Genomic DNA, 57,671 nt, shown 5'->3' on the forward strand with positions numbered 1-57,671 from the left:
CGTTAGGAGAATCTATCGTACAATCTGGACACCAAATTGGAAACCATACATATTCTCATAATAGAATGGTTTTTAAAACACCTTCTTTTATTAAAGAAGAAATAGAAAAAACGAATTCATTCATCCGCCAAACAGGATTTACAGGCGCAATTGATTTTAGACCACCTAACGGGAAAAAGCTAATCGGTCTGCCCTATTATTTAAATAAAAACAATATCGAAACAATCACATGGGACCTTGAACCGGATACTTTTTATAAATCTGCTGCTGATAAAATTGAGTATGTTAATGAAAATGTAAAACCAGGTTCTATCATTTTACTGCACTCTATGTACGATGAGTCTAATGAAAATTTACAGACCATTGAAGGTATTTTAGACTCATTATCTAAGAAGGGCTATCAGTTCGTAACAGTAAACGAACTGCAAAAAAGAGCAAAATAAAAAGGTAGCGTATCATAAAACGATACGCTACCTTTTCTTTTTAAATAATGCCAAGTACATTTAAAAATACGATAATAATCGCAATTGGTGCGATAAAGCGAAGTAAGAATAACCATAATACGAATAATTTATAGCCCTTATTTTTACTTACACCAAGTTCTTTCATTAATACATCTTTCTTCATTTTTAAAGGAACAAAGATGGAAACTAATAAAACACCAAGTGGCATTAGTACGTTACTAACCGCATAGTCCGCTAAATCAAAGATTGTCTTTCCGAAAATCTTCAGATCACTTAATATACCAAATGATAATGCTGATGGTACCCCAACAACGAAGATTAATAATCCTACGATTAAAGCCATTTTTTCACGTTTTCCTTTACCTTTTGCAGTTAAAGATGCAACGCTAATTTCTAACATCGAAATTGCTGATGTAATAGTAGCAAAGAAGAATAGTAATAAGAAAACGATGAAGAATAATTTTCCGAACGCCATTTTACTGAAAATAGCCGGCAATACGATAAATAATAGTCCTGGTCCTTGAGATGGTTCCATTCCAAATGCGAACACAACTGGGAAAATTGCAAGTCCTGCAAGTAATGTAATAACAAGTGTTAAAGCTACGATAGAAAATGCTGAACGCGGTAAACTTTCTTCCTTCGGTAAGTATGAACTATATGTTACCATTACTGCTACACCGACCGATAATGAGAAGAACGATTGACCCATCGCATATAATATGACTTCTGATGTTACATGTGAGAAATCAGGTTGTAAGAAGAAACGAACTCCTTCTCCCGCGCCGTCTAATGTAAGGGCACGAACAATTAATACAAAGAATAAAACGAATAGCGCTGGCATGAAATATTTATTTACTTTTTCAACACCGTTTTGTACGCCTTTACTTACGATAAAAATAGTAATAAGAATGAATAATAACTGTGCTCCTACTGCTAAATAAGGATTGGAAATGATTTCACCAAACGTAGCTTCGTATGCGCCATTTCCTTCCCATAGTCTACCTGTAATTGCATTCCATAAGTATAATAAAATCCATCCCCCTACAACGCTGTAGAAAGAAAGTAATATGAAACAAGTTACAATCCCTAATTTCCCTAACCATGGCCATAGTGTTTTTGGTGCGATTTCTCTATATGCATCAACAGCCTCTTTTTGTGTACTTCTTCCGATAACGAATTCAGCTAATAATAGCGGTAAACCAATTAATAATGTGAAACCGATGAAAATAAGGAAGAACGCCCCGCCTCCTCCGATGCCGGCCATATATGGGAATTTCCAAATCGCCCCAAGACCAATTGCTGAACCTGCTGCAGCTAATACGAAACCTAATTTCGATGTCCATTGCTGTGAATTCATCTGTTAATCTCCTCTCTTTATCTTTTTCTGTTTTACAATCCGGTAGTTATATTGTTCTATGCACACTCTTTTCTAATACGTTCACTTCCTCCCTACTAATAAAAAAACGCCCCTACGTAAATACGTAGGGACGACAAAAATATCGCGGTACCACCCTAGTTATGAAGATACAACAAAAGTAAGACCTAAATAAAAAACGTCCCTACGCAAATACGTAGGGACGATAAATTATCGCGGTACCACCCTAGTTATGAAGCCACAACAAAGTAAGACCTAAATAAAAAACGTCCCTACGTAAATACGTAGGGACGATAAATATCGCGGTACCACCCTAGTTGTGAAACAATCTTCACCACTTTATTTGATAACGGTATAAACTACCGTCTTTCATTTCCTCATAATGTGAGATTTATGAAAGATGCTCCAGGACGAACTTCATGAATAATCTATATACTGATTCACACCAACCATCAGCTCTCTGAAATAGGGAGATATTCACTACTATACCCTTTCATTGCCCAAATATTATTTTCCGAATTGATTACTATCATTTTTATCACACATTAAAAATAGTGTCAACTTATATTTTGAATTTTTATGTATTACATTCTATTTAAAAATGTAAAATATGACTTTTAAATGAATAATATTAGAATATTTATGTGCCATACTATATTAACTTCTCTAACAGGTTTATAGTAGTATACGATAAATGCAAGTCAGCACGAGTAGGAGGAAAGAATTTTGTCTACTTCAAAAGTTTTAAAAGGTACTGCTTTATTAAGTGGTGCAACAATGATTTCACGTATATTAGGTTTTATATACTTCTTCCCTTTTCAACTATTAGTCGGAACACAAGGGGTCGCTTTATATGGATATGCATATTCTTGGTATGGTATTTTATTAAGCTTCTCAACTGCCGGTATTCCTATTGCCGTTTCCAAATTTGTTGCAAAGCATAATGCGCTCGGTGATTATAGTACAAGCAAAAAATTATACAACTCTAGCGTAAAATTAATGTTGTTTATGGGCTTTTTAGGGTTTTTAACTTTATTTATTGGAGCACCATACATATCACAATTTATTATTCGCTCGAAAACGCCAGATCCACAATTTATCGCCGATGTAACACTTACGATGCGAGCATTAAGTTTCGCACTTATTATCGTACCAGCTATGAGTGTTACACGTGGTTATTTCCAAGGTTTTCAACATATGAAACCAAGTGCCGTGTCTCAAGTCGTAGAACAAATTGCGCGCGTGGTTTTCATTTTAGTTGGTAGTTTTATCGTCTCAAAACTATTAGGGGGTTCGGTCGCCTCTTCTGTTGCAGTTGCTACGTTCGGCGCTGTTATCGGAGCGCTTGCCAGCGTTTCGATTTTAATGTTGTACTGGAAAAAATATAATAGATTAAAGCCTCCCGAAGGAGAATTAAAGTCAAGAGCATCGAATATCCCATTAAAAAATATTTATATGGAATTACTTCGATATGCAATCCCAATTGTATTTGTCGGTATCGCAATTCCGCTCTACACGTTAGTAGATCAATATACTGTAGCTGATGTCCTTAGAGCGATGGGAGAGCCGTTAGAAACAGCGAATGCAGTGTTCGCTTATATAACGAACTATGCCCAAAAGTTAATTATGATTCCAGCTTCACTTGCAACTGGATTCTCATTAACGATCATTCCGGCAATAACGAAATCTTATACAAGCGGGAAACTAGAAGAATTACAAGAACAAATTGCAAAGATATTTCAAGTCTTATTATTTTTCACTATCCCAGCTGCATTCGGTCTTGCTAGTATCGCTTACGATGCATTCCGTATGGTTTATGTAAATCCTGAAATTGCACTTGATGGATCACAATATTTAATTTCATTTGCACCTTCTGCTATATTAAGTGCGATTTTCACAGTTTCAGCAGCTATATTACAAGGAATCGATTATCAAAGAAAAACGATGATTGCATTCTCAGCCGGTATTCTCGTTAAAGTTTTAGTAAATACACCACTCTTACATTTATTTGGCGGACACGGTGCCGTACTTGGAACAATTCTTGGATACCTCGTTTCAAATGTTATTATGTTGTACTGCATCGTTAAGTTTGCGAAATTTAAAATTGGCGAAACAGCAAAAACAGTATTTCTTATCACGATTTACTCCGCTGCAATGTCTGCTGTTGTAATTGCATTAAAAGCGATTTTAAAATGGATGATCCCTGGACAATCTTATACGGAATCACTTCTCATTGTCTTTATATGTGGCGCTGCAGGAGGGCTTGTTTATCTTTTATTCGCCCTAACAAGCGGACTTGCTTCACATATTCTCGGTGATAGACTTCAACGATTACCCGTACTAGGTAAATTGATTAAATAAAAAGAAAGAAGGGATGTAACGCATTGTTACATCCCTTCTTTTTTACTTCGCGTATTGAATATGTTTTTGTTGTTCAGCAATATGTAATTTTGGCGCATGGTGTTCTACTAAATGTAATAGCTCTTCAATTAACACTTCTAACTCCTGTACACTACACTCGGGTTTCCCTATTAACGTATTTGCCATTCGCTCGTTTAGATTTTCTGGCTTAATACTCATTCGTTCCACATTATATGACATCCATTTAAACGCTGGGTGATGTACATACATTTTATTCAAACCAAATAAGACCCCAAATATATTTCTTTGCACTTCACAAATAACATCATATAGCATAAGCCAATCTTTTCGTTTTAAAAGCGCCTCTCGATTATGCCAGCGATTGCTTAACCAAAGATTTTCTGAAATCATCCGTTTCGCTAGATCTTCTGGATATGCTACCACTCTCCCTTTTAATTCATTCACTTTCTCTTCTCCATACAAACTAACACCATCATGAACGGATGATACAATACATTGTTTTTCATAACTTATATCATATTGAACCACCACATCCGAAATAACTTTCTCTACTGTTTCAGTTAAAAAGTTACTAATCTCTAATTTAATTCCCTCTTTTGTCAAATACGTTTCCGACCATTCCTCTTCCTCGTAAGGATAATATGACAAAATTGTTCCACCAATATGATTAATAGGCCCTTTACGATCTTCGTCCTCTGGTGGTGCTGACCATAAAATATGTAATTCTATATCTGAATGTTCATCTTCTAACTTTCTAGCTACTGAACCCGCTAAAATAATAGCTTCGATCTTCGGATTTCTCCTATAAATCTCCGATATTTCTATCGCTTTCTCTTTTAATCCCACTTCATTTCCCCCTATAATCGCAGTACACCCTTAATTTTCATTTATCTATTTCGATTTTACGTATTTTATTCCCTTTTCAAATTCCCACTAAATCATATTTCTATCCAATAACGTTGAACAATTTCCCCAGTATGAGAAGAAACTACTTCATTTTCTAACATACCGCCAACCTTTTGAATCGTTTTAGCCGAAGCAATGTTAACTTTATCGCAAGTTATTAACACTTTCTGCAACCCTAACTTTTGTGCTTCACCTAATGCAAGTTGTAGTTGTTTTGTAGCGTAACCTTGGCGACGTTTATTCGGATGAACACTATATCCAATATGACCGCTTTCCCGCAATAATTCTTCGTTTAATCGATGTCTAATATTCACAAAACCTATAAGTTCCCCGTTTTCAAAACTTAAAAATTGGCTAGACGGTACTCGATTACCTTGTAAGTTTTCTCCCACTTCTTGTTTACTCACTTTTTCAAACCATTCATCGAGAGAATCAAAATTTTGTAAAGAACTACTGCCGTGTGGTTGTTCTCCTGATTGTAAAAACGCATGTCTATATGCCGTAATTTCCCCACTATATTCATGTATTGGTCTTAATAGTTTCATTGTCATTCTCCCCTCTTTACAACCTAAAACAAACACCTTAATCGTGAAAATTTCACGATTAAGGTGTTTCTATCAATTTCATTCAAATAATCCCATACTCAAATAACGCTCACCTGTATCAGGTGCAATACATAAAACTTTTTTACCAGCGCCTAATCGTTTCGCTATCATAATCGCTGCGTAAACAGAAGCTCCTGAAGACGGCCCAACTAATAATCCCTCTTGTCTAGCTAAGTTTCTCATTGTCGTTAAAGCCTCTTCGTCTGCAATTTGAATAATTTCGCTATACACTTCTGTATTTAAATTTTTCGGGATAAACCCTGGACTTGTTCCTACTAGTTTATGAGGACCTGGAACACCACCTGATAAAACAGGTGATCCTTTCGGTTCTACTACTGCAATATATAAGTTTGGTAGTTTCTCTTTTAACGTTTCCCCAGTCCCTGTAATAGTTCCACCAGTTCCAGCCGTTGCTACGAATACATCAAGCTCGCCATCCATTTGTTCATAAATTTCAAGTGCAGTCGTATAACGATGAATATTCGGGTTTGCTGGATTTTCAAATTGTTGTGGAATAAAACTATTTGGAATTTGCTTTTGCAGTTCTAATGCCTTCGCAATTGCTCCTGGCATTCTTTGTTCTGCCGGTGTTAAAACTACTTCCGCTCCGTATGCTTTCAATAAATTTATACGCTCTTTTGACATATTGTCTGGCATAATTAAAATCGCTTTATACCCTTTCGCAGCTGCATTCATTGCTAAGCCTATTCCTGTATTTCCGCTTGTCGGTTCAATAATTGTATCTCCTGGTTTGATGAGACCATTCTCTTCTGCAACATGCAGTAAATTATAGGCAGCACGGTCTTTCACACTGCGTGACGGATTAAACATTTCTAGTTTTACATACACATCTGCTGCGTCTTCTGGAATAAATTTAGATAATCGGACGACAGGTGTATCTCCTATTAATTCTGTAACATTTTCACATAATTTCATAGTGCATCCCCTATTCTATCGTTTTCTTATCACTTGGTAATAACCAAGAAGTAAGTCCAATTAATGGTAGACAACTACATAGTAACATAATGAATTGTAGACTATATATGTCCGCCAATTTCCCAAGAACTACAGATCCTAAAGCTCCGAGTCCAAACGCAAGCCCTACAATTAACCCAGATACCATCCCTACTTTTCCAGGAACAAGCTCTTGCGCATAAACAACAATTACACTAAAACTACTTGAACTAATAAAACCGATACATAAAAATAGCGGTACGACCCACACGAGCGAAACGTGAGGTAATAAAAGGGCAAGTGGCGCCGAACCTATCATTGAAAATACAATAATTGTTTTCTTTCCAAATCGATCTGCTAACGGTCCACCAAAGAAAGTTCCTAATACACCGGCAATCATAAATGCGAATACGAAATACTGAGCATTTTTTATAGATAAACCGTAATGTTCAATTAAGTAAAATTGATAAAAATTCCCGATACCAGCACCGTACCAAGAACGTACAAAAGTAAGAAAAACAAGAAGTAGAATAACAAATTTAATATGTGTACTTACAATCGCATTTTCCGCCTCAAGCGCAGCCCTCTTTTTTCTTCTCACAGCGCCAGTTGCTAATTCATTCCTATACCAATTTGATACGAAAATTAATAATACAATTCCTGCTGCTGCAAATGCGGTAAAACCTAAAGAACCAATTTGGCCAAGCGGAACGAAAATTAACGCTGTAAAAATAGGAGCTAGAGAATTCCCTGTATTTCCTCCCACTTGATAAATCGCTTGCGCTAAACCTCGTTTTGCACCGGCTGCCATATAAGCAACACGAGCACCTTCTGGATGAAAGACTGCGGAACCTAATCCGATAAATAAAACAGAAATAATAACAATAATAAAGTTCGGTGCAAATGCAAGTCCAATCATTCCAAGCATACTCGAAAACATACCGAGCGGTAATAAAAATGGTGATGGCTTCTTATCTGAATACATACCAAAGACCGGCTGCATGATCGATGACGTCATATTTAATGCAAACGCAATCCACCCTACTTGCATATAGGATAAATTCATCGTTTTTTCCAAAATAGGAAACAATGCCGGCACGACTGCTTGCATCGAGTCATTTAAAAAGTGACCGAAACTAATCGCAAATAGTATTCGATATATCGTCGGTGTTTCAACAGTGTTTTTTTGCGAAACTGCCTGCATACGTGTATTTCTCCTTCCTGTACAAAATATATATTTATTACAGATAGTGTAATAAAGTAAAACTTTAACCTAGATAAATTCTGACTTTTAAAACATTTCTATTCTATACTGGTTTCATTTCTTTTTCCAGAAATATCACTTCTTTAATAATATATTTTTTCTATATGTTTTATCGGATTTATTTATAGAAATTTTCTATATTTTCTTTTATACTAGGACAGAGATGAAGGGAAGGATGACAACTATGAAGAAAAAAACAAAAGGAATCGTTGCACTCTCAATCACATTATCTATGTTTTTAACAGCATGTGGTCAAAAACAAGAGGCAACAACTACCGGAGAAAAGAAAAAAGAATCTTCAAAACAAGTATTAAACATTGTAGAAGCTGGGGAAATTTCTACAATGGATTCATCTATCGCAACTGATGGGTTTTCTTACGCTGCATTAAACAACGTAATGGAAGGATTATATATGCCTGGTCCTGACAATAAACCTGTTCCCGCGGCAGCTGAATCATACAAACTGAGCGAAGACGGAAAAACATATACATTCACCTTACACGATTCAAAATGGTCAAATGGTGATCCAGTGACTGCTCATGATTTTGAATATGCATGGAAGCGTGCTATAAATCCAGAAACTGCTTCTGAATACGCACATATTATGTTCGATATTAAAAACGCTGAAAAAATAAATAAAAAAGAATTACCAATTGATTCATTTGGTGTAAAGGCGATTGATAATAAAACGCTTGAAGTACAGTTAGAACACCCTGTTCCATACTTTTTAGGGTTAATGGGATTTGCAACATTTTATCCTCAAAACAAAAAAGTTGTAGAAGTGCAAGGGAAAAATTACGGACTTGAAGCTGCAAATGTAGTTTATAACGGGCCGTTTCAATTAAGTGAATGGAAACATGATACAAGTTATAAAATGTCAAAAAACCCGAACTACTGGGATAATAAAAATGTGAAGTTAAGTGAAATTAATGTAAATATCGTAAAAGATACTTCCACAGCCGTTAATTTATTTGAAAGCAAACAAGTTGACCGAATTACGATTAATTCAGAGTTTGTTGATAAATATCAAAAAGATCCGAGCTTAAAGAAAATGGAACGTCCTTCTATGACATTTTTCCGATTTAGCCAAAAGAATCCTTTATTAGCAAACAAGAATGCTCGAAAAGCTATTTCGCTCGCTTTTGATAAACAAGGAATCGCAACAACGATTTTAAATAATGGTTCTATACCGGCGAATGCATTCGTTCCGAAAGGATTCGTAAAAGGACCTGATAATAAAGACTTTCGCAGTACAAGTAATGTAAAAGTAGAAACAAATGTGAAAGAAGCTAAATCACTATGGGAAACTGCGAAAAAAGAAACAAATTTACAAAATGCCTCTCTTTCAATCATAACAACAGATGAGTCTAACGATAAAAAAATTAGCGAGTTTTTAAAAGGTGAACTGGAGAAAAACTTACCTGGACTTAAAGTCACATTACAGCCACTTCCAGTAAAAGCATTTTTAGACCGTGAAGGAAATGGTGACTATGAAATTTCACTTTCTACATGGGGACCAGATTATCCTGATCCTACAACATTCTTAAATATGTTTGTCACTGACGGACCGTTTAATAAGATGAGCTATTCAAACAAACAATACGACGAATTAATTGAGAAAACGAGCTCTACTTTAGCAACTGATTTACCAGCACGTTGGAAAGCGTTCCAAGATGCAGAGAAAATCTTACTTGAAGATGATGCAGCTATCGCTCCAATATTCCAATCAGGGCTTGTATATTTAGAACGTCCAACAGTAAAAGGTGTTGTTATTCGTCCATTTGCAGGAATTTATTCTTATAAGTGGGCCTCTATTACAGAATAAGAAAAAGGCGATCCTAACATATATTAGGATCGCCTTCTTTATTAAATTGCAAAACGCTTATACTTTTCGTAATCACTCGTCTTACATTCTACTTCTAGTTTTGTACCTTCGTTTTCATAACTTGTAGATAAAACGTGCGCATGATTATTGAAATAAGAAACTACCTGTCCTTGATCATACGGAATTAACATTTCACACTTCGTATACTCTTTATAAATGTGTGAACGAATCATTTCGACAAGCTCTTCTATCCCAACATGTTTCTTCGCTGATACATAAACGCGGTCTTCTTGTACTTTCGGAATTTCAACATCTACCATATCTGATTTGTTATAAGCATAAATCGTCGGGATATTTTCTACTCCAATTTTCTTTAACGTTTCATTTGTAATATCAATTAACTGTTCATAATTTGGATTTGCGTAATCTACAACGTGAATAAGTAGGTCTGCTTCCGCTACTTCTTCTAACGTTGAACGGAATGCTTTCACAAGGTGATGTGGTAATTTACTTACAAATCCAACTGTATCTGTTAATAAAAATGATTTGTTATCTGGCAAATCAATATTTCGCACAGATGTTTCTAACGTCGCGAATAACATATCTTTTTCAAATACTTGTTTCTCTTCTGTACCGTTGTAAATTTCAAGCATCGCATTCATCGTCGTTGACTTTCCGGCGTTCGTATAGCCTACTAATGCTACAACTGGTACTTCATTTTTCTTACGTTGCTTTCGCTGCGTTTGACGCTGGGCAACAAGTGCTTCTAGATCTTTATTTAAAACTGAAATTTGTTCTTCAATTTTACGACGATCTAACTCTAATTTCTTCTCACCGACACCTTTATTTTTCGTACCAACTCCGCCGCTCTGTCTTCCTAACGATTCACGAAGACCGATTAAACGAGGCATCATATACTGAAGGTGCGCTACCTCTACTTGCAACTGCGCTTCTTTCGTTTTCGCACGCTGCGCAAAAATATCTAAAATTAATATGGTACGATCAATAACTTTACAATCTAAATCCGCTTCTAAATTTCGAATTTGTGAAGGAGATAATTCGTCGTTAAAGATTACCATATTCGCATCTACTTCATTTACATAGGCTGCTACTTCTTCAATCTTTCCTTTTCCAATATAATGGGACGGATTTACTCGTTGTAAATTTTGCGTCACTTGCCCAATTACCTCTACATCACAAGCTTCTGCAAGGTTTGTTAGCTCTTCCATTGAATATGCAAAATCATCTTCATTACCTAAGTTTACTCCAACTAGAACTGCTCTTTGTAATAATTCTTCCATATATTTATTCCTCCATTTCGATTACGTAAAATAAAAAACACAGGTTACTGCCTGTGTTTTCGTAAACGGATAAGGGTTCACCAAAGAAATAGAAGAAAGTTATACTCTCATCCTATCTCATAGTCAAAAAGTCCCAAGATCATATACGCATCCACAATAAGTGTTCACCTATACGATCCCATTCTATTTATAAAGGCAAAACAAAAAGAGGGCGTATTCGTCCCTCCCTCTTTTTCACATATAAGCTTAATAAAGGGTTCCTTTAAAATAGGCAGACCAATCCCGTTCACTCTGCACACAGACAGAGCCTTTGAGCGCTATTCAATTATTGGCACAAAGTATTGAGACGTAATCTGATTAAGATCAAAGGAAGCCCCTCCGTTCATTTTAAGTTACATAAAGTGTAGCATAAGTAATTCGCTTTCACAAGGTTTAACAACCTATATCACGCGAAAGAAAATCCTTATATTTTTACTTTAATCGTCATTTTTTGCGAGTGCTTTTCACAACAAAAATAACAAAAGTAATTATCAATAACAGCCCAATGGAAATGATAGAAACTTGCCACCAACTTAAACTACTCACCATTTCCCCTTTTAAATCGACTTTCTTCGTCGGAATAGACTCTTTTGCAATTTGACTTAAAGCCACTTTGTCCGCTCCTGCCTCATCTAATCTCTTCGTTCCACTACAACTATGTGTGTGTAATTGTTTTTCAGATCCTCTTTGAGAAGAATATACTAAGTACTCTCCTCCCTCTACAAAGTGAAACACACAATCACCACCATTTGTATATACAATAATTTGCGAAGAAGTTGTCCCTTTCCAAATTTCCTTCACTTCAAATAATACTTCAATCCCAATCCCTTCTTTCCTTCCAACCTCAATTACCTTCCCCTCAAATACTACATCGTTTTTTTGAAATGCATCTTCTGCTGATACGTTAATACAATCACAAGCATAAGATTTCCCTGGAAAAATAATAAGAATAAAGCTACAAATAATGACAACAGGCAATATATACAAAATTCTTTTCAAAGAGCCCAACTCTCTTCATTATCAATTTTAAAAACTTATCGTATATTATTTTTTACAACACTCGCCAAATTCCTTCATAGTAAGTTAAGCTTTTTCGTTTCAATACAATAAAAGTCTTTATTGACATTTTTACAACCTAATAATAGTATCAGGTTATAAAAATAAGTTAGGAGATGTTCCTATGCATTCTAAATCTCGTATTACTGCAATTGGTACTTATGTTCCAGATCAAATATTGTCTAATAACGATTTAGAGAAAATGATTGATACGAATGATGAATGGATTGTACAAAGAACAGGAATGAAGGAAAGACGAATCGCGAGCGAAGACGAATACTCCTCACACTTAGCCATTAAAGCAATTGAAAATTTATGTACAACTTTTAAAAAGAACTTAGAAGATATAGACTGTATCATCGTCGCTACAACAACCGCTGACTATGTTTTTCCGAGTGTCGCGTGTCAAATACAACAACACTTCAGCATACCTCATACAATAGCATTTGATTTAAATGCAACTTGCGCTGGTTTCACATATGGCCTGCACATCGGTAATAGCTTGATTACTTCTGGATCACATGAAAAAGTACTTGTCGTAGCAACAGAGACATTATCTAAAGTTACTGATTACAGCGATAGAACGACCTGTATTTTATTCGGTGATGGTGCTGGCGCTATTTTATTAGAAAGAGATGAAAACAAACCAAGCTTTGTCGCCGCTCACATGGGAACAAATGGTGCTGGTGGCATTCATCTATACAGAACAAATCTATCTACTACTATGAATGGCACACCACTGCAAATAAAAGAAAAAATCGTTCAAAATGGGAGAGAAGTATATAAATGGGCAACACGTACGGTACCAGCAGGTATAAAAGAACTATTACATACCGCAAATATGCAAATAGATGATATAGATTGGTTCATTCCTCATAGCGCTAACTTACGAATGATCGAATCTATTTGTGAAAAATCTCAAATTCCAATACAAAAAACATTAACGAGCGTAGAATATATGGGGAATACATCTTCTGTCTCTATTCCACTCGCTCTAGATTTAGCTAGAAAGGAAAGGAAATTAAATAACGGAGACACACTTTTACTATACGGATTTGGCGGTGGTCTTACGCATTTAGGCCTTATTGTGGAGTGGGATTTAAACTAACATTTTTCTTTTATACAACTAACTACAAAAAAGCAGCATCCAAAGATTGGTTACCCCACTTTGAACGCTGCTTCTACTCTCTTAATTTTATTTACCTGTCCGAGCCCATATCACAACAGGAATAAGCATGAAAGCTAAAACGCCCCCTGCTAATGACAATGCCGCATAACTTGAATTCGCTACTACCATTCCTGACATCGCTCCACCTGAGGCTCCCGCTAGCGCAATAAACACATCTATTTTCCCTTGTGTTTTTGCACGTGTGGAAGGTATAGTTGCATCAACAATTTGAGCCGTTCCACTTATTAAACCGAGGTTCCATCCTAATCCAAGTAAAGATAAAGCAACAATTAATAGTATTAAAGAATCACTCGGCGCTATTGCAGCTATGACACCTGCTGCTAGTAAAATTACTCCGCCAGCTATACTCATCGTAGTTCTTCCAATTTTATCAATTAACATTCCTGTAACGAGAGATGGAAGATACATTGCACCTACATGAAAACCAATCACAAGTCCTACTGCACTTAAAGCGTGACCGTGATGCCCCATATGAACTGGAGTCATCGTCATAATTGCAACCATCACGATTTGAGTAAGTATCATTACGATTGCCCCAACTGTAATACCTCGTTTATTTTCTGTCGCTTCTTCTATTACTGGTTGCCCTTTATATGTATGCTCTTGTTTATATGTTTCTATCATATTAGCAATAAGTAACGGATCTGGACGAAGCATAACAAATAGAACAAGACCAGCTAGTATAAATGCTGCTGCCGATAATATGAACGGACCAGCAAGTTCAGGAATTCCAATTGAATGAGCAAACCTTCCCATTACACCTACTAAATTTGGACCTGCGACTGCACCAAAAGTCGTCATTACCATCGTAATACTAATAGCAGTTGCTCTTTGCTTCTTATTCGCTAAATCGGTTCCAGCATAACGTGCTTGTAAATTCGTAGCTGTGCCCGCGCCATATATAAGTAAAGAAACTAGTAAAAGAATAATACTATTTGTTAAAGCTGCCACCACAACTCCAATAGCCCCTATCCCGCCTACTATAAAACCTCCTGCAAGCCCTATGCGGCGACCATGTTTTTGCGATAATTTCCCAACAAAGAAAGCCGCTACCGCAGATCCCATTGTAAACATAGCAGCTGGTAACCCTGCATATGCATCTGTCCCAAGCATTTGCTGCGCAAGGAGTGCACCTACTGTAATTCCAGCCGCTAACCCTGCTCCACCGAACATTTGTGAAATACTTACGATTATTAATGTTCGCTTGTATAATTTTTGTTGCTCTTCTTCTGTATACATACGATTACTTTTTAAAGCCCCCGCCTTCTCCAACAATTCCTCAGCCTCCCTTTAAAATTAAACCCTCTTGTTAATGTACTATGTTTAACGTTACATATTCAATGGCATTTCCCATTCTTCTCTTTCATTCTAAAAAACTCTCTAACCAAATTCGTCTTCTCTCATGCTATGTTAAAAATACTACTACTCACAATATGCAAGGAGAAAACAGTAAAAAAAACAGGCTACTATTAGCCTGTTTTTTTACACTTCCTCTACCACTCTTTCCCTTCTCTTTTTACTCAAAGTCGTTCCTTCCCAAAATAACAAACTTACTAAAGCACAAACTAAAATAATTGGTACACTCGCTTTATATAAATCTGTAAAACTCATCGCCATCTGATTCTTAGCATAATGATTCACGTCATCTGAAAATGCGAGTACCTCTTTCTTTACAATTTCCTCTTGCTTTTCAACTTCCTTTATCACTTGATTCATAACTTCTTCTCTTTTTATATCTCTATATTCTACTGGGATAGCATTTAATACTTCATCCACTTTTTGTTGAATTAATTCGTCTTTTTTCTCTTTATTTAACCCTACAAATGTTTCAGTTTGCTGCTTTTCTATATTTTTTTCTATACTTTGATTCTCTATTTTTTCTTTTGCTATTTGTAATACCTCAGCTTGCTGAGCACGATTCACATGAATATTGCTCACTTTTTCTTCTGCATAACGATATACATTCTCTTTATTTACAGATAAATTGTGAGTTAAGTTAGATACAAATATTGCGACCGCTAATACAATTCCTACTTGCCGCAACATCGATACAACACTTTGAGAAGCAGTTAATAATTCCCCTTCAAACGAAGACGCACTTAAAACTGTAATTGGCCCTACTACTAAACCATATCCAACACCTAATATCATACATGGAATAATAATTTCTATATTTGTTGAATTAACAGCAATCATTTGCAACCAATAATAAGAGAAACCCATAACAAGAAAGCCTGACAAAATAATAGTTACTTTTCCGAGTTTTTTAATTAAAGTTGCTGCAACTGGTGAGACAAAAAATATCATTGCTGAAATAGGTGTCACTAAAAAAGCTGCTTCAATTTCCGTTCGGCCTTGTATTTTCGTCAAGAACGTCGGAAGCAATACAGTAACTCCAATTAAAAATAAATTACTTAATATGACAACGATAGACGCTCCGACAAACATTCGATCTTGAAATAACTTTAAATTCACCATTGGATTATGAATCTTTCGTTCTACTAAAACAAATAGAATAAGAGAAATAGTGCTAATTGTATAACAAGACAAAGCAATATTACTTTGCCATCCCCATGTATTGCCTTTTACTAATATGAGAGTAAAAGAAAAAATTGATGTGCTACTTAATAGTAGTCCTACCCAATCTATTTTTGAGATAATACGTTCTTCATTTTTTATTTGTAACATAATGCAGCATAAAATGATTCCAAGAATACAAATTGGAACATTTACGAAGAACACCCATCTCCAACCGAAATTTTGTGTAATAATTCCACCTATTACTGGTCCCATTGCAGCTGATAGTCCTTGTGTTACACCTAAAATTGCAAGTGCAACATGCCTCTTTGCTAATGGCATTGCTGATACGCCGATTACCATACTTGTCGGAAATAAAATTGCTGCACCAATACTTTGTATAAAACGAGAAAAGATGAGAAAATCGCCCGTATTAGCAAAAGCACAAAGTACTGATCCACCACCAAAAATTATCAAACCAAGAATATACATCTTTGCTTTCCCAAAAATATCAGCTATCCGTCCTAGTGGAATGGCGAGTACTGCAATCGTCATCGTATAAACATTTAATATCCAAGACATCTTTTCTAATGAAGTATTTACACTCGTTTGTATGGCTGGTAAAGCTATATTCATAATTGTCGTATCAATCATACAAAGAAATATACCTAAGCACATTAAAAAGACAATCTTAATACCCTTTGATTGCTCCATGTTCATCTACCCCTTTATTTATTATGAACGTGTTTTTCATCCTTCCGTTTTATTGTGTTTTTTTACTTCTAGTTGCTCTAGTTTTCTTTTCAATGTCTCTACTTGAGCACTATACGATGCAATACCTACATCGAGTGAAATTTCCTCAACAAAAGTAATACCTTCTCTCCACTTTTCATATTTCAAACGAAGATCCGCAATGTATACCTCTTTCCTTTCAATTTCGTCCTCAATCCATTTTTTTATTGCCTTGTCATCGCTATAATTACCGAAATACATCCTCATTAAAAAATCTGAACGTAAAACATCTTTCTCTACATCTGTTTGCATGTATTGATAAAACTCTTCACGCCCTTCATCTGTAATAAAGTACATTTTCTTATTCGGTTTCCCTTCTTGCATAATAACCTCTTTCTTTATTTTTCCCTCTTTTTCCAACTGTCGTAACGTTGGATAGATCATCCCAAAACTCCCATCAAAAAAATGAGTAAATACGTCTTCAAACACAATTTTAATATCATAACCAGACAATTCTTTTTCCATCAATAAACCTAAAACAACATCTCTTCCCTTCAAAATAAGACCCCCACACTGTATATAATCAATAATCATATTAACAATGTTAATATGATTATTGATTATATACCCTATTCTGTTAATTGTAAAATGTTTCTAAATAAAAAAAACACCCTGTAATTTTATTGTTCAAAATTACAGGGTAGTTCTACTTTATATTTCATATGCAAACTTTGTACTATTTTACAACTTCATCTTGATTTGTTTCAAAGCCTTCTGTCTTTCCCTCTTTTATTTCATAATAATACGAAGGTAATTCTATATTATGTTCTAAGAGGTAATCCTCAATTAATGAAATCATCACTTTCAACGTTTTCAAACGTGCGTATAATTTATCGTTACTTGCGATAATTTGCCATTTCGCATTTGGCTTATTTGTTTTTTCAAACATGTCTTCCATTGCTTCAACATACTCGTCCCATTTTTCACGGTTACGCCAATCTTCGTCTGTAATTTTCCATCTTTTCAAAGGATTGTTCTCTCTATCTTTAAACCTCTTTAATTGTTCATCTTTGCTAATATGATAGAAAAACTTCCCGATTATATAATGATCATCTGTTAATAGTTTTTCAAAATCATTAATCTCATCATACGCTCTCGTCCACTCTTCCTTTGTAGCAAAACCTTCAACACGCTCAACTAACACACGGCCGTACCATGAGCGATCAAAAATAGTAATTTGCCCGTACTGAGGTAGTTTCCGCCAGAAACGTTGCAAGTAGTGGTACCTTTTTTCATGAGGTGCTGGTGCTCCAATTGGATTTACTTGAAACCCGCGCGGATCAAGATGTTCTGTCACTCGCTTAATCGCTCCGCCTTTTCCAGCCGCATCCCAGCCTTCCATAACGAGCATAACTGCGATTTTTTCTTCTTTTACAATTTGCTGTAATGCTAATAAGCGCCTTTGATATTTTTCAAGTTTCTTATTGTACTTAGATTTCGATTCAATTCTTTTCGTTACATCTACTTTAGCAAGATGTCCATTTTCCATAAAACAAATCCCCCTTGTTGTATGACAATGTTATTTCAACATATTATTGGAAATTTTTTCACGTTAGAAAAAGCTGTGTAGAAAACTCTCTACACAGCTTTTATAAAGAAAACAGCAGTTAATACAACGGTAATAATCACATCTACCATATAAGATGTGGTTAACGGGATATTAAAACCAATTTTCGCATTCAAAATGTAAATTACAGTCATGAGTGTCATGAATATTGCTGGAATTAAGGAAACAACATGCGGTTTTCTTTTTATGAATAAATACATCGTTCCAATCCATAACGCAATTGCTGCAGTCGATTGGTTAAACCAAGAGAAATATCTCCATCTTATTCACTAAAAGAGACTATATTTTTTACAATTGAATTATGGTATACCCTCTCAAAAAAAGAAAATAATAATAAATAAATCCGTTACAGAATGGGAGCTCTCTAAAAATGAAACGAATAATATTTTCTCTCTTTGCACTAATCTGTTTAGCACTACCAATACAAGCTAATGCATACACATTTCAAACACTACCAATTGCGTCAAAGTCAAATCAGTGGTATATCGAAATCGACAAATCTCATAACGCAAACAAGCAAGCAGTGCAGCCAAAACAGGATGTATATGATACATATCGTTTACGCGTAAAAAACATCGGTAATGATGTATCAAATGTATCAGTGGAAATACTTGATAGCACTCCTACATCTAAAGCTACTCTTAATCCTACTTCGCTAAATAGCAACATTTCTAAAAGTCAGACAAGCTCTGACTACATGGCATTCCCATTAGACTTTAATAGCCATAATTTCAAAGTCGTCATTACTTGGGAAGAAAAGAGTTTCTCATACAACGGTCATCCAGTAGATGAAAGTAAAAAAATGAAACAAACATTTGTGTTTAATGAAGAGTAAGCCCTAATTTGATTAGGTCTTACTCTTTATTTACAAAACCAGATTGAATCGCTTCCGTCACTTCTTTTGTGATTTCCAGTTCTATTGCTTCGGTGCTAATTTTCTTCTGCCAAATATGTACGGAAGGCTTTTCGTGACAAAGATTTTTTATTAGTACTAGTTGATTATATGTTAGCGTATTTTCTCTATGGGTAGCGATATAGACTGTGAAATTTTTTGCTTCAAAGACCTTTTCCTGCAAAGTGTATTCGCTATCCAATTCCTTTGCTACTATATCTTTCATGTTTTCTATAATCATATAAGTCGTTCCCCTTCCCTTATATCATCAATCAAATCGTCGAATACTCGGTACAGTTAACGCTATTCCAATTGTTACAAGTACTAATATAGCTAGTGTTATAATCGTTATCTCGCCACCTATGACAGTAGCTAACCATCCTACAACCACATAACCTAGTGGCAATAAAGCAAATGAACCTAGCATATCAAGGCTTGCCACCCTTCCAAATGCTTCTTCTGGCACAAGCTCTTGTAAACTTGTTTCCCAAATGAGTCCAAATATCATCATACCGAACCCTTCAATTGCCATTAATCCAATTAATGCAGGTGCCCAAGCAATAAACGGCATTATTAAAAGCGCACAGCCACTTATTAAAACACCACCATAGGCAAGTAATCCCCGCTTATGCCACCGTTCCCTCCCGCCAAATATTAGCGCGGCAATTACAGCTCCAACACCAGAAGATGCCATTCCTAATCCATACACGTATGCTTCAAAATGATGATGAACATTAAATAACCATGGAATTAATACGACGATAATTCCTGCATAACAAATATTGATGAAAGAAAAAACTAAAATTGTAATCCATAGCCACGGATGACTTTTTAAAACGAAAACACCTTCCATAAACTCGTGTTTGTAATCGACCTTTCTTCTTTCAATATGGTTTACTTTTTTAAACTTTATGTCTCTTAAAAATACTAAACATAAAAATGATAGCAAATATGTTACTGCATCCACTCCAAACCCTATTCCGGCAGATGCAACTGAAACAATCAATCCTCCAAGAGCTGGTCCAATTAGTCGTATACCTTGATTACTCATTTGCGTTAATGCATTAGCTGCATTTCGAATTTCCGGCACAAATACTTTCGCCCTTACAGCCGCATATGCTGGCTGAAATATCCCTTCCATAAGCCCATATAATGCTACGAGTACATATAGAAGTGGAATTGTTAAAACGTCCATAAATATAAGTGTCGCAAGTAAAAGCATTAATATACAGCGAATTATATCTGTAAATAACATTAATTTCACTCGATCAATTCGATCTACTACTAATCCAGCAAACGGTAACGCTAGAATATTAGGAAGCATGTACATTGCCATAGTCATTCCCATTACAACTGTTGAACCAGTTAATGAATACACAACGACGGGCAAAATAACCATCGTTATCGAACTACCTAAAGTCGAAAGTAATTGCCCAATCCATAAAAATTTAAAATGTGGTGACGCTTTAACCGGCAATATCAATTTACCAACATAACTTACATTTTTCTCTGTTCGTATTTCTCCTGGCATACCTCTCTCCTCTTTTCAAATTAAGTTAACACTAAATATAAAACAGAAAATTAAAACTTCAATACCTTTAATTATATATGAAACTGTTAAATTATTGGTCAAAATATAAAAAGGTGTTTTCATAAATGAAAACACCCTTTTTGTCTATAATTTTAAGTTCTGCTTCAATGTCCAATATTTTTCTTGAGCATTTTCAAGTGAAAATTCTACCCAACCATTTGGATCTTCACGATATACATTTACTTTTGTACCATTTTCTAATTTTCCAACTTCATTTTGTGTAATATTTGGTACACTCTTAATTGGATTGTTAAACGGAAATGGAACTTGGTAGTAAGATCCTACCGATTGAACTGTAGCTTTTGCATCTTTTGCATAATCTTTATATGGAATCGCTTCGCCTAGTGCATTTACATTTAATGTATTAGGATTTTTCGCTAATCGTTTTACATTTTCATAATCTTTCTTGTTAAACGGTTTAATACGTTCCATAATATTAGCTATTTTTCCAGCCCATGCTTTATCTGTTGCATACTTAACATTCATATCAGGTAATGTGTAACCATTGAAATGAGGAGCACCTTCTTCTAAGTAGTTCTTTCTTACATAATCAGCATTGTACGAAATACTTTGCCCGTACGATGGTAAATATTTTGCATATGCAAATGGATCCCAATCAAATGCCTTTAGTCCAAATAGATTATGTTTACGATATGCAATTTCTGATTTCCCGTAACCAGATTCTAAGATTGCATGTGAAGCTAAGTATAATGCGCTCACACCATACTCATTTTGTGCTTGAATAAAATCTTTACCAGTTCCAATAAGCGGACTGTCCGGGTGAGATTTTTTTATGAAATTATCAATCTCTAGTGCTGTTACGTTCGATGGTAATGTCACATCTAGATTAATATACGATGGCTGTTCAACAGGAACATCATTTTTAATTTTCATCGCTTTATATAGTAGTTGTGCATAGCTTTCACGTGTTAATACACCTGAGGGATCAAATCCTCCAAGCCCATTCCCTTCCGCTACACCATTGGATTGCAATGCACTAATTGCTTCTTTTGCCCACCAGTGTGTTTCATCTATATCATTAAATGTATGTGGTGCTTTTACTGCTAATTTAAATGCTCTTTGCAAAATAACAGACATTTCAGCACGAGTTAATGATTCTTTCGGTCTAAACGTCCCTTTACCATCACCTACGAAAATCCCCATATCTGTTAATGCCAAAATTTCTTTTGGGAACATCGTCGTTCCTGCGCTAATATCAGAGTATGGATTTTTATAATCGCTTTTTAATTCTGGTTTTAATGCGCGATACATTAATGCTGCTACTTGCTCACGAGTTACAACGTCTCCAAAGCCAAATTTACCATTATCGTAACCTGCAATAACCCCTTTTGACGTTAAATCAGTAATCGCTTCAAGCGCCCAATGATTTTTCGGAACGTCTGGAAATTCTTTTGTGGATGCAAACGAAGTTGCTGGAGCCATCACTACTTGAAGTGCGACTGTCACTGCTAACACATTAGAAATAACTTTTTTCATAAATTTTTTAACACGTTATGTATATGCTTGTCCCGTGTTAACTTGCCTCCCTTTATCGTATAATTTTCCCTATTAAACTAATAAACTCTTAAGTCGTTAACAGTAAAAGTATACGTGATAAAAATAAACTAATCTACCATTATTTTATTTATAATCGGTATAATACGATATATCTTTTTATTTTGATACAAAATTATATAAACCCATATAAAAAGTCCATCATCCCTATATAGATGATGGACTTAACAATTCATGTTTTTTATTTAGCTAAACGATATTTGGAAACATCGAAACCTTTCCATTCATAATAATCTAAAATCCCAGCATAAACTGCCTCAGCAGCAATTTGTCTTCCTGATTCAGTAGCTAATTTACCATTATCTATATCATTATCAATAAAGGCAAGCTCTGTTAAAACTGCTGGTACTGTATTATTATTTACTACATAAAGTGAGTGATTGTCTTTTATAGTTCTATCTCTTGTATGTAGTGCTTCTACTACTCGTGTTTGAATTTTCTTCGCTAATACTTCACTATCCTTTTCAATCTGTGTCTCTTCTCCGCGCTTGGATTTTTTATAATAATATGTTTCCGTTCCATGACCATCATGATTTTCAGAAGAATTTGCATGAATGCTTACAAATATATCTGCATTGTTCTCTTGACCAAATTTCACTCGATTCGCAAGAGATTCATTCCTGTTACTTCCTGGATTTCCGTTCTCTTCACGTGTTAACAAAGGTCTTAAAGGTGTATTTTTTTCTAGCAACTTCTGTAATCTTAAAGATGTATCAAATACAATTTTACTTTCCTCTACACCTTGCCCTGGATTCCCTGGATCAAATCCTCCATGACCAGGATCAATAATAACTACCTTTTCTACTAAAGGATTGCCTACTTTAAGTGAATCAGCCTTTGCAATAAACTGTGCTGCTTCTGCTTTCGTTACAGTTTTCTTAGGCTCCCACTTCTCACCAGTACCAAGAGAGATGCCTAATTCAACTAGGATGTTAGCTTTTTCTTTACCCCAGTTTAATGTTTCTAAATCTTTGAATTTAGTTGCTGGAGTACCGTTTACTTTAGACTCTAATTTGTAAGCTTCTACAAGAAGAGAGGCCATTGAAACTCGGTCAATTTTCCCAGTTGGGTCAAAGACGCCTGGGCCTTTCCCTTTAACAACACCAGCTTTTTCTACAGCTGCGATGAATGGAGTGTACCAATCGTTTTGAGAATCACCGAAAGATGGTTTAGCATTTTTATCGATTGGTAAGTTTAAGATTTTAGCCATCATTGTAGCTGCTTCTGCACGAGTGATTTCTTTTCCAGGCTCGAACATTCCTTTATCGTTACCTGTAACTGCACCTTTATCTACTAAATAGTAAATAGAATCTTCTGCCCAATGTTTAGCTACGACATCTGGAAATTTTTTTGTTTGTGCGAAACTACTAGATGAATAAGATAATATACTAGCTGCGATTACTCCTGCTGCGATTATTCTATTTTTCATAGAATATATTCCCCTCTCAAGTACAATGTTTTTATGTAACAGACTAATTATAGTTCTGAAAATTAGTAATAGTCAATTGAAAATTGTATAATTTTGTATTATTATTGTATTTTTTGTCATACATAGCTATAGTTAAAAACTATAAAATTTTATAAGAGGAGAGATTCATATGAGCAACAATTGGAAAGATATAGAGCACCGTATGTATACAATGTGTATGATCCAGCGAAATAATGAAGTTTTACTTATAAAACGCCCCGATCATCTAGGCTTCCCTGGTTACATCGCTCCTGGCGGTAAAGTAGATTTTCCAGAAAGTATCGTTCAAGCTGCTCAGCGAGAAGTAAAAGAAGAAACTGGATTATTTGTTTCAAATTTAACTTTTAAGGGATTAGATGAATACGTAAATCCGAAAGAAAATGTTCGATATATGGTATTTAACTATTGGACAGATTCATTTGAAGGTGAACTCCTTTTGAATCCTCCTGAAGGCGAATTATTATGGGTACCAATCGATACAGCATTAAACCTTCCTATGCAAGATTGGTTTAAAGAAAGATTCCCATTATTTTTTGAAAAAGGTTCGTTTGAAATTCAACGCGTTTGGGACCGAGACTTAGATAAACAAGTTGCTATGACAATTACCCATACGTAGAAAAGCTTGGAATCTCTCCAAGCTTTTTTTACTTCTTCTCTATTTTCTTAATCTCATAATCAATTTCTAAAAACTTAACCCCAAATATCCACATTCTATGATTAGCTTCTAGTAGTTGATCCGTGCACTCTTTAATAATAAAAGTCTCTGCTAACGGTAACCGTATTGTAAAGAAACGAGTATGTAAATAAATACCCTCATCCCCCTTACCACTTTCTCTCAGCTTACTAGTAATAATTAAATCATTACTCTTATTACATAATTTTAAAACCCCCGTCATATTCGAATATGGTAAAGGCAATGCAATATTCATATATGTCTCATTCTCATGTGTATGTTTTGAGTAAAGAGCTACAAAAATAGATTCTTCTGCTTCATTTTTTCTTAGCCAAGCCCTTACATTCTCTCTTCCATCCTTCTCATCTATTATCCCGATGATAGAGCCATGCATCGTTTCCCACTTGCCGCCCATTCCTAAATGTATTTGTCCTACACGCTGACTCATTTTCTCATAGCAAAATGCAACCGGGCGGAACCAACGAGCCCATTTAATATGCGATTGTAACTCATACTCTTTTGTATTTTCATAGAAACGAATAATACTTAAAGGAATCTTGTTCACGTCAAATGCATCACTATGAAACTCATTCATTTTATCAACTAAACCTTTATATTCCTTGCTATCTATTAAATTCCTGTTATGTAAAAACGCTTCTCCAACTGTCGTATTTCCTCTTAAGCTGCTCAATGGTTTCCCGTAATATTTATAATTCGGAGCACTCTTTTCAATCATCCAACCAACAAATGCTGGTAACGCTACTCCAATTCCATTGACAACACCGTGAATCCAAACCATTTGAGAAATTGTAATCGTCATTACATGTTTCAAATTCCCATATGAATATATAAGTGAAAACATAATTGTTACCATGAGCGTGCTAGACGATATGACCAGGAGAACCTTTGCACTAATAGCATTAAATTTCGTGCGCCAAACATAGATCCCATAACCATAAATAGCGCATAAATATAGGAACACTGCAAAAAATTCAAATACTCTTGAGTACGTAATTCCTATTGCAACTGTCATAGGTGAAATGACGATGATAAACATAATAGCATCATATATTTTACTTCTCTTTTCTCTTTTTCTCCCAATTAAACCAGCTGATAACGGAAGTAGAAATGCCGAATAATGAAAGTGTGCAGCTGTAAGCAAAACAATGTCGGAACTAAAGTGCATAATGGAAAGCTTTGCTACAGAAGCAAAAAACCAGAAACCACCTAAAAACAAATACATAAACGCACTATCGATAGCTGTCTCCTCTAACGGTTTCCATCCTCTTTCTAGTAATCTACTTATCCCAAATAACGCAACAATTCCTGTATATACAAACCAAAGTAACGCAAAGAAATAGTGATTTGTTACGAAAGCTAGCATTGCACTAATTGCTGCGATTGGATATAAAAGTGATACTAGTTTATAAAAGGATACATATGATCCATTTCTTGTTTTCTTATCAATGATGCAAAATGACATCGGTATACATAACAAAATAGATAATAATATAATTGCTTCCACTGGGTTTATATTTGACCACTCACATATTAAAAAAATAATATAACAAGCAAGCCCAACTATTATATTTTTCATATCATTTATTTCCTCTCCACAAATGTTCCCTTATATGAAAATAATGAACCAATTAACGGATTGCGTACTTGTACATGAATTCGAAAACATTGTAGTGTTTCATCATAACTTTCTACAATTTTGGCCTCTCCGTATAAAAATCTAGGTAACGGGACTTTTCTTCCAAACATATAAAACCATTGTTTCTTTGAAGAAATATGCATTGCCCCCACCTCATCAATATGAAAATTCAACGTAGAAACAAGTATGTGCGGTTCACCAAAATAATCTACAATTTCATTATGCTCTTCATCCAACTGCATAATGGCGTTAAAATACCTTTTCTTATTATGAAAATAAAAAGTACGATTCCACCGAACAAATTCATTTCCATGTTCATCTCGCTCAGCGATATTATGTATTGTAAATGGCACTTCCTTCCCACGCTCAGAGAAAAACATTCTAAACTTCGATGCAATTTTTAATATTAATTTTACGAAAAAAGAACCTCCGTAAATTTCATCCATCTTCCCTTCTCCAGTAAAGCTATTTTCTTCCGTAATCTCATAGCGTTTCTGTAATTTTGGATGAAGTTTTTTATAAGAATCCCCTAATAGTCTTTCATAAATATTAGCCATACATTATCACTTTCTCTTCCTCTTGCAATTTTTTGCACTTGGTAAATCAAAACTATTTATATAACCGACAATCGATAACCCCATTAGTAGAACGTTTAATGTAATTGGATTAAACGGCTCTGTAAAGCTTACGATATTCGTAAATCCCACCACTATCGTTAAGGCTATTAACATAAAAATATGTATGATAAATACTTTTCGTTTTTGAAATGGCAACAACCATATGACACCAAAAATAAGTTCTAGTAATCCAATTATTTTAAGTACAAAAATACTATGTTCAGTTGAACCAATCATAACAGATAGCATTTTTACTTCTTCTGAATGAGTAAACACTAGTTTCGGCACTATTCCTTGATACATCCATACAAATGCAAATAAAAAACATACGAGCCAATATGTCATTGTTCTTCTAATTAGTAACTTAGGATGAAGTCCCTTTTCTATCCATAATTTTAACGCATCAAAACTCCAAGCAGTCGCCCAGCCTAATAAAGGCCGAAAAATATAGAAATCTATTATACTCCCTATACGACCAAACCTCGTATCATAATCATATTGTGTCTCAAAATGAATGTGTTCTTCACGCGGTATATACTTCCAATAACCACGCCCTATTTGAATAAGTGATAATTTATTATCCGTCCAAAATTTTAAAGAAGAAATTCTTTCACCCGTTTCTTTTCTTATTTCACCTATCGATTCCCCTTCACCAGCTATTTCAAGTCCAAATCCGATCTTTGTTTTATATAAAAACTTCTGCGGTTCTCCTTCTTTTTTCTCTAAATACGAAATTTCAGTAAAACGAGCATCCCATTCTGTATGTATATCTGGTTCTTGCGTATGATCCCATAATTTCTCCATTGTTGTGTTCATTTCTGTCGAAACATAAATAGGCTTTTTCCTCTTCATTCTTCCACCTCCAATACACTATAAATTTAATGTACATGCTATGAATTTATTTTGCTACATTTTTCACAAACTTTTTCATAAATAGAAAGAATTTTTAAAATATATATAAAACACTTGATTCCCCGAAAAATTTAAATTATTATAAAACAAATGTTACCAACAACTTCATAAATCAAACACTCTCGCCTAAAACGTGAGATAGAGGTTGCGATACTTATGAGTATTCTAATGGAGACACAGAGATGTCTATGAAATTAGATGAAAGGAAGTATTGCCGAAATCGATACATTTCTCTGCATTTATCGATTGGGGCTGTTTTCGAATAGAAACAGAACTGTCATATGTACAGACGTGTATGTATGAAGAGCTATCTACAAAAAAGAGATATCATTTTTATGGTATTCCTTTTTTGGCGGTTTTTTTATTAGCTCCGTTTTCTGTTTCCCTTTTCCTGTAACAGCACCATCCTCACTTATTTGAGATGGTGTTTTTTGTTTTTCTCTGGTAACTACAGGAATATTGGGATTTATATATGTCCTAATCTATTCTTAAAAATGGATGAAAGAAGGAATTCGTAATGGAAACGATTGTACAAAAATTTGGTGGCACTTCTGTTGGAAGCGTTGAGCGCATTCAACATGTAGCAAATTTAATTATTGAAGAATATAAACGAGGACATAGTATCGTCTCTGTCGTTTCAGCGATGGGAAAAAGCACAGATGAACTCGTAGCACTCGCTAACGCGATTTCAGAAAATCCGAGTAAACGCGAAATGGATATGCTTCTATCAACAGGAGAGCAAGTTACTATTTCATTATTAACGATGGCACTACAAGCAAAAGGTTATAACGCGATTTCATTAACAGGATGGCAAGCTGGTATTACGACAGAATCTGTACATAGTAGTGCACGGATTACTGAAATTCATACTGATCGAATTCAGTCTTATCTTACTGAAGGCACGATTGTTATTGTAGCTGGCTTCCAAGGAATCAGTGAAAACCATGAAATTACAACGCTTGGCCGCGGTGGTTCTGATACAACTGCTGTTGCATTAGCTGCTGCACTGAAAGCAAAAAAATGTGATATTTACACGGATGTGACCGGTGTATATACGACGGACCCACGAGTTGTAAAAGATGCTTATAAATTAGATGAAATTTCTTATGACGAAATGCTAGAACTAGCAAACCTCGGTGCTGGTGTATTACACCCGCGTGCTGTTGAGTTTGCTAAAAATCATAATGTCATGTTAGAAGTTCGCTCAAGTATGGAACAAGAAAACGGAACAATTGTAAAAGGAGAATGTAACATGGAACAACAATCAATCGTTAAAGGTATTGCATTTGAAGATAATATTACACGCGTCACAATGAAAGGATTGGAACAAGGTGCACTTTCAACAGTTTTCTCTACATTAGCAACAGCACATATTAATGTAGATATCATCATTCAAAGTATTACAAATGAAGGAACTGTTCACCTCTCCTTCTCAATCCATTCTAATGATTTAAAAGAAACATTAGAGGTATTGGAACAAAATCAAGAAACACTTCACTATGAATCTGTAGAATATGAAAATCATTTAGCAAAAGTATCCATTGTAGGATCTGGTATGGTCTCTAATCCAGGCGTTGCTGCGAATATGTTCACTACTTTAAAAGAAGAAAATATTCATATTAAAATGGTAAGTACATCAGAAATTAAAGTATCTGTCGTTATTGACCGCCTTCATTTAGTAACAGGTGTTGAGGCGCTGCATCAATCATTTATGGCAAAAATTGAGCCTTTAGTGCAGATGAGTTAATTTCCACCGGTAAAACTTTAAAAAATATATGAATCTATTTCCTTCCTATATAAATAGAAACAGGGTAGGACTGTTTTGTGGGAAAGTCGAAGTTATTCTATCGAATAGCAATTACATTATCAAATTTTTGAAATGATAGCATTCACGAAATAAAGTTCTCGCATATTTCAATAGTAAAGGGTTTACGAAGTGTTATTCGTTAACAAGATTTTATATACTATGCCCGAAAACACCTTGTCACATTTTCCTACACTGTGACAAGATGTTTTTTGTTTAGAAGAGATTTTAGTATAATTATGAGGATAATTAAATAATAAATTTATACATAAAAGGAGATAAAAACTATGGCAAACAACCGATTACTACGAATGGACAATGTCAGCATCGTTGTAGAATCACTTGATGACGCAATCTCTTTCTTCGAGGAGATTGGCTTGAATCTCGAAGGGCGAGCTACTGTTGAAGGTGAATGGGCTGGCCGCGTAACTGGACTCGGTTCTCAGTGCGTAGAGATTGCTATGATGGTTACGCCAGATGGCCACAGCCGAATTGAACTTTCGCGATTTCTCACCCCACCTACTATAGCAGACCATCGGACAGCTCCTGTAAACGCCCTCGGTTATTTGCGCGTCATGTTCACCGTTGAAGACATTGACGAAATGGTATCGAGACTGACTAAGCATGGTGCTCAGCTCGTTGGTGAAGTAGTTCAATATGAGAACTCGTATCGACTCTGCTACATTCGTGGAACCGAAGGAATTTTAATCGGTTTAGCGGAAGAACTCGGTAATAAATAAGTAATGTTTTATTAGAAGTCTTTACTGAAGTAAAAATATTTGAAAGAACTTTACGCTTAATAAAACTTAAATTTTGAACCCCGTCCTAGCTTTAGAACGGGGTTATGCTTGTTTGAACTTTTTAACATACTATCAACATCCCAAAATTATTATAAAACAATTCAATTACTTGTTATACTCTTTCCTAGGAAATATAACGGACTCTTCTCACTTCTTATCATATATATCTTTTCTATTAAAAAACGATCTGAACTCATTCAAAATAACTTTCTTCACGTCAGAGTAAAAAACCATCATGAATAGTGCTATTCCTAATAAGATCTCTTGCATTCCTTTATAATCAACGAAAGCACTCACAATTAGCAAACCAAACCCAATATAAAAACCAAACTCATTCTCTTTCTCAAAATCCTCATCTTCATCAATATGTATTTTCTCTTTTAAATTTTGGTTCCCTTTTATTAACTCATCGAGCGTAACATTATACATTTCGCTCAATAAAATTAAATTTTCAATATCAGGGCAACTTTTATCATTTTCCCACTTACCCCGCTTTAACAGGCAGTAAATCTCATCAAAGCTTTTGAGCACAATCAAGGCAGCCAGATGCGATTAACTGCCTATAAAAGCCCGATTGGTTCAACTAATAATCAGTAGGATAAATCGCCCACTGATTAAAGTTTCACTTTATACACCGCTTGCCTCGTTATACCAATCTTTTTAGCAACATCTTTCTGTGAAAATCCTTTTGATTCTCTTAATTTTTTAAGTTGTTGTCCTAAGCTCATAACGTCCCCTCCTTTAACAAATTATTACATAATAGGAGATAAAAAAGAAAGAAACTATTGGTAAAATTCACTGTAAACCATTCGTTTACACAATAAAAAAGAGAGAATAACTCTTTGAGCTATCCTCTCTCTTCTATTAAAACAGATGAATGTTTTCCTTCTTGCAAGCTTCACGTAAATCGTCAGGCCATACAGAAGATTGAACTTCACCGATATGTGCTTTTCGTAAGAAGTACATGCACATTCTTGATTGTCCAATACCACCGCCAATTGTTAATGGTAGTACGTCTTCTAAAATACCTTTATGGAAATCGTACTCACGTTTGAAGTCTTCACCTGTTTTCGTTAACTGCTCATCAAGTGATTTACTATCAACACGAATTCCCATTGATGATAATTCGAATGAAGATTGTAATACTGGGTGCCAGAATAAAATGTCACCGTTTAATTTCCAATCATCATAATCAGCTGCGCGTCCATCATGCTTTTCACCTGAACGAAGTGCATCACCAATTCCGATAATGAAGACTGCACCGTGTTCTTTCGCAATTGCATGTTCACGATCTTTCGGTGTTAATTCTGGATATTTATCTTCTAGTTCTTGGGAAGTGATGAAAACAACCTCTTCTGGTAAATACTTTCCAAGGAACGGATATTTTTCAAATAAGTGGTCTTCTAAATCTTTGAATATTCCATAAATTGTTTGTACTGTTTCTTGCAAGTAGTCTACAGTGCGCCATTCTTTTTGAACGATTTTTTCCCAATCCCATTGGTCGACGTAAATAGAATGCGTTGCATCAAGTTCTTCATCACGACGAATTGCGTTCATGTTTGTATATAAACCTTCACCAGCTTCATATCCGTATTCATGTAATGCAAATCGTTTCCACTTCGCTAGTGAATGGACAATTTCTAATTCTTCTCCTGAATGTAACATATCAAATTCAATTGGACGTTCTACACCGTTTAAGTGATCGTTTAATCCTGATTTCTTCGTTACGAATAATGGTGCAGATACGCGGAATAGTTCAAGGCGTTTTGCTAATTGATCCTCGAAAAATGTTTTAACTTCCTTAATTGCGATTTGAGTCTCTCTTACTGTCATTAATGATTGATACATGGTGGTTTCCTCCTAAAATGTTTGGATGTTGTGAAAAGAAGCCAACAAAAAAAGCCCTTCTTTCCCAAAAAACTGGGACGAAAGACTTTGGTTCCGCGGTACCACCCAAATTAGCAACAGAGGTTGCTCACTTATACAATACGGAGATGAAATATCTCGATACTGTTCTTCTTGTAACGGCGAAGTTCCCGGCTAAGTCTACTTTCCTATAAAGGATTTCGGTTAGCAACTCCAGGAGGTTCTTCATAATAGGCTTCGTATCAGGCTCACACCACCCCTGACTCGCTTAGACTACGTCCCACTACTACTCGTCCTTTCATAGTCGTTTTGTTGTCACATCTCTGAAACATTTTATTAATGATTATTCTATACAAAAAATAAAGAAAGTCAACAAAAAGTTTCAAAATATTTTTCAATTCTTTATTTTACGGCTTTATTGATTGTTGCTAATTTAACATCTTTACTTTTTCTGTCTCGTCAATCCAAAAAATGTTTCACTAACCGAAACTAACGTATACACAACAAGTAATGTAATCGTTCGAAATATAGAATCCGCAGTATTTCGTATTATTTTCATTTTCTTTGTAATTCCTTTCAGTTTACGTGCAAATTCGTGTTATACTATAGCATTCAAGCAGTTTATTTTTACTTAAAGCAATCATAGTCATTTATAAAGAGTATGTTCTAAATCATTGACTATTATCAAATAAGATTTTTATATAACGGAGTGATCATATGAGTAAAACGAAAGCAAAACCGAAAAAAGGTGTAGGACAAGGTACAGGAAGTAAAGGATGGAATCGTTGGCAATCAAGTGCAAAGAAAAAGGCAGCTGCCAAGCCATATAAAAGTAAAGGGACTAAAAAGTAAATTCTGTATTATCTCTTTACTTTGTTCAAAACAAATTATAATTATTACACTAAAAAAGCTATGCTCTCATACATGTGAAAGCATAGCTTTTTATATTAAATCATTAAAATATCTCGTATTTCTTCCTCCGTGATTGATGATAATTTCTCTTCACCCGGCTCAATCACTTGAGCGATTAAATTTTTCTTACTCTCTTGCAGTTCATGCATTTTTTCCTCAATTGTTCCGTGGGCTACTAACTTAATAACTTGTACCGTATTTTTTTGCCCCATTCGATATGCTCTATCCGCTGCTTGTTGTTCAACAGCAGGATTCCACCATAAATCGTACAATATAACCGTATCGGCACCCGTTAAGTTCAGACCTGTACCACCAGCTTTTAAAGAAATGAGAAATAGGTCTCCTTCTCCTTCGTTAAACCGGTCACATAGCTCTACACGTTCTTGCGAAGGTGTATTTCCGTCTAAATAAAAGTATGGAACAGCTTGACGATTTAACTCCCGACCAATAATAGACAGCATCTTCGTAAATTGAGAAAAGATTAAAATTCTCTTGCCAGTACTTCTACATTCCTCTAATATCTCTAACAGTTGCTCAAATTTAGCTGAACTCCCCTTGTAATCATCAACGAATAAAGCGGGATGATTACAAATTTGTCGTAATCTCGTTAAGCCAGCTAAAATTCTAATTTTATTTTTACGTAACGTATCTTTATCTAAATGTTTTAACGTTTCTTCTCTTAACTTCGCTAAATAAGCAGCATAAAGCCTCTTTTGATCTGGTAATAACTCCGATGACTGTAAGTGTTCTATTTTATCTGGAAGCTCCTGTAATACGTCTTCTTTTAATCGTCTTAATACGAAAGGTTTAATGCGCTTCGCTATATCTTCGCGCCTTAAATCACCGAATTCTTTTCTTCCTGGTAATAATTCCGGAAATACGACATGGAAGATAGACCATAACTCTTCTAATGAATTTTCGACAGGCGTTCCCGTTAGTCCGAAACGATACTCAGCTTGAATTGTTTTCACTGCTCTTGCAGTTTGGGTTGTAGGATTTTTAAACGCCTGTGCTTCATCAAGAAATAGTGTATGAAATGGCCTTGCATACGATCTTATATCTCTTCTCAGTAATGGATATGACGTAATTACGACATCAAATTCCGCTATATCTTTTAAGATTTTTCGCCGCTCTGTTTGATTTCCATCTGCAATCACTGCTCTAATATGCGGAGCGAATTTTTTCAATTCACTTAACCAATTATAAACAAGAGATGACGGAGAAACGACTAATATAGGTAGTTTCTTTTCTCTAATTTCAGGCAAAACAGAATCTATAAAAGCAATACTTTGCAGCGTTTTTCCAAGTCCCATATCGTCTGCTAAAATACCGCCAAAACGGTAATAGGCAAGTGTTTTCATCCACTCGAATCCGTATACTTGATACTCTCTCATTACAGCATGTAAAGTTTGCGGCACTGTAAACTTTAATTTTTTTGGGTTTTGAATGCTTTCAACTAAATCTTGCACAGACTCATCTAAACTTAAAACATTACCTTCGTGAAGTCCATTCATCCATTTCACACTCCGAATAAGCGGAACATTCACTTCTTCCCCGTGTAAAAATTCTATTCGAATACCTGATTCTTTTACAAACTGATTAATTTCATTAAACTCTTTGCTCTCTAGTGATAATAAAGAACCATTCGCTAATCGGTAATATTTGCGTTTCTCTTCAAGAGCCACTAATACACCTTTAATTTCCGCTTCCGGTATTCCTTTTATATCAAAACGAAATGACAACCAATCAATTCTTTCTTTTCTTCTTACCCTAATAAGAGGAGCTGTATCCCCTTTATGAATACGTAATTTAATTGCTGTCGTCGCATAAATATCAACTAAGCCTTTTAACGACGGAACGACGTGATATAAAAAGTTATACTCAGCCTCTTCATTATGCATAAAATAGCCGCCTTCTGTTTTCGCAAAGGCACTTTCACTCATCATATCTAAAATCTCTTTTTCCTTTTTCTCATCACGATTAAAAACAGACGGCTGTCCGTCTTCTTCTAAAGGATTGATCATGACGTTTCCATAGTGGAATTCCAGACCGGCTAATAAGCGATTTTTCACACGATCTAAATACAATTTTGCTTTTAGCGACGGCGTTTCAACACGATCTGATATTACTTCATCAATTCGTACTGTTCCAAGTTTCATTAATCCTGGCACAACTTTCGCGACGAAATGTTCCATCTTACTTTCAGGAATATAAAACTGATTGCTATTTGAGCGACTCATCATCTTTTGCAATTCAATAAGTCGCATACAATCTTCCATAGGTAAATGATATAATTTCCCATCGTAAAGAGCGTTGTTATACATTTCCATAACTTGAACACGATTTAAGCCGTCTATATGAAGTGTGAATCCACCATTATTTCCTTTCGTAAACTCAAAATGTAATGGCAATAAACCGTTTGAAATTTGTAAGCCATGAAACAGTTGCTCATGTTGTTTCAGCTGTACATACGCAACTTTAGAAAGTGAAGAGAGCATATCTTTCCACGAAGCTGGCGGTATGAATATCATACTTTCATCTTGTTTCGCATGTACTTCTAACGCATCTTCATACATTTTTTCATTATGATACATTTTAATAAGCTGCTGAATAACCGCATCCGTTTCCTGCCTGAAGCTATGTACATCTGGTGTGTATGTAAATTCATTAGAACAATGAAAAGTCTCTCTCTTCTCCACTTTAGAAAGAAATTCTCTAATATGCTTTATAAAATATGTTTTCGCAAGTTTTAACTGAATTCCAAGAAGGGCCCCACCACTTTTCGTCGCTACTGGTGAACAGATAAACGCCACATCTAATATTTCACGTGTATCAAAACGGTGTTGTTTACTTTTTGGCCTCAGTGGTTTTTCTGCAAACAACTGAAACATTCCGCTCGTTAATTCGGCATTCCCGCTCATTTTTTCACTACTTGCAGGGGGCATGACGCCCGTTTGCTGGTTATAATTTATTTGTATCAGTACGGCTGCAACATGTTGACAGTACGTTTGAAAAGACGCTAATGAAGGGCAACTACATCTCGCAACTACATCACCTTTTTTAGCTTTTTCTACTGTAACATGAAAATCTTCATTCCCTTTTACCGTCGCCTCACAAATTTCTTTCGTTTCATCATAATGATTCACGATTACTTTATTTGCTTTATAATAAGCTTCGCCTCTTTTATATGAGGTCTCTCCGCATACTTCTTTTATAATCGATTTATTTAATGTAAAACTCATTGTTTTGACACTTCCTTAATGTAAAACCATTTTCTCTTACTTAACATTTTACATGCTCTACGAGAAAATATAAAATATTGATTGAACAAAAAAAGATGCTTATTTATAAGCACCTTCTTCACTCTATCTCCATCAATCGTTTCGCCTCAAAATATAACACTTGAATAAATTTTTTCGTATTAATTCGTATATGGCCAGAAGTTGCTAGTTCATCCTTTGTCATTTCTGTCATCCGTTTTCTAACTATCGTAAAATCAAAAAATTTTGGAGCATAGCTTTCAAATTTTGGATTTGAAAAGTCTGTTAGTCCGAGGGAGGCTAAATGATTCAATGATTGATAAATCGCTCTTCTTACACGTTGTTCAGATGCTTTTCTCTCCTTATCTATATCTGCATCCGAAGCTATATGATCTAATTTTTTTAATGTTATTTGGTGAAAAATATCTTTTAACGCAGGGAATCCAAATTCAAATGTTTGGGCCTTTTCTTGTCCGTATAAATATTCCAGCATACTAAGTAAATCTTTACTTCCGTTCTCTCCCGCAATACCGAGTTCTGCTAGTAAGAAGCGTCCTGAATCTGATATCTTTTTTCCTTCTTGCACTGTTTCACTACGCATTTGCGGCTTTTCCCACTGAAACACATTATTTAATGATTTTTGAATGTCATATATAGAACGTTCCAAACGAATACGCTCCATCACTTTTCGTACAACAGATACTACTTCTATTTTGTTTAGTGGTTTCGTAATATAATATTCTACACCAAGTGTATACGCCTCACCGATGAGCTGTTTCGATTCAACTTGGGAAATCATAATAATTTTCCCAGTAAACGAAGAAGCTATATGACGAACTGTTTCAATACCGTCTCTCATCGGCATTAATAAATCAATAAATAAAATATCTACTTTTTTATAATTTAGCTGTTCTGCTTCAATAAATGCTCCATCTTCCGATTCTCCAATTACTTCCCCAAGATCGCCATCCTCAATAATTTGCGAAAGCATCGAACGGAAAACTTCATCATCATCTACGATATAATAAAACAAACCTATTCCCCTTCCCGCTTTAAACTGCACTCCGGTAAACAAACGATAAACTTACACCCTTTTTCAGTTTCATTGTCTTCTAACCTTACTTCTCCGCCGAGCTCTGTAACCATTTCGTGTATGTAAGAAAGTCCAATACCTGTTGACGGTGTTCCTGTTTGATCATACTTGGAAGTAAACCCGGGCTTAAATACTAATTTCTTATACTTTTGTGCAATACCAGGGCCATCGTCAATTACTTCAAAGATTACATGTTGATCTCGTTTATATAACTTAATACGAACGAGACCTCTATCTTCAATTGCTTCCACTGCATTTGCAACTAAGTTATTAAAGATTGATAGCACTGTATACACGTGATATGCAGCGTGTTCACCTTCTATATGTTTTGAAAAACGTATATCTTTCCCTAGCATTTCAGCATATTTCTCATTTATTCTTACGATCATTTCTGTAAGCTCATGTCCTTCTACATACTCAGCCACATTTTTATCTAATAACAGTTTAGATAATCCTGCAAAAATCCTTTGATTATCCTTTTTTATTTCGTGCACTTCTCCTGCTATTTTCAATGCTGTTTTACTACTGGAATCATCATCTGTCTGTAAATTTCGATATAGTTGATATGCTTCTTGTGTAATCAATTCTGCATTTTGTAACGTTTTTTTCAAGTGAACAGATTCTACATATAAATTTGAAAGGTGCATGAACATTTTTTCATTTTCTTTTCGGACTTGTGACTCTTTTAATTTCGTTTCATATAAAATCATCATATTTAAAAAGCCAAGTGCAAAGAAACTACGGAAAATAGCAATAATAATTAATTTATTCACTTCAGAAACTGTTATTGTTGTACCGAGTACTACCATATGATAAATCGCAAGTTCTGACATACTTGCGATAATTTCAATTGTAATTCCAAGGCACCCAATAACGATTGGTTTCTGATGAAACTTATTCACCCTACAAAGTGAAAAAAGACTTCCATAAATAAAATAATAAAAGAACACAGGATAACGCAAATAAAATGATTCTGTCATATGAAATGAACCTTGCATAATCCAATCAAGGCATACACGGAATAAAACGACACATATACCGACAAGAATACCTGCAGCCGCTGCTGGTATTCTTCTTAAAAATAGTAATAAAAAGAAGAAAAGCGGTGTCCCAAAGCTAACACGAAACGTATCGTTAAAAGGATGAAAATTAAGCTCTCCAGCAATCGGAACAACTATCATTAATATAATTAAAAGGGACATATCTTTCTTCCATAACTGATTCCAATTCAAAGATGCCACTTCCTATACTTTTTATCAGTAGTAAAAGTGAAAGCCCGCTTATTATATAAACGGGCTTTATTTCTATATTCTAACCTTTTCTACCGCTTTTATTTGGCGATACTCTGGCTCCCAGATTGCTTCTTTCACTGCAATCTTGATATCGTTATCACTTAAGTTCTCTCTAGCAACACCTTCTGTAACAGCAACTTTAGCTACTTCAATTGCAACCATTTCCGAGATATTACGTAACTCTTCAACTTCTGGCAAAATAGGTGCTCCTGGCTGACTTGTATCTACCATGCTTGCAACTGCTTCAGCAGCTGCTGCGAACATTCCATCCGTCATGACGCTTGCACGTACAACAATTGTTCCAAGACCAAGACCTGGGAAAATAAGTGCGTTATTTGATTGTCCAATCACATACGTTACACCGTTGTATGTAACTGGTTCAAATGGACTTCCCGTTGCAACTAATGCTCTTCCTTCTGTCCACTCGATTAAATCAGCTGGTTTTGCTTCAGCAAGTGGCGTCGGATTCGACATCGGTAAAATGATTGGTCTTTCTACGTGAGAAGCCATTTCTTTAATAATCTCTTTTTTGAATGCTCCTGCAACAGTTGATGTACCGATTAAAATTGTCGGTTTTACATGCTTCACAACTTCAGCAAGTCCGATCACATCATTTTGTTTCCACTCACTTACTTCCGCTTCTTTTCTTGCATATGGAATTTGGAAATCAAGAAGATCTTCCATATTATCTGTAACTAACCCGTTACGATCAATACACCAGAAACGCTTATATGATTCTTCTTCTGATACGCCAACGCGGACCATTGCATCTCTAACTTGATCTGCGATACCGATTCCAGCCGTACCAGCACCAAACACAACAACGCGGTGTTCACTTAAAGGTACACCCGAAACTTTCACTGCCGATAACACAGCAGCCAGTGAAACTGCACCTGTACCTTGAATATCATCATTAAATGTACAAATATCATGACGATATTTATCTAAAATTTTTCGTGCATTTCGAGAGCTAAAGTCTTCCCAATGTAAAAGTGCTTTCGGGAATTGTTTATTCACTGCTTGTACAAATGTATCAATAAATTCATCGTAAGCTTCACCAGTTATACGAGGGTGACGATTTCCAATATAAAATGGATTGTTTAATAGTTCCTCACGATTTGTACCTACATCTAAAATTACCGGTAATACACGGCTAGGATCGATACCAACTGCGGCCGTATAAACAGCTAATTTCCCGATTGCGATGTTTATACCACCAACACCCCAGTCACCAATTCCAAGTATGCCTTCTCCATCTGTTACAACGACTAAATCAATGTTTTCAGCTGTTGCACCGATATTCGCAAATGCTTCTTCAATACCTGACGGATCGTTAATTGATAAATACACACCACGTGGTTTACGGTATTCATGACTATATCTTTGAATCGCTACACCAACAGTTGGTGTATATACGATTGGTAACATTTCACGTAAATGATTTGTTAATATACGATAAAATAACACTTCATTCCGATCATGTAACGCTGTTAAGTATACGTTCTTTAATAAATCATCCGGCTGAGAACAAAATTGTTCATATGCTCGGCGCGCTTGTTCTTCTAATGTTAAAACTGCTGGCGGTAAAAGCCCTTTTAAACCTAATTCTTCTCTCTCTTCTTGCGTGAAAGCGACCCCTTTATTTAAAAGTGGTGTTGCTAATACTTCTACTCCTCTTAATGTCGTTTCTAATGAACCATTAGAAGCTACTGTAAACTTACTCATAACATCCCTACCTCTATTCATATATAGCATTTCTATATTGTAAACAAAAAAGAGGGGATTGTCCCCCCTCTTCTTTTAATTTTTCTTTAAAAGAGTTGCTCCTGCAATCCCTGGGTGTGTCATTTCGAATGGATCTAGAATTAACTCTAAGTCTTCTTGTGACAGTACACCGTTTTTCACACAAAGTTCTCGAACGGATTGACCTGTTGCAATTGCTTCTTTCGCAACGCGAGCTGCTGCTTCATAACCGATATGAGGGTTCACGGCTGTAATAATTCCTACGCTCTTCTCAACATACTCTTTTAAGCGATCTTCATTCGCTTCAATTCCTTTTAAGCAATTATCTGTAAAGGCACGGAAACCGTTATTCATAATGCTAATCGATTGAAGTAAGTTGAAAACAAGCACTGGCTCCATAACGTTTAGTTCTAATTGTCCTGCTTCTGAAGCAAGGCAAATTGTATGGTCGTTACCAATTACTTGGAACGCGATTTGATTAATTACTTCTGGCATAACAGGGTTTACTTTCCCTGGCATAATAGATGAACCTGGTTGACGAGCAGGTAGCATAATTTCCGCTAAGCCAACGCGTGGACCTGATGCCATGAGACGAAGGTCGTTCGCAATTTTAGACATGTTCATCATACATACTTTAAGTGCTGCTGATACTTCTGTATATGCATCCGTATTTTGCGTTGCATCTACTAAGTCTTCTGCACCAACAAGTGGCAGTTCACTAATTGTAGCTAAATGTTTTACAACTGCTTCAATATATTCTGGATCTGCATTTAAGCCTGTACCAACTGCAGTTGCTCCCATGTTCACTTCATATAGATGTTGACGTGATTGCTTGATACGTTTCATATCACGTTCAAGTACGCGAGAATACGCTTTAAATTCTTGTCCAAGACGAATTGGCACAGCGTCTTGTAAATGTGTACGACCCATTTTAATAACATGATCGAACTGCTCTGCTTTTAATTCAAATACATCGTGCATATAACCCATCGTTTGTAATAAGCCTTCTAATGCATTTAATGTTGCAATATGAATCGCTGTTGGGAATGCATCGTTCGTTGATTGCGCCATATTTACATGACTGTTTGGACTAATATAATGATAGTCTCCCTTTTCCATTCCTAATAATTCAAGGGCACGATTGGCAATGACTTCATTTGCGTTCATATTCATTGAAGTTCCTGCACCGCCTTGAATTGGATCAACGATGAAATGGTCATGCCATTTTCCATCAAGAATTTCTTGTGATGCTTCTGCAATAGCACCACCCTTTTTCAATTCCAATCTTCCTACATCTGTATTAGCAAGTGCTGCCGCTTTTTTTACAATTGCTAACGCTTTAATTAGACCTTCATGGACTTTGTATCCTGTAATTGGGAAATTCTCTACTGCACGCATTGTTTGCACGCCGTAGTACGCGTAATTTGGCACTTCTTTTTCACCTAAAAAATCTTTTTCAATTCGTACTCCATTTTTAACTTCAGTTAATGTTGCCATGACTTTTCACTCCTTAACGATTTCTTATGCTGCTTTTGTTTGTTTGACTGTTTCTACATATTGTTTTGCTTTCTCATTATCGAATTCGCCTTCCCACTTCGACATAACAATGGCAGCTAATGCATTTCCTAACACATTGACAGATGAGCGAATCATATCTAAAATGCGGTCAATTCCCGCAATTAACGCGATACCTTCTAACGGTAAGCCCATTGATCCCAACGTTGCTAATACAACAACGAATGATGCACCCGGAACTCCCGCCATACCTTTAGATGTTAACATGAGAACGAATAATAACGTTATTTGCTCCGTTAGTGACATGTGCACACCGTACATTTGTGCAACAAACAATGCCGCTAACGCTTGATAAATAGCCGATCCAGTCAAGTTAAATGTATAACCTGTCGGAATTACGAAAGAGGCAACGGCCTTTGGACAACCGAACTCTTCCATTTTTCTCATTATATTAGGTAAAACAGCTTCTGAACTTGCTGTCGTAAATGAAAGAATAAGTTCTTCTTTTAAAATTTTCATTAATGTAAAAATGTTTACGCCAACCATTCGTGCATTAATACCTAATACAATCACAACGAATAGTATAACAGTTACGTATACAGCTAGCACTAGTTTTCCTAAAGGAAGTAGTGTTGCTACACCAAATTTTGCAACCGTAACCGCAATTAATGCGAATACACCAAATGGTGCGAACTTCATCACTTGATTTGTAACCCAAAACATCGCTTCGAGCACACCTTCAAAAAAGTTAAAAACAGGCTTTCCCTTTTCACCGATTGCTGCAACTCCTAAACCGAATAGTACTGAGAAGAATATAATCGGTAATAAGTCACCTTGTGTAATAGACTCAAATATATTTTTCGGTACAATATGAACAATCGTTTCTGCAAAGCCTTTCTTCTCTGTTGCATCTGCTGTTTGTTTATAAGAAGAAATATCACTTTGCTGTAAATTACTCATATCTACGCCAGTACCTGGTTGGAATATATTCGCTGCAAGTAATCCCATTAAAATAGCAATCGTTGTAATAATTTCGAAATAAAGAATTGTCTTACCGCCCAGTTTCCCAAGCTTCTTCATATCTCCTACACCAGCTACCGCAACAATTAATGCTGAAATAACAATTGGTACTACAATCATCTTAATTAAGTGAATAAATATATCCCCAACTGGTGTGATATAAGAAATCGCCGTTTTATTGCCATAAAAGACTGCCCCTACTACAATCCCTAAAACAAGCGCGACAAAAATTTGTGTTGCCAATCCGAATTTTTTCATTTATGTTCATCCCCTTCATGCGAACGCTTTCAATTTGAATTTATAAAAGCTACTCACACATCATATAAGCGAACCTACAAAATCATACAAAAACCTACAAGTTCGTCACAAAAAGTTCGAAAATTTTTCTTTTCTTTTTCATTGACACCTTTTTATTAAAAAGAGATAAAATATACTTGATAAGTAATTAGATTGTTTCGTATAATCAAAAAGATATACACTTACAACAAATCGAAATGAAAAGGAGTGGATGGTATGAAAAATTATGTACAAAAATTCGTCCTATCTTCTTCTTTTCTTTTTCATTTTCTTAAAAAGGAACAAAGGCATTTGCCTTTGTTCCTTTTTTATTGCGATCTATATAGGGGGAATTGTTATGAAGCCATACAAAAGAGTCTTAATTAAATTAAGCGGCGGCGCACTTGCTGATCAATCCGGAAATAGCTTTAACTCCAAACGATTAGAACATATCGCAAACGAAATTATATCCATTATTGACTTAGGTATCGAAGTATCCATTGTCATCGGCGGCGGTAACATTTTCAGAGGTCATTTAGCTGAAGAATGGGGAATTGATCGTGTAGAAGCTGATAATATCGGTACATTAGGTACAATCATTAACAGCTTAATGCTTCGCGGCGTTTTAACAAGTAAAACAGATAGAGAAGTACGCGTTATGACTTCCATCCCGTTTAATGCAGTAGCAGAGCCTTATATTCGCCTCAGAGCAGTACATCATTTAGATAACGGTTATGTTGTCATTTTTGGCGGCGGTAACGGGCAGCCGTTCGTTACGACAGATTATCCAAGTGTTCAAAGAGCCATTGAAATGAATAGTGACGCAATATTAGTCGCAAAACAAGGAGTAGATGGTGTCTTTACTAGTGATCCAAAACATAATAAATCAGCGAAAATGTACAGAAAACTAAACTATAACGATGTTGTTAGGCAAAACATTCAAGTCATGGATCAAGCCGCTTTATTACTTGCCCGTGATTACAATTTACCAGCACACGTCTTTAACTTTGATGAGCCTGGTGTAATGAAAAGAATTTGCTTAGGGGAGCATGTGGGGACATTGATTAATGATGATGCTTCATTGCTTGTGCATGAAAACTAATTATTTCTCATTAAAAAAGGGTGTCTATAAAAGACATCCTTTTCCATTAACCTTTATAAATAAAAATCCACTAATCCTGCCACTTTCTCCTTACAACGCTCCCAAAACGATAACTTCTCAAAAAACTCTTTTGTCATCTCTTTCGAATCACGAAAATCTTCTGTTAACGCCTTATTCACTTCTGAAACAATTGTTCCACCATGAATATACAAATTCATCTCATCATTTATATAGAAGCTACGTGCAGTTATGTTCGTTGTGCCGATAACAGTTAGTTCATTATCAATCAGCATTAACTTCCCATGGAACATCCCTTTTTTATAACCATATACCGTAATCCCGTTATTAACTGCTTGACGAATATAAGGATACGCTGCCTCTTTAATAAGAGGAATATCTGGTTTATATGACCATAGTATTTTTACTGTAACACCACGTTTTTGCGCTTCAATTAAAGCATTCATAAATTCTTTATTTTTCGCTATAAAATAAGGCGTTGTAACGACAATTGAATGCTTCGCTTGTTTTATTAATTCGATATATGTTTCAGCGACGTGATGCCCATTGTAGCTAACCATCGTATGTAATGTATTCCCTTTACTCGCTTTATTCGTACTTCTTTTTATATGTTCTTTCGTATCTCGTTTCCAATCTAAAGCGAATTGTTCTTCTAAATCTTTTGCGCCTTCTCCTTTAAGCCGCACATGATAGTCACGCCAATATCCAAACCGCTTATCTTTCCCTAAGTACTCATCCCCAATATTAAAACCACCCGTATAGCCAATCTCTCCATCAATCGTCGTAATACGGCGATGATTCCGATGGTGAAGTGAATAAAATCCGAATGGCAATTCAGGTTTTCTACTATATGTAAAATGCACACCACTTTCCCGCAATTCATTTATCATCTTTCTTTCAAATGATAAATCATTAATGCGATCCACTGATAAATAGACATTTACTCCGTCTTTCGCCCTCTCTTTTAATAAGTTTAAAAAAGTATGGCTACTTTTATCATCCGACAAAATAAAAAAATACGTGTAAATAGATTGCTTCGCTTCTCTTATATCAGTAAATAACTGTTTATAAAATGACTTCCCTTCTACATATAATTGAAAGTCACTATAATGAGGGGTATACTCTGTCGGCATATTTTTCCCGGCTTCCATTTTCCTACCTAAAGTAACATCAATATGCATCCAAATTAAAATAAAAACGAAAATAGTAATTACAATAGAAGTAACTCGCAATATTTTTTTAATCATTTTGATTTCCTTCCACTCATTTTCTTTCCACCTTTCTATTTTGTCATTCAAATTTAGATTTCATGCTCCATACAAAAAAAGGATGCGACTTAACGTCACACCCTTTTTCCATTAAACAAAGTTTCTCGCATCATTATTTCTTCCAAACTTATAAATAGCAATTAAGAAGAATGCTACCGCAAAGGCAAATAAGATTAAAATATTTAAATACAAATCTGAAATCGGAATTCCCTGTTGTAGTTTTGATACTGTGTCTAATAGCCATCTCTGCGGAAGAAAATCAGCTAATTTTTGTACCGCTTTTGGCATAATGTCATACGGAAAATAGCATCCAGCAAGTAAACATGTCGGTACAATGATCATATTTTGCAGTGCATTTGCCGATGCTGAGTTTTTCGAAAAAGCAACAAGGACTAACGATATTCCAATCGCTATTAAAGCAAATAGCATGAGTACACCAATCATCACTATGAAAGGCATATTAATATTTATATGAAAAACATTCGTTAGGAATAAGATTGTAATCAGAATTTGTACTGTTAATATCATCATATTCACCCCGACATTAGATAATATGAATTTCTTCCCATCTATCGGCGTTGATAAGAGTCTAAAATACGTTCTATTTTCTTTTTCTTTTAAAATATAACCTGATAAGTTCGCTGCTGAAAATAGCATAAACATAATAAGATAACCCATCGTTTGGTTTGTCATATCTTTATTTTTCGAAGTATCTTCTAGCGTCTCCGTTTTCATTTTAAATGAACCTTTTTGATATCCTGCGTACATACTATCAAATGCACTTTGATCTGTTCCTGCTACTTTACTAATCGCAGCGATATTATCAACATAATTATATAAATATGATGTTATAAATGCTGTTACTTGATCACCTTTAATCGATGAAATTTCAATATGAGCTGGTTTCCCTTCTCGAACACTTTTTGAAAAACCAGAATCTAATGTAATAACTCCATCAAGTTTTTTGGAAGTGAGTTTATCTTCTACTTCAGATTCTTTAATTTTACTTACCTTTACATGATTTAATCCTTCTAAAAATTTCACCGTATCATTTGCTATAGATTGATTTTCTTTATTTATAACCCCGATATTTAACGTCCCTTGCCCCACATTCCCATACATTGAGAAGGAGATTAGCGTTCCGATTATCGGCAAACTAATAATAATGAATAACCCTTTTTTATTTTTCAAAAGTACAGATAACGTTTTTTGTATGAGCCATAAAATATCTTTCATACTATAGCCCCTCCCGTCTACGTAATGCAATAATTGCAATTAATAAAAAGAGTGCCGAAATGCCAAGATTTAAACATATTACCGGCAGTGCTGCTCCTACATCATTTGCATAAATAATTTTCATAACAGCTGTGTTTGCCCACGTTAATGGTGATAATTTCGTAACGAAATTTTCTTCTATTACGAAATATGCACCACCAAAAATAGATGCTAATTGCACAATAACCATAATAATCGCTCTAGATGATTCCGGTGTTTTTGTAATATATCCAATTCCTAAACCGAAGCTAATTGCTAGAAAGATTTGTGTTAATAAAATAAGAAATATGATTCCAAGATGGTCGCCCCAATTCGCTTGAAAAACAAATTTACTAAATAACATGACGAGTAATATGCACAGAGCATTTGCTACTAGGCTACCAAGTACTTTTCCAATGAATATTTCAGCCTTACTTATAGGTGCAGCAATGAGACGATCTCCTGTTTTACGTATTCGTTCTCCACGAATTAAAGAACTCGCTCCCATCGCAGCATATAGTGCAATCATCGTTGTCATTACAACCGCGTAGTAATCCATAGAACCTGGTTTTTTCGCAGCTTGTAAAGATGTTTCTTTTATATAATCATTATGATTTCCGCTTGAAAAAACTGTGCTCACCTTACTAGGATCTACTTTTGCAACTTCGGCCGCTACATTGTACTTATCAACAAATGTTGTAAGCATACCTTCCACAATACTTCCCTCAACACTACTTTTGTCACTTCCATAAAATTTTGCACCATCTTTATTTAATTCTACATAAGCAGCATATTTATTTTGCTTCACTTCTTCTTTCCCATCTATACTGCCAGAAGCTTTTTTAAAATGAATACCCGATTTATCGACTTCTTTCGTAAATGCTTCGAACGTTTGAGAAAATGTGCTACTCGCTTCATCTTTGTAGAGCACTTGTATATCTTTAATCGCTTGACTATCGCTATCAAATGCATTCGTTAATGCTGTTCCTAACACAAGCATTAGTACAATCGGAAATGCTAACATAAAAACTAAAGTTCTTACGTCCCTGAAATCTCTTTTAATATGCATAACTGCAATATTGAAGATGTTCAATTGATGAACCCCCCTTTACCTTTTCTTCATTTACCTTTTATTTATCTCGTAAGTTTCTTCCAGTCAACGTAAGGAATACTGTTTCTAAGTTCGGAGCCTGCTCCTCTAACGAACGAATTTCAATGTCATGATTAATGAAATGCTGAATAATTTTATTTAAATTATTTACTCCTGCATCCGAATTTACCTTGATTACGTTCTCTTCAACTTGAACAGATTTCACACCGTTTATCTCTTTTAACTTTTCTACATCTAAATTTTCTACTGACTTCACTTCAACCCAAATGTCTTTCGTATCAGTAATAATCGCTTTTAACTGTTCTTTCGTACCTTCTGCAATCACTTTACCGTGATCTACAATTGCTATTTTCGTACAAATCTCTTCTACTTCTTCCATGTAGTGGCTCGTGTAAATAATAGTGCTACCCATTTCATTTAATTTTCGAACCGACTGGAGAATATAGTTTCTTGACTGTGGATCAATTCCAACTGTCGGCTCATCCATAATAATTAACTTCGGTCTATGAGCAATCGCACAAGCGATATTCAGTCTTCGTTTCATCCCGCCAGAAAAGTTTTTCGGGTAACTTTTATGTTTATCACTAAGTCCCACAAATTGAAGTGCTTCCTCTACTCTCGCTTTTAGTTCAGCTCCTCTTAACCCGTACAGTCCAGCAAAGAATTTCACATTTTCATAGGCAGTTAACTCTTCATAAATCGCAATATCTTGTGGAACGATACCGATATTCATCTTCGCAAACCGATTATGTTTCTTTATATTTTTTCCTAATATGCTAATTTCGCCTTCATTACTTCTTAACAACCCGGCAATCATATTTATCGTTGTACTCTTGCCAGCACCATTTGATCCTAAAAAGCCAAATATTTCTCCTTCTTTAATAGATAAAGACATATTATCTACCGCGATGAAATCACCAAATTTTTTCGTTAAATTTTTTATTTCTAATGTATTCATCATTTCACCCCTATTTCGATTTCTCTGCTTTTAGTATAAACAAAAAAAATGAACCTGCTCAGTGCAGAAGTTCACTCTTTTCACATGAGAATATTCACTTTTTTCATATGAGATGATTCCTCCTCATCCCATTCCTTTATATCGGTAACAACATTGTTACTGAAAAACCACTTGCCCCATCTACAATAATTTTTCCATTTACAGATGCTGTTCGCTCCTCCATCCCCATAAGCCCGAGACCTTTCTTAACGAGAGCTGCACCTTTTCCGTTATCCTTCACTTGTACTTTCACCATCTTGTTAAGTACATGAATATCGATTGAAACGACTGTCGCATCAGCATATTTCATCGCGTTCGTTAGTGCCTCCATAACATTTTCACCGATAATCTTCCACTGAATCGGTGAAATCATATCCAAATTCCCTTTATATATGAAAGGAATATTGATATCATGCTTACCGGCAAATTCCTCTATGAATAATTTCATACGATGAATACCAATTTGCTCTGTTGGCGGCTTCATATTTTTTAATGTAACCCGAATACTTTCAATTCCATCTTTTGAAATATGAATTGCATTTTGTAATAACTCCGCAGATTTTTCTTTATCTATCCCCATTAATCTCTTTGCTGCTTCCATTTGAATTAGCGCCCCTGTCATCGAGTGGCCAATTTTATCATGAATTTCTTGTGACAACCGATTTCTCTCTTCTAACTTAAATGTGTACTCTGATTGCTTTATGTACTCTTTATTTTCATGTAAGCTTTTCGTCAGCCGCTGCATATCTTTTCGCATCTTATCATTTTGTGATTCAAGCTTTAATACACGCAATATATACCGTTCTGCCATAGTTAATATGACGAAAGAAAATGCAACAATTAATCCAAATGTCATTCGAATACTTTCATCTGTAAAGATAATAGGAATCATCATAATGATAAAGAGCTGCCATTTCTTCTCTATATAACGAAATATAATTTCATATAAGTTCAATGGTAAAAACAATATAAAAAACGGATGAATCTTCCATGTAAACAACATAACTACGCCAATTGACACGGAAGTTAATATGTTTTTGTACGTATCTTTTTTACATATAGAGATTAGCACGTTTACAGAAAGATATAAAAGCAAAGTAAGTATAATCCATGGTAAGTTCGTAACATTTAAATAAATGTAACTAAACACAATATATATAAAGACAATTAATTTACTTACAATTAACCAAAATTCCATATCATTAATCAACTTTCCCTGTTAAGTAATAAATCGCAATTTGTGTGCGATGTTCAAGTCCAGTTTTCCCTAAAACTGACGTAATATAATTTGCAATCGTTCCTTCTGATATGAAAAGTTGCTTTGAAATTTCTTTATTCGAGAAACCTTTCGCAATTAATGCGATAATACTAAGTTCTCTTTCTGTAAAAAGACTTGTATCTATTTTACATTCGTCCTCTTTGCTCTCCATTAAATTGCTCTTAATTTTATCAAGCACTACATCTTGCATAACTGTTTGACCGTTATATACTCCTTTTATTGCATCACGAATACGCTCTGGATCATTATTTTTTAATAAATAACCTTTCGCTCCGTTTTTTACTGCGTCCAAAATATATTCATCATCATCGAACGTCGTTAAAATTAGCGGTTTCGTTTTCGTCTCTTCACAAATAAATTTCGTTGCCTCTACCCCGTTCATATTTGGCATACGAACATCTAGAAGCGCAATATCAACGTCGTTCTTTTTGCAATAGTCCACTGCTTCTTTCCCATCATTTACTGTATCTACAACTTCGAACTCTTCATATGTATTTAAAATAATTTTCATGCCTTCTCTAATAAAAGAATTATCATCTGCTATTAATATTTTAATTTTCATGTTTGTTAGTATGGACCTTCCCCTACTAACATTCACATCCTTTCTTCACGTAACATTTCCTACTTGCTCATTATATACTTCTCTTTACCATTTTTTCACACCTTTTTTCATATAGCTTCCTTCCTAAAAATATATTATTCTTTTTTTACAACATGTGTAGGGTGACCGATCATTTCTTACGTCTATATAATAGAATGCGTCAAAAAGGAGGGAGAGACCCATTGAGGAAAAACAATTAATTGAAAAAGCACAGCAAGGAAGCGAACATGCTTTTCGTATCCTTGTGCAAACATATCGTCATTATATTTTTCAAGTTATCTTTTCTATTTTAAGACATGAAGAAGATGCGAAAGATGTTACACAAGAAGTATTCGTAAAAATTCACGCCTCTCTCCCTAATTATCAATTTCGTGGATTAAAAACGTGGATGGCGCGTATTGCCACCAATCACGCTATTGATTATAAGAGGAAAAAAGCTAGAGAAAATGAAGAACTCTCCTTATGTAAAGAAACTGAGGAAAATATAAAATCCTCTCATAATGTTGAGGATTTATTATTGACGAAAGAGCAAAAATTACTCATTGCTCAAAAACTGAGAGAACTTCCCGAAAATTACCGTGACGTCGTTCTCGCACATTACTTAGAAGAAAAAAGTTATCAAGAAATTTCTTTACAGGAAAACATCGAAGTGAAAACAGTCGAAATGAAACTGTATAGGGCAAGAAAATGGATTAAAAAACATTGGAAGGAGGAAGAGTTTCTATGATGCATTATTCAAAAGAAGATTGGTGCAATTATACTTTAGATTTTATAGAAAGCAATGAACGTGAATCTATGGAAGAACACCTTTATGAATGTGATCATTGTTTAGCACTTTATATGGAAAGTATTGATGAACAACATGAAAACCTTCCAATGATAAATGATGATTCATTTACGAACGAAGTTATGATGCAAATTAATTTTGAAACGTTACAATCTAATGAAAATATAAAAACAAACTCACTAAAGCGCACCATTATTCATTACATAATTGCGACTGCGGCTACAATTATTTTTATGGTAAGTGGTTTATTCCAGTATATTTTCACAGCTACATCAAATTTCGAGAAATCTTCAAAACATAACGAGTCTTCCATCTCACAACAAATTGTAAACAAAGCAGTGGACACATCAAAAAAGGACGGAGGTTTAAAGCATGAATAAAAATCCCTTTTTAGCACTTGTATTAGGGCTAATTCCTGGACTTGGGCATTTATATTTAAAGAAATTTGGACGGTTTATTTTATATAGCGGAGGAGCTTTATTTCTATTTACCTTTGCAGTAGTTTGGACGACACAATTAGGAGAGCGCGAGATTACCTTTCTCTCCCTATTTTTACTAGTAGTGTTATGGGTAATCAACCTACTCGATTTAGTTATCACTATTATTAATCAATCGAAAAAACAAGCAACCGGAGAATTTACTGAGTCCTCTAAAGAGAGCGAACGATTTTATATCATTCTCCTATCAATCATCCCTGGACTTGGTCATTTTCAATTAGGACTTATGCAACGTGGACTTACATTTTTAGTAGCTTGTACAGGAATCGGAAGTATGATTATATTCGTTGCACTCTTAACATCGCAAGAAAGTTTCCTTATCTTCCTTATTACATTACCTGTTTTATGGATTTACAATTTCTTCGATGTTGTTCAACAACTACAGAGAAAAGAACGTGGCGAGCAACTAGATGATCGTACTATTTTCGAAGAGTTTGAAGAGCATCGTGAACAAGGAAAGAAGAATAAAACATTCGCTTCTATTTTAGCGATGTTCCCCGGAGCAGGACATATGTATTTAGGCTTACAACGCCGCGGCCTTCAGCTTATGGCAGCCTTTTTACTTTCCATATATTTACTCGACTTATTAAGACTTTCAGCGTTTTTATTTTTAGTTCCAATCATTTGGTTCTATAGCTTTTTTGACGCTTTACAGCAAACTGCAAAATACGGAAAAGAACGTGTTAATGACGAACCTATCATAGATTATTTTATCAATCATCAAAGATGGATCGGTATCGGATTAATTACACTCGGTGGTTACTATTTATTAGATCAAACAGTCCTTCCTATTTTGAATGACTATTTTGCAACTATATTTAATATTCATCTTAGCGAACTATATTATCGCTATTTCCAAACATCTATCGTTGCTCTCCTTTTAATTGGTGGCGGCTTTAAATTGTTACTTGGAAACAAAGAAAACAAAGGTGGTACAAACGAATGAGAACATGGCGCGTTGGAACATTCTCAATGGGGCTTTCCATTATTACATTAGGTTGTTTCTTATTATTTTCAGTCATTAAAGGCACTCAAGTATTGGATACATTAACAGCATGGTGGCCTGTTTTACTTATTATACTTGGCGCTGAAATTTTACTATACCTTCTATTTTCTAAGAAGGAACAATCTTTTATTAAATATGATATTTTTAGTATTTTCTTTATCGGAGTTTTAGGAAGTGTTGGAATTGCTTTTTACTGCTTATTATCAACTGGATTACTCGATGAAGTTCGCTACGCCATTAATACAACTAGACAAACGAACACGATTCCAGAAAGTAAACTTAGCATTCCTGAATCTATCAATAAAATTGTAGTAGATGCAGGTACAGACAACCCTCCTCTAACGATAGACGGAAGGAACTCAAATGAGGTTAGCCTTCTTGGAACATACGAAATGACGACAAAAGGAAATGAAAAACCCAATTTAAAACAAGAAGATTTTCTTTCAGTTCAAACGACTGGAGAAACAATGTATATAACATTAAAGTCGTTACCGTTTCATCAAAGAATGTTTGGTCATGAACCACGCGTAAAGCCGACGCTTGTACTACCACAAACGAAACACGTAGAAATTCGTGCTTCTAATCGAGATCTTTCTCTTTATCCAGGTCAATTACAAAACAATTGGTTTGTACAAGAAAGCTCAGGTGTATCTGTTCATTTAATAAAAGAAAGTAACGTATCTCTAACAGCAGTAACAAATCAAAAAGAAGCATATGGAAACACACCTTGGGAACAAGTAGAAGATTTAACGAAAAAAGACAATAATTCTTCTGAAGAAAATCCAGAATTAGACAAGCAGGAACATTGGTATAAAAATTCGATTAAAACAGGCAACGGAACGTACAAGTTAAACATTGAGAAAGCTTACAATTTAAACATGAGTGTTATCGAAAAATAAAAAACCTTCCACAATTGTGGAAGGTTTTTCTCATATAATCGCTTTAATTCCTTCTAACACTAATCCAATCATAAATCCGCAAACAGCCCCGTTTACTCGGATCCACTGTAAATCTTTACCGACGTTATTTTCAATCATTTCAATTAACGTTTTATCATCTAACTTATCAAGATTTTCTTGTACAAGTTTTCCGATTTTCGAATGATTCTTTTCAACAAGTGTCACAACTTGTTTTTGTAGCCACTCTTCTATTCTTTGAACAGTTTGTTCATCTTCTTTTATTTTATTCATTTGTGTTTGTAAAAATGGAATAACATATTTATCCGTAAATTCTTCATTTTTCACAAAAGTAATTGCCCTTTGTTGTACTTGCTCCAGCATCTCTTTAATTTTGTCAGTAGCATTCCAATTGGCAATCCATTTTTCTTTCCAATTTTCTAATTCTTGTAGTAACGCTTCATTTTCTTTTACATTTATAATTTCTTGACGAATTTTCGATAATATAAGTTGTCTCGTACTATTATCTGCATCTTGTAAGCTGTTAATATTGCTAATAATAAATTTTTGCAAAATGCCGCCAATTTTATCTTCATCTACAATATTCATAAACGATTTCAAAGTAAACTGTAAGAAACCATCTACTTTTATGTTTTCCATCGCCTTCATACCTAAGCTTCCGAGCTGGTATCTGGCTTCATCTTGCGCTGTCCAATCTTTCACTTTTACTAAAATGTAATCAAGTGTCTTTTCATCATATTCTTGCACAACTAATTGATCAACAAGCACCTGTAAAATGTTACTTGTATTAATTGTATGCAAATACGTTTTTAATTCTTTTTCAATAACAACCGCTAATTTTTCTGTATCTATTGAAACAATCGCTTTCTCAGCAATCGTTACAATCCCCTTTTTCACAGCGTCAGACTGCATTTCTCTCTCAGCGATTTGCAGTACCATTTGCGCTAGCTGCATTTCTTTTACTTTATTCGTAATACTTTCTTTCGTCAGCCACTCATTTTCTAACGTATGAATGAGCCCTTTCGTTACTCGTTTACGATTTTTAGGTAATAACGCAGTATGCGGAATTGGAATTCCCATCGGATGACGAAATAATGCTGTAACTGCGAACCAATCCGCAAGTCCACCAACTAATCCAGCTTCAAATCCCCCTTGAATAATCTCCCCTGCTACCGTTCCTTGAAAAGGGATAGAAGCCGCAAAACCTACTCCCATAACCCCAAGCGAAATACCCGCTATATATTTAGTCTGTAATGACATCGTATACACATCCTCTTATTATGTAAAATAAAGCTTTTTGTTGTATTTATTTAATATTAGTTATCCTTTATATATACTATAAAGAACTATTGTGAAAATAACAAAGATTTTTATGCACATGAAAAAATGAGGCTACAACTAGCCTCATTTTCCTTATATTATTAATTCTAAACCTTTCTTATAATACCCATTCATCACATCTTCTGGAACCATACTACCACCCGTTCCCCACACAATATGAGTACCTTTTTTCATCTTCTCTGTTAACTGTTGCTTTTGTAAATACTCATCTTCTGTACATACTTTCACTGGTCCTATCATGCCCGCTAACGCAGAAGGCTCTAAATAAATATTTTCCGTATCAGCTAGTTCTTTTAACAATCTATACAACTCTTCATCACTTACTGTGTAATTTCCACTCAAAAATGATTCCATCGTTTTACCGACAAATCCAGACGGTCTTCCTACCGCTAGTCCGTCCGCGTCTGTTACATTATCAATCCCTATATCTTGAACGGCAATTTTATCATGAAGTCCTGTCATTAAACCGAGTAACATGCATGGAGAATGCGTAGGCTCCGCAAAGAAACAGTGCACATTGTCTTTATACAATAACTTTAAACCAAATGCGACTCCGCCAGGTCCGCCCCCTACTCCGCACGGAAGGTAAACGAATAAAGGATGCTCTTCATCTACTACAATCTCTAACTCTTTTAATTGTTTTTGTAAACGTGATGCTGCTACTGCGTATCCTAAAAATAAATCATGTGAGTTTTCATCATCTACAAAATAACAGCTAGGATCTGCATCTGCTTGCTGACGCCCCTCTTCTACTGCTTTACTATAATCAGCTTCATATTCAATAACGTCTACACCTTTACTTCTTAATAAATCTTTTTTCCATTCTTTTGCGTCTGCTGACATATGAACAGTTACGTTAAAACCTAGTTTCGCACTCATAATTCCAATGCTTAGCCCTAAATTACCTGTAGAACCTACCGCAATTGAGTATTTTGCAAAAAACTCTCTACAAGTATCACTGTCTAAAATGGAATAATCATCTTCTTCTGTTAACATTCCATGCTGCAAAGCTAATTTCTCCGCATGCTTCAGCACTTCATAAATGCCGCCTCTAGCTTTAATGGATCCTGATATCGGAAGCCCACTATCACATTTTAATAGTAATTCACCTAATATAGGTTTCCCGTAATTTTTCTCTAAAGACTGTTTCATAGTAGGTATCTTCACTAAAGGTGATTCTATAATACCGCCCGTTTCTTTCGTTTCTGGAAAAACTTTCGCAATGTATGGTGCAAAACGCTTTAACCTCTCTTCCGCATCTTTTACATCACCTTCATTCAATGGGGAATCTTTTATTGCCGTTTCATACTTTTCCATGTTTGGATTCACCCAAAACACTTCTTCTGTTGAGATTAATTTATTTAATAGTGGATATTCCTCTTTTAATTTCTCTATTCCCTTCATTTCTCTTCCTCCTCATAACCTTGTAGCTTACGATTCAATAAATTATAATTAAATTAATTTTAATTTAGTTTAACATAAATTATTCACTTTAGTTAATTTTAATTTAATTTTTTTAAATATAATTTAATAACTAGTAAGGAGCCTTTCATTATGGAAAATATAGATATTGGTAAAAAGATTGAAAAGCAAAGAAAAGAAAAAGGTTTAACGAGTAAAGAACTAGCAACGATGGCAGGTATTACACCATCTATGTTAAGTCAAATTGAGCGTGGGTCTGCTAACCCTTCTATTCAAACATTAAAAGTACTCGCTAAAGCTCTTGATGTACCAACATTTAGCTTTTTACTGGAAGATACAAATACAGACGATTTAATTGTACGTTCTCATAAACGAAAAAAAATGATTATCGATAATTTATCATATGAATTGTTATCACCTGATTTCACAGGAAATTTAGCAACAGCAATTATGACTGTTCCACCGAATACAGCTTCATCAGAAAATGTACTAGAACATAAAGGTGAAGAGTTAGCATACGTATTAGACGGGAAAATCACATTGTACTTAAACGAAGAAGAATACATATTAGAAACGGGTGATAGCGTAAAAATACCCGCTTATTTAAAACATAAATGGGTAAATCAATTCGAGAAAAATGCCATTGTTTTATTTTCTGTTACTCCGCCGATTTTTTAATACACAATAAAAAGATAGCCATGACGGCTATCTTTTTATTTTTTCGGTATCAACAAAATCCCTAAACTAATAACAAAAAAGCTCATTATTTGCTGTGCTGATAAACCAAATAAAACCGAGTTTTGTTCACTAACAAGCGAAATAATGATATGAGCAACCCCTTCAATAATTAGAAAAACACTTATATTCTT

The 57,671-nt window shown here is 35.1% G+C and carries 50 protein-coding genes, 2 pseudogenes, 1 riboswitch and 2 other annotated features (2 of these 55 running past the window's edge); of the genes and pseudogenes, 15 read left to right on the plus strand and 37 right to left on the minus strand.

All coding sequences use genetic code 11. From position 1 onward, the window contains the following. A protein-coding gene (locus MKO96_RS05685) for a polysaccharide deacetylase family protein (RefSeq protein WP_240586955.1) crosses the window boundary here: on the plus strand, nt 1-443 show its 3' portion. 262 nt of this gene lie to the left of the window's left edge; the window shows 443 of its 705 coding nt (coding positions 263-705); its start codon lies beyond the left edge, outside the window; its stop codon occupies nt 441-443. A 40-nt stretch (nt 444-483) separates the two neighbouring features. Here the strand turns inward: MKO96_RS05685 and MKO96_RS05690 are convergent, their stop codons facing one another. Further along, nucleotides 484-1,821, minus strand: a complete 1,338-nt coding sequence (locus tag MKO96_RS05690; protein WP_087980152.1) for a sodium-dependent transporter — start codon at nt 1,819-1,821, stop codon at nt 484-486. 301 nt (nt 1,822-2,122) lie between these two features. Continuing rightward, nucleotides 2,123-2,345, minus strand: a binding site (T-box leader). A 220-nt stretch (nt 2,346-2,565) separates the two neighbouring features. Here MKO96_RS05690 and MKO96_RS05695 point away from each other — a divergent pair. Continuing rightward, nucleotides 2,566-4,200: a putative polysaccharide biosynthesis protein gene (locus MKO96_RS05695; protein WP_240586956.1), complete on the plus strand. Its 1,635-nt coding sequence runs from the start codon at nt 2,566-2,568 to the stop codon at nt 4,198-4,200. A gap of 42 nt (nt 4,201-4,242) precedes the next feature. On the opposite strand, the gene MKO96_RS05700 is transcribed toward MKO96_RS05695, so the two are convergent. From MKO96_RS05700 to MKO96_RS05715, 4 genes are all read right to left on the minus strand, one after another. After that, on the minus strand, nt 4,243-5,067 hold the full coding sequence (locus MKO96_RS05700; protein ID WP_240586957.1) for a DUF4037 domain-containing protein: 825 nt from the start codon (nt 5,065-5,067) through the stop codon (nt 4,243-4,245). 92 nt (nt 5,068-5,159) lie between these two features. Beyond that, nucleotides 5,160-5,672, minus strand: a complete 513-nt coding sequence (locus MKO96_RS05705) for a GNAT family N-acetyltransferase (RefSeq protein WP_240586958.1) — start codon at nt 5,670-5,672, stop codon at nt 5,160-5,162. A gap of 78 nt (nt 5,673-5,750) precedes the next feature. Continuing rightward, nucleotides 5,751-6,668 carry a cysteine synthase A gene (gene cysK / locus MKO96_RS05710; protein ID WP_240586959.1) on the minus strand — a complete coding sequence of 306 codons (918 nt, stop codon included), beginning with the start codon at nt 6,666-6,668 and terminating at the stop codon, nt 5,751-5,753. 10 nt (nt 6,669-6,678) lie between these two features. Further along, nucleotides 6,679-7,890: an MFS transporter gene (locus tag MKO96_RS05715; RefSeq protein ID WP_240586960.1), complete on the minus strand. Its 1,212-nt coding sequence runs from the start codon at nt 7,888-7,890 to the stop codon at nt 6,679-6,681. A 244-nt stretch (nt 7,891-8,134) separates the two neighbouring features. Here MKO96_RS05715 and MKO96_RS05720 point away from each other — a divergent pair, with 244 nt between their 5' ends. Continuing rightward, entirely contained in the window at nt 8,135-9,775 is a 1,641-nt protein-coding gene (locus MKO96_RS05720; RefSeq protein ID WP_240586961.1) for a peptide ABC transporter substrate-binding protein, read from the plus strand. Between the two features lie 41 nt (nt 9,776-9,816). On the opposite strand, the gene hflX is transcribed toward MKO96_RS05720, so the two are convergent. Both hflX and MKO96_RS05730 read right to left on the minus strand, forming a co-directional pair. Continuing rightward, complete coding sequence (gene hflX, locus MKO96_RS05725) at nt 9,817-11,076, minus strand: GTPase HflX (RefSeq protein WP_240586962.1); 1,260 nt, start codon at nt 11,074-11,076, stop codon at nt 9,817-9,819. A 483-nt stretch (nt 11,077-11,559) separates the two neighbouring features. Further along, entirely contained in the window at nt 11,560-12,114 is a 555-nt protein-coding gene (locus MKO96_RS05730; protein WP_087980146.1) for a cobalamin biosynthesis protein CbiN, read from the minus strand. A 181-nt stretch (nt 12,115-12,295) separates the two neighbouring features. On the opposite strand from MKO96_RS05730, the gene MKO96_RS05735 reads away from it, so the two are divergent. Beyond that, entirely contained in the window at nt 12,296-13,279 is a 984-nt protein-coding gene (locus tag MKO96_RS05735) for a ketoacyl-ACP synthase III (protein WP_240586963.1), read from the plus strand. 87 nt (nt 13,280-13,366) lie between these two features. Here the strand turns inward: MKO96_RS05735 and MKO96_RS05740 are convergent, their stop codons facing one another. The 5 genes and pseudogenes from MKO96_RS05740 to MKO96_RS05760 all read right to left on the minus strand — a co-directional run. Beyond that, nucleotides 13,367-14,635 (minus strand): MFS transporter, encoded by a 1,269-nt coding sequence (locus MKO96_RS05740; RefSeq protein ID WP_240586964.1) that lies wholly within the window; start codon nt 14,633-14,635, stop codon nt 13,367-13,369. A 207-nt stretch (nt 14,636-14,842) separates the two neighbouring features. Then, nucleotides 14,843-16,591 (minus strand): MFS transporter, encoded by a 1,749-nt coding sequence (locus MKO96_RS05745; RefSeq protein WP_240586965.1) that lies wholly within the window; start codon nt 16,589-16,591, stop codon nt 14,843-14,845. Between the two features lie 36 nt (nt 16,592-16,627). Further along, nucleotides 16,628-17,167, minus strand: a complete 540-nt coding sequence (locus MKO96_RS05750) for a PadR family transcriptional regulator (protein WP_240586966.1) — start codon at nt 17,165-17,167, stop codon at nt 16,628-16,630. Between the two features lie 178 nt (nt 17,168-17,345). After that, nucleotides 17,346-18,158 carry a polyphosphate kinase 2 family protein gene (locus MKO96_RS05755; protein ID WP_240586967.1) on the minus strand — a complete coding sequence of 271 codons (813 nt, stop codon included), beginning with the start codon at nt 18,156-18,158 and terminating at the stop codon, nt 17,346-17,348. A gap of 89 nt (nt 18,159-18,247) precedes the next feature. Then, nucleotides 18,248-18,496 (minus strand): annotated as a pseudogene (locus MKO96_RS05760) (carbon starvation CstA family protein); the annotation flags it as partial. Nucleotides 18,497-18,606: 110 nt separating this feature from the next. Here MKO96_RS05760 and MKO96_RS05765 point away from each other — a divergent pair. Next, nucleotides 18,607-19,071, plus strand: coding sequence for a hypothetical protein (locus MKO96_RS05765; protein WP_240586968.1), 465 nt, complete (start codon nt 18,607-18,609; stop codon nt 19,069-19,071). Between the two features lie 19 nt (nt 19,072-19,090). Here MKO96_RS05765 and MKO96_RS05770 read toward each other — a convergent pair whose 3' ends face one another. The 4 genes from MKO96_RS05770 to MKO96_RS05785 all read right to left on the minus strand — a co-directional run bounded on the left by MKO96_RS05770 (nt 19,091) and on the right by MKO96_RS05785 (nt 23,723). Next, the gene (locus MKO96_RS05770; protein ID WP_240586969.1) at nt 19,091-19,369 is read right to left on the minus strand and encodes a hypothetical protein; all 279 of its coding nucleotides are present in this window, start codon (nt 19,367-19,369) and stop codon (nt 19,091-19,093) included. Nucleotides 19,370-19,396: 27 nt separating this feature from the next. Next, a complete protein-coding gene (locus MKO96_RS05775; RefSeq protein WP_240586970.1) occupies nt 19,397-20,659 on the minus strand; it encodes an MFS transporter in 1,263 nt (420 codons plus the stop codon). 144 nt (nt 20,660-20,803) lie between these two features. Then, nucleotides 20,804-22,216, minus strand: coding sequence for an S-layer homology domain-containing protein (locus MKO96_RS05780; RefSeq protein WP_240586971.1), 1,413 nt, complete (start codon nt 22,214-22,216; stop codon nt 20,804-20,806). Between the two features lie 259 nt (nt 22,217-22,475). Next, complete coding sequence (locus MKO96_RS05785) at nt 22,476-23,723, minus strand: N-acetylmuramoyl-L-alanine amidase (protein ID WP_240586972.1); 1,248 nt, start codon at nt 23,721-23,723, stop codon at nt 22,476-22,478. Between the two features lie 169 nt (nt 23,724-23,892). Between MKO96_RS05785 and MKO96_RS05790 the strand changes: the two genes are divergently transcribed. Continuing rightward, nucleotides 23,893-24,378 carry an 8-oxo-dGTP diphosphatase gene (locus MKO96_RS05790; protein ID WP_240586973.1) on the plus strand — a complete coding sequence of 162 codons (486 nt, stop codon included), beginning with the start codon at nt 23,893-23,895 and terminating at the stop codon, nt 24,376-24,378. A gap of 28 nt (nt 24,379-24,406) precedes the next feature. Here MKO96_RS05790 and MKO96_RS05795 read toward each other — a convergent pair whose 3' ends face one another. Genes MKO96_RS05795 through MKO96_RS05805 form a run of 3 tightly spaced genes read right to left on the minus strand, consistent with a single transcriptional unit; the run spans nt 24,407 to nt 27,561 of the window. Next, the gene (locus MKO96_RS05795) at nt 24,407-26,032 is read right to left on the minus strand and encodes a YndJ family protein (protein WP_240586974.1); all 1,626 of its coding nucleotides are present in this window, start codon (nt 26,030-26,032) and stop codon (nt 24,407-24,409) included. Nucleotides 26,033-26,037: 5 nt separating this feature from the next. Beyond that, nucleotides 26,038-26,649, minus strand: a complete 612-nt coding sequence (locus MKO96_RS05800) for a DUF4166 domain-containing protein (protein ID WP_240586975.1) — start codon at nt 26,647-26,649, stop codon at nt 26,038-26,040. A 6-nt stretch (nt 26,650-26,655) separates the two neighbouring features. After that, the gene (locus MKO96_RS05805) at nt 26,656-27,561 is read right to left on the minus strand and encodes a DoxX-like family protein (protein ID WP_240586976.1); all 906 of its coding nucleotides are present in this window, start codon (nt 27,559-27,561) and stop codon (nt 26,656-26,658) included. Between the two features lie 191 nt (nt 27,562-27,752). After that, nucleotides 27,753-27,939, plus strand: a riboswitch (Lysine riboswitch). Nucleotides 27,940-28,138: 199 nt separating this feature from the next. Here MKO96_RS05805 and MKO96_RS05810 point away from each other — a divergent pair. Next, nucleotides 28,139-29,368, plus strand: coding sequence for an aspartate kinase (locus MKO96_RS05810; protein ID WP_240586977.1), 1,230 nt, complete (start codon nt 28,139-28,141; stop codon nt 29,366-29,368). 344 nt (nt 29,369-29,712) lie between these two features. After that, on the plus strand, nt 29,713-30,165 hold the full coding sequence (locus MKO96_RS05815; protein WP_087980130.1) for a VOC family protein: 453 nt from the start codon (nt 29,713-29,715) through the stop codon (nt 30,163-30,165). A gap of 207 nt (nt 30,166-30,372) precedes the next feature. On the opposite strand, the pseudogene MKO96_RS05820 reads toward MKO96_RS05815, so the two are convergent. The 3 genes and pseudogenes from MKO96_RS05820 to asnA form a co-directional block, all read right to left on the minus strand. Continuing rightward, nucleotides 30,373-30,711 (minus strand): annotated as a pseudogene (locus MKO96_RS05820) (helix-turn-helix domain-containing protein); the annotation flags it as partial. Nucleotides 30,712-30,839: 128 nt separating this feature from the next. Next, on the minus strand, nt 30,840-30,953 hold the full coding sequence (locus tag MKO96_RS05825; protein ID WP_087980128.1) for a helix-turn-helix transcriptional regulator: 114 nt from the start codon (nt 30,951-30,953) through the stop codon (nt 30,840-30,842). A 136-nt stretch (nt 30,954-31,089) separates the two neighbouring features. Then, on the minus strand, nt 31,090-32,073 hold the full coding sequence (asnA, locus tag MKO96_RS05830; protein ID WP_000284900.1) for an aspartate--ammonia ligase: 984 nt from the start codon (nt 32,071-32,073) through the stop codon (nt 31,090-31,092). A 70-nt stretch (nt 32,074-32,143) separates the two neighbouring features. After that, nucleotides 32,144-32,402, minus strand: a binding site (T-box leader). A 406-nt stretch (nt 32,403-32,808) separates the two neighbouring features. Between asnA and MKO96_RS05835 the strand changes: the two genes are divergently transcribed. Continuing rightward, nucleotides 32,809-32,943 carry a DUF3934 domain-containing protein gene (locus MKO96_RS05835; RefSeq protein WP_000047588.1) on the plus strand — a complete coding sequence of 45 codons (135 nt, stop codon included), beginning with the start codon at nt 32,809-32,811 and terminating at the stop codon, nt 32,941-32,943. A 95-nt stretch (nt 32,944-33,038) separates the two neighbouring features. On the opposite strand, the gene MKO96_RS05840 is transcribed toward MKO96_RS05835, so the two are convergent. The 6 genes from MKO96_RS05840 to MKO96_RS05865 all read right to left on the minus strand — a co-directional run bounded on the left by MKO96_RS05840 (nt 33,039) and on the right by MKO96_RS05865 (nt 43,184). After that, nucleotides 33,039-36,245, minus strand: a complete 3,207-nt coding sequence (locus MKO96_RS05840) for an SNF2 helicase associated domain-containing protein (RefSeq protein ID WP_240586979.1) — start codon at nt 36,243-36,245, stop codon at nt 33,039-33,041. 118 nt (nt 36,246-36,363) lie between these two features. Further along, nucleotides 36,364-37,296, minus strand: a complete 933-nt coding sequence (locus MKO96_RS05845) for a response regulator (RefSeq protein ID WP_087980125.1) — start codon at nt 37,294-37,296, stop codon at nt 36,364-36,366. Nucleotides 37,297-37,298: 2 nt separating this feature from the next. Beyond that, on the minus strand, nt 37,299-38,597 hold the full coding sequence (locus MKO96_RS05850) for a sensor histidine kinase (protein ID WP_240586980.1): 1,299 nt from the start codon (nt 38,595-38,597) through the stop codon (nt 37,299-37,301). A gap of 63 nt (nt 38,598-38,660) precedes the next feature. Next, on the minus strand, nt 38,661-40,373 hold the full coding sequence (gene malS, locus MKO96_RS05855; protein WP_240586981.1) for an oxaloacetate-decarboxylating malate dehydrogenase: 1,713 nt from the start codon (nt 40,371-40,373) through the stop codon (nt 38,661-38,663). A 75-nt stretch (nt 40,374-40,448) separates the two neighbouring features. Next, complete coding sequence (aspA, locus tag MKO96_RS05860; protein ID WP_240586982.1) at nt 40,449-41,888, minus strand: aspartate ammonia-lyase; 1,440 nt, start codon at nt 41,886-41,888, stop codon at nt 40,449-40,451. A 24-nt stretch (nt 41,889-41,912) separates the two neighbouring features. Beyond that, nucleotides 41,913-43,184, minus strand: a complete 1,272-nt coding sequence (locus tag MKO96_RS05865) for a cation:dicarboxylate symporter family transporter (protein ID WP_240586983.1) — start codon at nt 43,182-43,184, stop codon at nt 41,913-41,915. Nucleotides 43,185-43,560: 376 nt separating this feature from the next. Here MKO96_RS05865 and pyrH point away from each other — a divergent pair, with 376 nt between their 5' ends. Next, nucleotides 43,561-44,304: a UMP kinase gene (gene pyrH / locus MKO96_RS05870; RefSeq protein WP_000806134.1), complete on the plus strand. Its 744-nt coding sequence runs from the start codon at nt 43,561-43,563 to the stop codon at nt 44,302-44,304. Between the two features lie 53 nt (nt 44,305-44,357). Here the strand turns inward: pyrH and cls are convergent, their stop codons facing one another. From cls to MKO96_RS05900, 6 genes are all read right to left on the minus strand, one after another. Beyond that, entirely contained in the window at nt 44,358-45,569 is a 1,212-nt protein-coding gene (cls, locus tag MKO96_RS05875) for a cardiolipin synthase (protein ID WP_240586984.1), read from the minus strand. 111 nt (nt 45,570-45,680) lie between these two features. Beyond that, a complete protein-coding gene (locus tag MKO96_RS05880) occupies nt 45,681-46,826 on the minus strand; it encodes an ABC transporter permease (RefSeq protein WP_240586985.1) in 1,146 nt (381 codons plus the stop codon). A 1-nt stretch (nt 46,827) separates the two neighbouring features. Then, nucleotides 46,828-47,937: an ABC transporter permease gene (locus MKO96_RS05885; RefSeq protein WP_087980119.1), complete on the minus strand. Its 1,110-nt coding sequence runs from the start codon at nt 47,935-47,937 to the stop codon at nt 46,828-46,830. 37 nt (nt 47,938-47,974) lie between these two features. Continuing rightward, the gene (locus MKO96_RS05890; protein ID WP_240586986.1) at nt 47,975-48,913 is read right to left on the minus strand and encodes an ABC transporter ATP-binding protein; all 939 of its coding nucleotides are present in this window, start codon (nt 48,911-48,913) and stop codon (nt 47,975-47,977) included. 136 nt (nt 48,914-49,049) lie between these two features. After that, nucleotides 49,050-50,150, minus strand: a complete 1,101-nt coding sequence (locus MKO96_RS05895) for a sensor histidine kinase (protein ID WP_240586987.1) — start codon at nt 50,148-50,150, stop codon at nt 49,050-49,052. Between the two features lie 4 nt (nt 50,151-50,154). Continuing rightward, nucleotides 50,155-50,793: a response regulator transcription factor gene (locus tag MKO96_RS05900; protein ID WP_087980117.1), complete on the minus strand. Its 639-nt coding sequence runs from the start codon at nt 50,791-50,793 to the stop codon at nt 50,155-50,157. 283 nt (nt 50,794-51,076) lie between these two features. On the opposite strand from MKO96_RS05900, the gene MKO96_RS05905 reads away from it, so the two are divergent. Genes MKO96_RS05905 through exsE form a run of 4 tightly spaced genes read left to right on the plus strand, consistent with a single transcriptional unit; the run spans nt 51,077 to nt 54,021 of the window. Beyond that, on the plus strand, nt 51,077-51,559 hold the full coding sequence (locus MKO96_RS05905; RefSeq protein WP_240586988.1) for an RNA polymerase sigma factor: 483 nt from the start codon (nt 51,077-51,079) through the stop codon (nt 51,557-51,559). Next, nucleotides 51,556-51,999 carry a hypothetical protein gene (locus MKO96_RS05910; RefSeq protein ID WP_240586989.1) on the plus strand — a complete coding sequence of 148 codons (444 nt, stop codon included), beginning with the start codon at nt 51,556-51,558 and terminating at the stop codon, nt 51,997-51,999. The genes MKO96_RS05905 and MKO96_RS05910 overlap by 4 nt, the downstream gene beginning before the upstream one ends. After that, complete coding sequence (locus MKO96_RS05915) at nt 51,992-53,062, plus strand: hypothetical protein (RefSeq protein ID WP_240586990.1); 1,071 nt, start codon at nt 51,992-51,994, stop codon at nt 53,060-53,062. Before MKO96_RS05910 ends, MKO96_RS05915 begins: the two co-directional genes overlap by 8 nt. Beyond that, on the plus strand, nt 53,059-54,021 hold the full coding sequence (gene exsE / locus MKO96_RS05920; protein WP_240586991.1) for an exosporium protein ExsE: 963 nt from the start codon (nt 53,059-53,061) through the stop codon (nt 54,019-54,021). Before MKO96_RS05915 ends, exsE begins: the two co-directional genes overlap by 4 nt. Before the next feature lie 30 nt (nt 54,022-54,051). On the opposite strand, the gene MKO96_RS05925 is transcribed toward exsE, so the two are convergent. Next, nucleotides 54,052-55,299 (minus strand): DUF445 domain-containing protein, encoded by a 1,248-nt coding sequence (locus MKO96_RS05925; RefSeq protein ID WP_240586992.1) that lies wholly within the window; start codon nt 55,297-55,299, stop codon nt 54,052-54,054. 153 nt (nt 55,300-55,452) lie between these two features. Further along, nucleotides 55,453-56,784 (minus strand): D-serine ammonia-lyase, encoded by a 1,332-nt coding sequence (locus tag MKO96_RS05930; RefSeq protein WP_240586993.1) that lies wholly within the window; start codon nt 56,782-56,784, stop codon nt 55,453-55,455. A 150-nt stretch (nt 56,785-56,934) separates the two neighbouring features. Here MKO96_RS05930 and MKO96_RS05935 point away from each other — a divergent pair, with 150 nt between their 5' ends. Then, a complete protein-coding gene (locus MKO96_RS05935) occupies nt 56,935-57,480 on the plus strand; it encodes a helix-turn-helix domain-containing protein (protein ID WP_000427658.1) in 546 nt (181 codons plus the stop codon). 35 nt (nt 57,481-57,515) lie between these two features. Here MKO96_RS05935 and MKO96_RS05940 read toward each other — a convergent pair whose 3' ends face one another. Further along, nucleotides 57,516-57,671: the 3' end of a prolipoprotein diacylglyceryl transferase family protein gene (locus MKO96_RS05940; protein ID WP_240586994.1), read on the minus strand. It continues 525 nt past the right edge of the window; the window shows 156 of its 681 coding nt (coding positions 526-681); its start codon lies off the right edge, out of view — the gene reads right to left on this strand; its stop codon occupies nt 57,516-57,518.

Source organism: Bacillus sp. ES1-5 (genome assembly GCF_022487605.1).
Classification (GTDB): Bacteria; Bacillota; Bacilli; order Bacillales; family Bacillaceae_G; genus Bacillus_A; species Bacillus_A wiedmannii.

Bases quoted from the DNA above. Each gene is read 5' to 3' on its own strand.
- MKO96_RS05765 (WP_240586968.1), top strand. From the start codon at position 18,607: ATGAAACGAATAATATTTTCTCTCTTTGCACTAATCTGTTTAGCACTA.
- hflX (WP_240586962.1), bottom strand. From the start codon at position 11,076: ATGGAAGAATTATTACAAAGAGCAGTTCTAGTTGGAGTAAACTTAGGT.
- cls (WP_240586984.1), bottom strand. From the start codon at position 45,569: ATGATTAAAAAAATATTGCGAGTTACTTCTATTGTAATTACTATTTTC.
- MKO96_RS05780 (WP_240586971.1), bottom strand. From the start codon at position 22,216: ATGAAAAAAGTTATTTCTAATGTGTTAGCAGTGACAGTCGCACTTCAA.
- MKO96_RS05770 (WP_240586969.1), bottom strand. From the start codon at position 19,369: ATGATTATAGAAAACATGAAAGATATAGTAGCAAAGGAATTGGATAGC.
- MKO96_RS05865 (WP_240586983.1), bottom strand. From the start codon at position 43,184: ATGAAAAAATTCGGATTGGCAACACAAATTTTTGTCGCGCTTGTTTTA.
- exsE (WP_240586991.1), top strand. From the start codon at position 53,059: ATGAGAACATGGCGCGTTGGAACATTCTCAATGGGGCTTTCCATTATT.
- MKO96_RS05775 (WP_240586970.1), bottom strand. From the start codon at position 20,659: ATGCCAGGAGAAATACGAACAGAGAAAAATGTAAGTTATGTTGGTAAA.
- MKO96_RS05890 (WP_240586986.1), bottom strand. From the start codon at position 48,913: ATGAATACATTAGAAATAAAAAATTTAACGAAAAAATTTGGTGATTTC.
- MKO96_RS05705 (WP_240586958.1), bottom strand. From the start codon at position 5,672: ATGAAACTATTAAGACCAATACATGAATATAGTGGGGAAATTACGGCA.
- MKO96_RS05925 (WP_240586992.1), bottom strand. From the start codon at position 55,299: ATGTCATTACAGACTAAATATATAGCGGGTATTTCGCTTGGGGTTATG.
- MKO96_RS05825 (WP_087980128.1), bottom strand. From the start codon at position 30,953: ATGAGCTTAGGACAACAACTTAAAAAATTAAGAGAATCAAAAGGATTT.
- MKO96_RS05915 (WP_240586990.1), top strand. From the start codon at position 51,992: ATGAATAAAAATCCCTTTTTAGCACTTGTATTAGGGCTAATTCCTGGA.
- MKO96_RS05895 (WP_240586987.1), bottom strand. From the start codon at position 50,150: ATGGAATTTTGGTTAATTGTAAGTAAATTAATTGTCTTTATATATATT.
- MKO96_RS05795 (WP_240586974.1), bottom strand. From the start codon at position 26,032: ATGAAAAATATAATAGTTGGGCTTGCTTGTTATATTATTTTTTTAATA.
- MKO96_RS05900 (WP_087980117.1), bottom strand. From the start codon at position 50,793: ATGAAAATTAAAATATTAATAGCAGATGATAATTCTTTTATTAGAGAA.
- pyrH (WP_000806134.1), top strand. From the start codon at position 43,561: ATGAAGCCATACAAAAGAGTCTTAATTAAATTAAGCGGCGGCGCACTT.
- MKO96_RS05755 (WP_240586967.1), bottom strand. From the start codon at position 18,158: ATGGAAAATGGACATCTTGCTAAAGTAGATGTAACGAAAAGAATTGAA.
- MKO96_RS05810 (WP_240586977.1), top strand. From the start codon at position 28,139: ATGGAAACGATTGTACAAAAATTTGGTGGCACTTCTGTTGGAAGCGTT.
- malS (WP_240586981.1), bottom strand. From the start codon at position 40,373: ATGAGTAAGTTTACAGTAGCTTCTAATGGTTCATTAGAAACGACATTA.
- MKO96_RS05785 (WP_240586972.1), bottom strand. From the start codon at position 23,723: ATGAAAAATAGAATAATCGCAGCAGGAGTAATCGCAGCTAGTATATTA.
- MKO96_RS05720 (WP_240586961.1), top strand. From the start codon at position 8,135: ATGAAGAAAAAAACAAAAGGAATCGTTGCACTCTCAATCACATTATCT.
- MKO96_RS05835 (WP_000047588.1), top strand. From the start codon at position 32,809: ATGAGTAAAACGAAAGCAAAACCGAAAAAAGGTGTAGGACAAGGTACA.
- MKO96_RS05805 (WP_240586976.1), bottom strand. From the start codon at position 27,561: ATGAAGAGGAAAAAGCCTATTTATGTTTCGACAGAAATGAACACAACA.
- MKO96_RS05735 (WP_240586963.1), top strand. From the start codon at position 12,296: ATGCATTCTAAATCTCGTATTACTGCAATTGGTACTTATGTTCCAGAT.
- MKO96_RS05715 (WP_240586960.1), bottom strand. From the start codon at position 7,890: ATGCAGGCAGTTTCGCAAAAAAACACTGTTGAAACACCGACGATATAT.
- MKO96_RS05840 (WP_240586979.1), bottom strand. From the start codon at position 36,245: ATGAGTTTTACATTAAATAAATCGATTATAAAAGAAGTATGCGGAGAG.
- MKO96_RS05815 (WP_087980130.1), top strand. From the start codon at position 29,713: ATGGCAAACAACCGATTACTACGAATGGACAATGTCAGCATCGTTGTA.
- MKO96_RS05880 (WP_240586985.1), bottom strand. From the start codon at position 46,826: ATGAAAGATATTTTATGGCTCATACAAAAAACGTTATCTGTACTTTTG.
- MKO96_RS05790 (WP_240586973.1), top strand. From the start codon at position 23,893: ATGAGCAACAATTGGAAAGATATAGAGCACCGTATGTATACAATGTGT.
- MKO96_RS05800 (WP_240586975.1), bottom strand. From the start codon at position 26,649: ATGGCTAATATTTATGAAAGACTATTAGGGGATTCTTATAAAAAACTT.
- MKO96_RS05910 (WP_240586989.1), top strand. From the start codon at position 51,556: ATGATGCATTATTCAAAAGAAGATTGGTGCAATTATACTTTAGATTTT.
- MKO96_RS05930 (WP_240586993.1), bottom strand. From the start codon at position 56,784: ATGAAGGGAATAGAGAAATTAAAAGAGGAATATCCACTATTAAATAAA.
- asnA (WP_000284900.1), bottom strand. From the start codon at position 32,073: ATGTATCAATCATTAATGACAGTAAGAGAGACTCAAATCGCAATTAAG.
- cysK (WP_240586959.1), bottom strand. From the start codon at position 6,668: ATGAAATTATGTGAAAATGTTACAGAATTAATAGGAGATACACCTGTC.
- aspA (WP_240586982.1), bottom strand. From the start codon at position 41,888: ATGGCAACATTAACTGAAGTTAAAAATGGAGTACGAATTGAAAAAGAT.
- MKO96_RS05935 (WP_000427658.1), top strand. From the start codon at position 56,935: ATGGAAAATATAGATATTGGTAAAAAGATTGAAAAGCAAAGAAAAGAA.
- MKO96_RS05745 (WP_240586965.1), bottom strand. From the start codon at position 16,591: ATGGAGCAATCAAAGGGTATTAAGATTGTCTTTTTAATGTGCTTAGGT.
- MKO96_RS05690 (WP_087980152.1), bottom strand. From the start codon at position 1,821: ATGAATTCACAGCAATGGACATCGAAATTAGGTTTCGTATTAGCTGCA.